The sequence below is a fragment of the Ruegeria sp. CE9 genome (assembly GCF_056537425.1).
This window is the reverse complement of the sequence record NZ_JBQFRO010000003.1, coordinates 395842-452251: the sequence shown is the minus strand read 5'-3', so window position 1 is coordinate 452251 and position 56410 is coordinate 395842. Positions and strand designations below refer to the sequence as shown.

52 protein-coding genes and 1 tRNA gene (1 of these 53 cut by a window edge) are annotated in these 56410 nt (G+C 57.0%); 29 read left to right on the top strand and 24 right to left on the bottom strand.

The window, feature by feature from the left end; all coding sequences use genetic code 11:
* Positions 1 to 98, top strand: a 98-nt coding sequence (locus ACR0B3_RS09300; protein ID WP_480808821.1) for an EF-Tu C-terminal domain-related protein, incomplete at its 5' end; no start/stop codon positions are given.
* 249 nt (positions 99 to 347) lie between these two features.
* Entirely contained in the window at positions 348 to 569 is a 222-nt protein-coding gene (locus ACR0B3_RS09295; RefSeq protein ID WP_170683472.1) for a hypothetical protein, read from the top strand.
* A gap of 32 nt (positions 570 to 601) precedes the next feature.
* Here the strand turns inward: ACR0B3_RS09295 and ACR0B3_RS09290 are convergent, their stop codons facing one another.
* Positions 602 to 1306: a lysophospholipid acyltransferase family protein gene (locus tag ACR0B3_RS09290; protein ID WP_480808811.1), complete on the bottom strand. Its 705-nt coding sequence runs from the start codon at positions 1304 to 1306 to the stop codon at positions 602 to 604.
* 142 nt (positions 1307 to 1448) lie between these two features.
* Between ACR0B3_RS09290 and ACR0B3_RS09285 the strand changes: the two genes are divergently transcribed.
* The 9 genes from ACR0B3_RS09285 to ACR0B3_RS09245 all read left to right on the top strand — a co-directional run bounded on the left by ACR0B3_RS09285 (position 1449) and on the right by ACR0B3_RS09245 (position 14826).
* Positions 1449 to 1524 (top strand) — tRNA-Trp (locus ACR0B3_RS09285).
* 228 nt (positions 1525 to 1752) lie between these two features.
* Positions 1753 to 5058 carry an adenylate/guanylate cyclase domain-containing protein gene (locus ACR0B3_RS09280; RefSeq protein WP_480808810.1) on the top strand — a complete coding sequence of 1102 codons (3306 nt, stop codon included), beginning with the start codon at positions 1753 to 1755 and terminating at the stop codon, positions 5056 to 5058.
* 121 nt (positions 5059 to 5179) lie between these two features.
* Positions 5180 to 6745 carry an FAD-binding oxidoreductase gene (locus tag ACR0B3_RS09275; protein WP_480808809.1) on the top strand — a complete coding sequence of 522 codons (1566 nt, stop codon included), beginning with the start codon at positions 5180 to 5182 and terminating at the stop codon, positions 6743 to 6745.
* Positions 6746 to 6784: 39 nt separating this feature from the next.
* Positions 6785 to 8458: a hypothetical protein gene (locus ACR0B3_RS09270; protein WP_480808808.1), complete on the top strand. Its 1674-nt coding sequence runs from the start codon at positions 6785 to 6787 to the stop codon at positions 8456 to 8458.
* Positions 8451 to 10211: a ferritin-like domain-containing protein gene (locus tag ACR0B3_RS09265; protein WP_480808807.1), complete on the top strand. Its 1761-nt coding sequence runs from the start codon at positions 8451 to 8453 to the stop codon at positions 10209 to 10211. The genes ACR0B3_RS09270 and ACR0B3_RS09265 overlap by 8 nt, the downstream gene beginning before the upstream one ends.
* The gene (locus tag ACR0B3_RS09260) at positions 10208 to 11518 is read left to right on the top strand and encodes a radical SAM protein (protein ID WP_480808806.1); all 1311 of its coding nucleotides are present in this window, start codon (positions 10208 to 10210) and stop codon (positions 11516 to 11518) included. Before ACR0B3_RS09265 ends, ACR0B3_RS09260 begins: the two co-directional genes overlap by 4 nt.
* A 7-nt stretch (positions 11519 to 11525) precedes the next feature.
* Positions 11526 to 12938, top strand: coding sequence for a flavin-dependent monooxygenase QhpG (gene qhpG / locus ACR0B3_RS09255; protein WP_480808805.1), 1413 nt, complete (start codon positions 11526 to 11528; stop codon positions 12936 to 12938).
* A gap of 72 nt (positions 12939 to 13010) precedes the next feature.
* Positions 13011 to 14150, top strand: a complete 1140-nt coding sequence (gene lptF, locus ACR0B3_RS09250) for an LPS export ABC transporter permease LptF (RefSeq protein ID WP_170683464.1) — start codon at positions 13011 to 13013, stop codon at positions 14148 to 14150.
* 85 nt (positions 14151 to 14235) lie between these two features.
* Positions 14236 to 14826: an HD domain-containing protein gene (locus ACR0B3_RS09245; RefSeq protein WP_480808804.1), complete on the top strand. Its 591-nt coding sequence runs from the start codon at positions 14236 to 14238 to the stop codon at positions 14824 to 14826.
* Here ACR0B3_RS09245 and speB read toward each other — a convergent pair.
* The 8 genes from speB to ACR0B3_RS09205 form a co-directional block, all read right to left on the bottom strand.
* Positions 14823 to 15665 (bottom strand): agmatinase, encoded by an 843-nt coding sequence (gene speB / locus ACR0B3_RS09240; protein WP_480808803.1) that lies wholly within the window; start codon positions 15663 to 15665, stop codon positions 14823 to 14825. The two genes, ACR0B3_RS09245 and speB, sit on opposite strands and share 4 nt — an antisense overlap.
* Positions 15662 to 16831, bottom strand: coding sequence for a carboxynorspermidine decarboxylase (gene nspC, locus ACR0B3_RS09235; protein ID WP_480808802.1), 1170 nt, complete (start codon positions 16829 to 16831; stop codon positions 15662 to 15664). The genes speB and nspC overlap by 4 nt, the downstream gene beginning before the upstream one ends.
* 78 nt (positions 16832 to 16909) lie before the next feature.
* Entirely contained in the window at positions 16910 to 18121 is a 1212-nt protein-coding gene (locus ACR0B3_RS09230) for a saccharopine dehydrogenase family protein (protein WP_480808801.1), read from the bottom strand.
* Between the two features lie 14 nt (positions 18122 to 18135).
* Complete coding sequence (gene speA, locus ACR0B3_RS09225; RefSeq protein ID WP_480808800.1) at positions 18136 to 20025, bottom strand: biosynthetic arginine decarboxylase; 1890 nt, start codon at positions 20023 to 20025, stop codon at positions 18136 to 18138.
* Positions 20026 to 20127: 102 nt separating this feature from the next.
* Positions 20128 to 21213, bottom strand: coding sequence for a DUF1513 domain-containing protein (locus ACR0B3_RS09220; RefSeq protein WP_480808799.1), 1086 nt, complete (start codon positions 21211 to 21213; stop codon positions 20128 to 20130).
* Positions 21214 to 21216: 3 nt separating this feature from the next.
* Complete coding sequence (locus ACR0B3_RS09215; protein ID WP_480808798.1) at positions 21217 to 22227, bottom strand: imelysin family protein; 1011 nt, start codon at positions 22225 to 22227, stop codon at positions 21217 to 21219.
* Positions 22228 to 22230: 3 nt separating this feature from the next.
* Positions 22231 to 23778 (bottom strand): di-heme oxidoreductase family protein, encoded by a 1548-nt coding sequence (locus tag ACR0B3_RS09210; RefSeq protein WP_480808797.1) that lies wholly within the window; start codon positions 23776 to 23778, stop codon positions 22231 to 22233.
* A gap of 165 nt (positions 23779 to 23943) precedes the next feature.
* Positions 23944 to 25212: an imelysin family protein gene (locus ACR0B3_RS09205; protein ID WP_480808796.1), complete on the bottom strand. Its 1269-nt coding sequence runs from the start codon at positions 25210 to 25212 to the stop codon at positions 23944 to 23946.
* A gap of 228 nt (positions 25213 to 25440) precedes the next feature.
* On the opposite strand from ACR0B3_RS09205, the gene ACR0B3_RS09200 reads away from it, so the two are divergent.
* Complete coding sequence (locus ACR0B3_RS09200) at positions 25441 to 25980, top strand: ZrgA family zinc uptake protein (protein ID WP_480808795.1); 540 nt, start codon at positions 25441 to 25443, stop codon at positions 25978 to 25980.
* 42 nt (positions 25981 to 26022) lie between these two features.
* Here ACR0B3_RS09200 and ACR0B3_RS09195 read toward each other — a convergent pair whose 3' ends face one another.
* Both ACR0B3_RS09195 and ACR0B3_RS09190 read right to left on the bottom strand, forming a co-directional pair.
* Positions 26023 to 27333 (bottom strand): GH1 family beta-glucosidase, encoded by a 1311-nt coding sequence (locus ACR0B3_RS09195; RefSeq protein WP_480808794.1) that lies wholly within the window; start codon positions 27331 to 27333, stop codon positions 26023 to 26025.
* 1 nt (position 27334) lies between these two features.
* Entirely contained in the window at positions 27335 to 28366 is a 1032-nt protein-coding gene (locus ACR0B3_RS09190; protein WP_480808793.1) for a LacI family DNA-binding transcriptional regulator, read from the bottom strand.
* Positions 28367 to 28579: 213 nt separating this feature from the next.
* On the opposite strand from ACR0B3_RS09190, the gene ACR0B3_RS09185 reads away from it, so the two are divergent.
* From ACR0B3_RS09185 to ACR0B3_RS09165, 5 genes are all read left to right on the top strand, one after another.
* Entirely contained in the window at positions 28580 to 29935 is a 1356-nt protein-coding gene (locus tag ACR0B3_RS09185; RefSeq protein WP_480808792.1) for an ABC transporter substrate-binding protein, read from the top strand.
* A gap of 66 nt (positions 29936 to 30001) precedes the next feature.
* The gene (locus ACR0B3_RS09180) at positions 30002 to 31009 is read left to right on the top strand and encodes a carbohydrate ABC transporter permease (protein ID WP_170683450.1); all 1008 of its coding nucleotides are present in this window, start codon (positions 30002 to 30004) and stop codon (positions 31007 to 31009) included.
* A 12-nt stretch (positions 31010 to 31021) separates the two neighbouring features.
* Positions 31022 to 32170: a carbohydrate ABC transporter permease gene (locus tag ACR0B3_RS09175; RefSeq protein WP_170683449.1), complete on the top strand. Its 1149-nt coding sequence runs from the start codon at positions 31022 to 31024 to the stop codon at positions 32168 to 32170.
* Between the two features lie 9 nt (positions 32171 to 32179).
* Complete coding sequence (locus ACR0B3_RS09170; RefSeq protein ID WP_480808791.1) at positions 32180 to 33835, top strand: alpha-glucosidase; 1656 nt, start codon at positions 32180 to 32182, stop codon at positions 33833 to 33835.
* 3 nt (positions 33836 to 33838) lie between these two features.
* Positions 33839 to 34921: an ABC transporter ATP-binding protein gene (locus ACR0B3_RS09165; protein ID WP_480808790.1), complete on the top strand. Its 1083-nt coding sequence runs from the start codon at positions 33839 to 33841 to the stop codon at positions 34919 to 34921.
* On the opposite strand, the gene ACR0B3_RS09160 is transcribed toward ACR0B3_RS09165, so the two are convergent.
* The 5 genes from ACR0B3_RS09160 to ACR0B3_RS09140 form a co-directional block, all read right to left on the bottom strand.
* On the bottom strand, positions 34918 to 36039 hold the full coding sequence (locus tag ACR0B3_RS09160; protein ID WP_480808789.1) for an aminotransferase: 1122 nt from the start codon (positions 36037 to 36039) through the stop codon (positions 34918 to 34920). The genes ACR0B3_RS09165 and ACR0B3_RS09160 overlap by 4 nt on opposite strands.
* Before the next feature lie 74 nt (positions 36040 to 36113).
* The gene (locus ACR0B3_RS09155) at positions 36114 to 37223 is read right to left on the bottom strand and encodes a mandelate racemase/muconate lactonizing enzyme family protein (protein WP_480808788.1); all 1110 of its coding nucleotides are present in this window, start codon (positions 37221 to 37223) and stop codon (positions 36114 to 36116) included.
* Positions 37220 to 37504 (bottom strand): cupin domain-containing protein, encoded by a 285-nt coding sequence (locus ACR0B3_RS09150; RefSeq protein WP_480567423.1) that lies wholly within the window; start codon positions 37502 to 37504, stop codon positions 37220 to 37222. Before ACR0B3_RS09150 ends, ACR0B3_RS09155 begins: the two co-directional genes overlap by 4 nt.
* Positions 37505 to 37544: 40 nt before the next feature.
* On the bottom strand, positions 37545 to 38123 hold the full coding sequence (locus ACR0B3_RS09145) for a dimethylsulfonioproprionate lyase family protein (protein ID WP_480808787.1): 579 nt from the start codon (positions 38121 to 38123) through the stop codon (positions 37545 to 37547).
* Entirely contained in the window at positions 38120 to 39202 is a 1083-nt protein-coding gene (locus ACR0B3_RS09140) for an alcohol dehydrogenase family protein (protein WP_480808786.1), read from the bottom strand. Before ACR0B3_RS09140 ends, ACR0B3_RS09145 begins: the two co-directional genes overlap by 4 nt.
* 126 nt (positions 39203 to 39328) lie before the next feature.
* On the opposite strand from ACR0B3_RS09140, the gene ACR0B3_RS09135 reads away from it, so the two are divergent.
* Positions 39329 to 40216 carry a MurR/RpiR family transcriptional regulator gene (locus ACR0B3_RS09135; protein WP_480808785.1) on the top strand — a complete coding sequence of 296 codons (888 nt, stop codon included), beginning with the start codon at positions 39329 to 39331 and terminating at the stop codon, positions 40214 to 40216.
* A gap of 85 nt (positions 40217 to 40301) precedes the next feature.
* On the opposite strand, the gene ACR0B3_RS09130 is transcribed toward ACR0B3_RS09135, so the two are convergent.
* Complete coding sequence (locus ACR0B3_RS09130) at positions 40302 to 41042, bottom strand: SDR family oxidoreductase (protein ID WP_480808784.1); 741 nt, start codon at positions 41040 to 41042, stop codon at positions 40302 to 40304.
* Between the two features lie 37 nt (positions 41043 to 41079).
* The gene (locus ACR0B3_RS09125) at positions 41080 to 42075 is read right to left on the bottom strand and encodes a quinone oxidoreductase family protein (protein WP_480808783.1); all 996 of its coding nucleotides are present in this window, start codon (positions 42073 to 42075) and stop codon (positions 41080 to 41082) included.
* A gap of 91 nt (positions 42076 to 42166) precedes the next feature.
* On the opposite strand from ACR0B3_RS09125, the gene ACR0B3_RS09120 reads away from it, so the two are divergent.
* The gene (locus tag ACR0B3_RS09120; RefSeq protein WP_480808782.1) at positions 42167 to 43003 is read left to right on the top strand and encodes a LysR family transcriptional regulator; all 837 of its coding nucleotides are present in this window, start codon (positions 42167 to 42169) and stop codon (positions 43001 to 43003) included.
* Between the two features lie 3 nt (positions 43004 to 43006).
* Here the strand turns inward: ACR0B3_RS09120 and ACR0B3_RS09115 are convergent, their stop codons facing one another.
* From ACR0B3_RS09115 to ACR0B3_RS09095, 5 genes are all read right to left on the bottom strand, one after another.
* Positions 43007 to 43699 (bottom strand): SDR family oxidoreductase, encoded by a 693-nt coding sequence (locus ACR0B3_RS09115; protein WP_480808781.1) that lies wholly within the window; start codon positions 43697 to 43699, stop codon positions 43007 to 43009.
* Positions 43700 to 43709: 10 nt separating this feature from the next.
* Entirely contained in the window at positions 43710 to 44219 is a 510-nt protein-coding gene (locus tag ACR0B3_RS09110; protein ID WP_480808780.1) for a nuclear transport factor 2 family protein, read from the bottom strand.
* Between the two features lie 60 nt (positions 44220 to 44279).
* A complete protein-coding gene (locus ACR0B3_RS09105; protein ID WP_480808779.1) occupies positions 44280 to 45233 on the bottom strand; it encodes an alpha/beta hydrolase in 954 nt (317 codons plus the stop codon).
* Between the two features lie 113 nt (positions 45234 to 45346).
* Complete coding sequence (locus tag ACR0B3_RS09100; protein ID WP_480808778.1) at positions 45347 to 46150, bottom strand: helix-turn-helix domain-containing protein; 804 nt, start codon at positions 46148 to 46150, stop codon at positions 45347 to 45349.
* A 242-nt stretch (positions 46151 to 46392) separates the two neighbouring features.
* Positions 46393 to 47073 (bottom strand): GntR family transcriptional regulator, encoded by a 681-nt coding sequence (locus ACR0B3_RS09095; RefSeq protein ID WP_480808777.1) that lies wholly within the window; start codon positions 47071 to 47073, stop codon positions 46393 to 46395.
* A gap of 124 nt (positions 47074 to 47197) precedes the next feature.
* On the opposite strand from ACR0B3_RS09095, the gene ACR0B3_RS09090 reads away from it, so the two are divergent.
* The 10 genes from ACR0B3_RS09090 (at position 47198) to ACR0B3_RS09045 (ending at position 55701) form a co-directional block, all read left to right on the top strand.
* Positions 47198 to 47704 carry a TRAP transporter small permease gene (locus ACR0B3_RS09090; RefSeq protein WP_480808776.1) on the top strand — a complete coding sequence of 169 codons (507 nt, stop codon included), beginning with the start codon at positions 47198 to 47200 and terminating at the stop codon, positions 47702 to 47704.
* A gap of 3 nt (positions 47705 to 47707) precedes the next feature.
* Positions 47708 to 48994: a TRAP transporter large permease gene (locus ACR0B3_RS09085; RefSeq protein WP_480808775.1), complete on the top strand. Its 1287-nt coding sequence runs from the start codon at positions 47708 to 47710 to the stop codon at positions 48992 to 48994.
* A 19-nt stretch (positions 48995 to 49013) separates the two neighbouring features.
* Positions 49014 to 50024, top strand: a complete 1011-nt coding sequence (locus ACR0B3_RS09080) for a DctP family TRAP transporter solute-binding subunit (protein WP_480808774.1) — start codon at positions 49014 to 49016, stop codon at positions 50022 to 50024.
* A gap of 21 nt (positions 50025 to 50045) precedes the next feature.
* A complete protein-coding gene (locus ACR0B3_RS09075; protein ID WP_480808773.1) occupies positions 50046 to 51014 on the top strand; it encodes a C-terminal binding protein in 969 nt (322 codons plus the stop codon).
* A gap of 167 nt (positions 51015 to 51181) precedes the next feature.
* The gene (locus ACR0B3_RS09070; RefSeq protein ID WP_480808772.1) at positions 51182 to 51832 is read left to right on the top strand and encodes an RraA family protein; all 651 of its coding nucleotides are present in this window, start codon (positions 51182 to 51184) and stop codon (positions 51830 to 51832) included.
* Between the two features lie 66 nt (positions 51833 to 51898).
* Positions 51899 to 53089, top strand: a complete 1191-nt coding sequence (locus ACR0B3_RS09065) for an L-dopachrome tautomerase-related protein (RefSeq protein WP_480808771.1) — start codon at positions 51899 to 51901, stop codon at positions 53087 to 53089.
* Between the two features lie 63 nt (positions 53090 to 53152).
* Positions 53153 to 54070, top strand: a complete 918-nt coding sequence (locus ACR0B3_RS09060) for a sugar kinase (protein WP_480808770.1) — start codon at positions 53153 to 53155, stop codon at positions 54068 to 54070.
* A gap of 3 nt (positions 54071 to 54073) precedes the next feature.
* Positions 54074 to 54778: an SDR family NAD(P)-dependent oxidoreductase gene (locus ACR0B3_RS09055; RefSeq protein ID WP_480808769.1), complete on the top strand. Its 705-nt coding sequence runs from the start codon at positions 54074 to 54076 to the stop codon at positions 54776 to 54778.
* Positions 54779 to 54791: 13 nt separating this feature from the next.
* A complete protein-coding gene (locus tag ACR0B3_RS09050; RefSeq protein WP_480808768.1) occupies positions 54792 to 55319 on the top strand; it encodes a 2,4'-dihydroxyacetophenone dioxygenase family protein in 528 nt (175 codons plus the stop codon).
* Complete coding sequence (locus ACR0B3_RS09045; RefSeq protein WP_480808767.1) at positions 55297 to 55701, top strand: methylglyoxal synthase; 405 nt, start codon at positions 55297 to 55299, stop codon at positions 55699 to 55701. Before ACR0B3_RS09050 ends, ACR0B3_RS09045 begins: the two co-directional genes overlap by 23 nt.
* Before the next feature lie 8 nt (positions 55702 to 55709).
* Here ACR0B3_RS09045 and ACR0B3_RS09040 read toward each other — a convergent pair whose 3' ends face one another.
* Positions 55710 to 56410, bottom strand: the 3' portion of a protein-coding gene (locus tag ACR0B3_RS09040; protein WP_480808820.1) for an S-(hydroxymethyl)glutathione dehydrogenase/class III alcohol dehydrogenase. It continues 436 nt past the right edge of the window; 701 of the gene's 1137 nt are visible here — the last part of the coding sequence; the start codon falls outside the window, past its right edge; the stop codon is at positions 55710 to 55712.

Below are 56410 nucleotides of genomic sequence, written 5' to 3'. Positions count from 1 at the left end.
TGATCGCGCCGATCGCGATGGAAAACGGCCTGCGCTTCGCCATCCGCGAAGGCGGCCGCACCGTCGGCGCCGGCGTTGTGTCGAAGATTGTAGAGTAATCGGTAGGCCGGGCTTCAGCCCGGCACATCGACAAGACTAAGAAGGCCGCTCCAACAAAGGGGCGGCCTTTTTAAATGTTACCTCGGATTTGCCTGAGATTATTCGTCGAATAATCTCTGACAAGTTGAGTCCATGGCGCTTTCTTAATCTAGCGTCCACTCCAAACAAAGACTGAACTCCCAGCTATCCCTTGCAACAGCAAATTAGGTCCGAACGATAAGCGGCCCTCGCGATCAAGGGAGAATAAGATGTTTGGTTTTGAGTTTCTGAACTATGGAGCACAGATCCTTCACAGTAAGGATCTGGACGATATGCGGGCAGCCATACTTGGCGACAACGAACAAGAAATTGATTGCAATATCAGCGACTTTTGCCGAGAGCGGAAGCGCTTTGACGTCAAGCTTGCCGAGTTGTCAGACGGTTTGGCAAGCCGCGCGACCTCGGTCAGAGCCAGTGTAGACGCTGCATAACGGTGTAATTGCCGTTTCCCGTCGGTTTTGGTTCATACATCCTTCGCCCAAGGCTCACGTCCGACCATCTGGTCGGCCTCGGCGGTGATGTCGTTCATGTGCTGCTCAAGGCTCAACCGAAGGGCCTCAATCTGCTCTTCGTTGGCCTTGCGCGGAACCGGGTCGGTCCATTCGCGGCACAGAAACACACCTTCATTGCGCCAGGGGCGCGGCATCAATAGGCGATCCCAGGTTCCGGCTTCGCGACCATGCCGCGCAGAATAGGTTATGCCGAATACGCGTTTGCCTGAGGTGCGGGCCCAAACCAGAGGAACTGTGGATGAGACACGCTCGGGCCCGCGCGGGCCGTCCGCGGCGATACCGATCGAGATACCTTGCTTCATCTTGCCCAACACCTCGCGCGACAAGGCGACGTGGCGTTTGCGGCTGGACATGGCAATTGTATCCATCCCGAACAACTTCTGCACCCGCCCCACCATGCTGCCCGCGCGTGCGGCTGAGGTGATCGAGCAGATGCGGCCTTTGTCCAAAGGGAAGAAATAAGGCGATTGCGCCAATCTCTGGTGCCAGAGCACCACGATGACAGGTTCACCCTGTTCTGCCAGTTGGTCCAGTTCTTCATATCCGATGCGCTGCCAGCGTGTGTTGCGGTGAACCATCCGAATATAGCTTGCGATCCGGCGTGCGACCCAATTCAGCAGGGCTTCGCTGTCGGCTATTTTCTTGCGGATGCTCAAGGCTGCGGTCCTCCTGCTGGCCGAGCCTTGTCTTAAAGAACTGCGCGCCGGGCGCAACTTTTTTGTCGAACGCAAAGTGTTCGGAAAACTGAAAAAGCCTCTTGAGTCCTCTGCGCCACTGTCATATCTGATGGCCTAGCCTAGGGGTATAGCTCAGTTGGTAGAGCGACGGTCTCCAAAACCGTAGGTCGCGGGTTCGAACCCTGCTGCCCCTGCCATTTTTCAAAGCGACAGCGCAATTCATGCAACAGACTAGCGGGATCGACACGCGCGGTCTGCGCAATTCACTTGACGCGCTCGTCAAGAAAGAAAAAGCTTGATCAAGGCTGAAAGAAAAGCCATCAGGACCGTCTGCCTAAATGGTCAAAGTCTTTGGGCTTTTGTGTCAATATGGGCAAGCCTGACCGGGTAGGGGAACCCGGAGACGATCGGGGACAATGGGGATAATGACAGAGATCGACGCATTCCTTGAAGAACACGGGCTGTCGAAATATGCGCCGGTTTTTGCGTCAAACGAAGTCACCTTTGCCGATCTCGCGCATCTCACTGAACATGATCTGATTGACCTTGGGCTGCCGCTTGGTCCACGGCGTCGACTGATGGCCGCTTTGGGGCGGACGCGGGATGCCAATCCAGCGCCTGTACAGGGCAGTGGCAAGATCGTGGCCGAGCGGCGGCAACTGACTGTTATGTTTGTCGATCTCGTTGGGTCGACTGCTTTGTCCGAGCGGTTGGACCCGGAGGATTTGGGCGAGCTGCTGCGCCGGTTCAAAGAGATCTGTTCGACCTCGGTGGCCCGCTTTGGTGGGCATATCGCCGACTTTATGGGTGACGGCGCGATGATCTATTTCGGTTATCCGCACGCGGTTGAGGATGCGGCCTCACGCGCTGTTCTGGCCGGTCTGGATATTCTGGAAGGTCTGATCCGAATGGAAGGTCAGGAGCGACTGACCGCGCGGATCGGTGTGTCAACCGGTCTAGTCGTGGTGGGCGAAATCTATGGCGAGGGACTTAGAGAACATGACGTGGTCATGGGACGCACGCCGAATTTGGCGGCGCGTTTACAAGGCTTGGCCGAGCCCAATACCCTGATCATCAGCCCATCGACGCGCCGCTTGGTGGGCAATGCTTTTGAACTGCAGGATCGCGGGTCATTCGCGCTGAAAGGGTTTTCGGAACCGATACAAGCGTGGATCGTTACAGGCCAGGCCCGGATCGAGCGCAGATTTGACATCATGCCGGATGCTGGGGCTGGCCGTCTCATCGGGCGTCATGCTGAATTCCGCAAGTTGATCGGCAAATGGAACGAGGCAAGTCAGGGTGCCGGGCAATCGGTACTGGTCTCTGGTGAGGCGGGGATCGGTAAATCGCGCTTGATTGAGGGGCTCAGTCAAGAGGTGTTGGACCAAGGCGCGCTTCGTCTGAACTTCCAGTGTTCGCCGCTTCACGCCAACTCGGCACTGTATCCGATCATTCAGCATCTGGAACGTGCGGCGGGATTTGCACCAAAGGACAGTGACGAAGACAAGCTGGGGAAACTCTCGTATCTCTTGCGCCATCATCCGGTCGAGCACGTGCGGTTGATTGCCGATTTGTTGAGCGTTGATGCTGATGCGGTACTTGGGCCTCTCGATCTGCCGCCGCAGGTGAAGCTTGAAAAGACGCTGGAGGCGGTGACCGAACAGCTTGCTGCGCTGGCTCGTGAACGTCCGGTTTTGCTGTTGTTCGAAGACGCCCACTGGGTTGATCCGACCACCTTGTCTCTGACAGATCGGGTGATTGAACACATTCGGGACCTCCCTGTATTGATCGTCGTTACGGCGCGCACTGGATTTGATCCGGGGTGGGGCCAGCACAACAATACATTGCATATTCCACTTAAACGTCTGACCAATCGGGATGTCGCCGAGATTGTGGCGGAGGTTGCTGGTGGCAACGCGGTACCTGCCGAGGTCTGCGATCTGATTGCAGCCAAGACGGATGGTATTCCACTCTATGTTCAGGAAGTCACTCGTGGCTTGCTGGAATCCGGGCAATTGCGCCTTTCCGACAAGGGCTATGTCCTGCGCGGGCCGCTGCCTTCGCTGTCTGTTCCCAGCACGCTGCAGGATTCGCTGATGGAACGCCTTGATCGTTTGGGTAAGGCCAAAGAGGTGGCGCAGACCGGCGCTGTTTTTGGTCGGCAGTTCTCAATCGCATTGCTGGCTTCGGTATCGTTCCTGTCTCCTACGGTTCTGCAGTCGGGGTTGGAGCAGCTTTCATCTGCCGGGATCATTCTGCAAGCGCCGGACGCGGCAGAGGATGAGTTCATATTCCGTCACGCTTTGATCCGCGACATGGCCTATGACAGCCTGTTGCGGACTGAGCGGCAATCCTTGCACGACCGCGCAGCCGGGGCGCTGTTGGAAAATCAACCGCAATTGGCGCAGACCCAGCCCGAGGTTTTGGCCCAGCACTACGCGTTGGCGCAGCGCGCCGAAGAGGCTGTGATGCATTGGCAAAGCGCAGGGCGTCGGGCGATCGAACGCTCGGCCCAGGCCGAAGCGCTGACTCATCTGACGAAGGCGTTGGATCAATTGGCCGATCTGCCCAAAAGTCGCGAACGGGATTTGCAGGAAATCGACATCCAGATTCTGCGCGCTGGTGTTTTGCGGTCAACCAGTGGCATCTCGGGGGACGCGACCGGTGAAGCTTATGGTCGCCTGCGCGAATTGTGCCACCGGGCAGATGAGACCGAGCGGCTATTTCCTGTGCTCAATGGGCTATATGCCTTCCATCTGGTGCGTGCCGAATACCGGTTGGCGCAAGAAGTAGCGGCCCAAATCCTCGATTTGGCGGAAAAAAGTGGCAAAACCGAACACCAGATGGTGGGTCACCGCGCCATGGGGGCTGTGCAGCTGCATTTGGGCAACCTGCACGAAGCGCAGAGCCATCTTGAGCAAGCCTGGACCCTTTATGATTTCGAAAAACATAGCCAGTTGGCCTATGTCTACGGCACGGATCATGCCGCGATCACGTCTGCATTTTTAGGCACATGTTATTGCCTAATGGGTCGACATCAGGATGCCTTGCAGGTGCAAAATACCGCGCTCGAATGGTCCAAGGAACTTAAGCATGCGCATAGCGTAGCGCAGATTTTGGTCTATATGTGCAAAGTTCACCTGCTGGCACGCGATATCCCTGCCTTGCAAAAGGATGTACAGGCATTGTCCGAAGTTGCCGAAGAACATTCGCTGCCCTTTATGGCTACAATTGCGCGGCTTTGGGAAAGCTGGGCAAAGGCGACCATGACCTCTGAAGGTGAGCATATCGAAAATCTGCGTCTAGCGTCGGAAGATTGGTGGTCGGTCGGAGCTGGAAACTACAAGGCATTCTTTCCGTCGTTGATAGCCGAGCTTCAGACAAATGCCGGTGATCACGAGGCGGCGCATCAGACCATGGCACACGCCAGAAATGTTCTGAGCGAAACTGAAGAAAAATGGGCCGAATCCGATCAGTTGCGCATTGAGGCTGCGCTGGTTGCTAAAACCGGCGGTGACCCGGAACCACTGCTTCTGCGCGCGATCGAAATCGCTCAGATGCAAGGCGCAAGGCTCTATGAACTCCGTGCGGCGGTTGCCTTGGCTGAGTGGCGGCAGCGCAACGGAAAACCCATTGGTGAGGCGTTGAATACTGCCATGTCGCATTTCCAAAAGGATGCGCAATTGCCTGATCTTAGGGACGCACGCGCGTTGATGGAAACGACCACTTGACCCGAGCCCCCTTATGCTGCCAGCTTGGGCGCGGGCAGAGTTGGGTTGATACCTAAAATTCGAAATTTAGGCGCTGGCACACCGGTCCAGCGCTCCGGCTCTTGTGGTTTGAGGAGACCCGATGAAAAAGATCAGCAAAACCCTTCTGGCCAAAGATATCGTGGCGCAAAGCCGCACTGATCTGGCTTTGCAGCAATATCACTCGATCTCAGCCGATGAGATACGCGCGTTTGAGAAGAAGCTGATCGGAACAGTCACCCTGCCCACCGACACGGAATACAACCGCGACCGTCAGGTCTGGAACCCTGCATTTCAGGATTATCCTGAGATTATAGTCTATTGCGAAACCATTCAGGACGTGCGTACCAGTCTTGAATTTGCGCGTAAGCATGACTTGTGGGTCGTTGCGCGATCAGGTCGGCACAGTACGGCAGGATACTCGGTCAACAACCAGATGGTGCTGGATACCAGCCGGATGCGGTACGTCACCGTCGATCCCAAGGTGCCGATGGCCTATGTGGGGCCGGGCACGCCGTTCAAGATGCTGAATTCCGAGTTGAATTCCTACCATCTGCATGTGCCCGGCGGGGCCTGTCAGGATGTCTGCGTCGCGGGGTTCATGATGGGCGGTGGCTATGGCTTTACTTCGCGCGGGCTTGGGATGGCTTGCGACAACGTTATGGGTGTCACCGTGATGCTGTGGGACGGCAGTATTGTTGTTGCCGACAAAGACACCAATCCTGATCTGTTCTGGGCGATCCGGGGCGGTACCGGCAACAACTTTGGCGTGTTGTTGGAAATTCGCTATCAGCTACACCCGCTTTACAAGGTTTGGGGTTGTCACATCACCTGGCCTTTGGACAAAGCTGCCAAGGCGCTGGAGTTCCTGCAGGCTAACTATATGAGCACCTGCAAGGATGACCGGTTCGGGGCCTATATCTTTCTGGCCTATCAAGGGGATCGAAAGGTGCTGCTGGTTTCGGCGCTTTATGATGGCAAACCCGAGGAAGGCAAGGCGTTTATCAAGCCTTTGCTGAGCGATGAAATCGGCGGCGAGATGGGTGAAGATGACGAGAACTACGGCACCTATCAGGAGATCAACTCGTGGCTTTACGACGACAAGTACGACATCCCCGTCGTTCCTGATCAGGCACGCGAGGACAAACAGGCCGGATACATCAAACGCCAGCTCAGCGAGGCCGAATGGCAGCGCGTTGTGGACTACCTTGACAGTACACCTAATGCCTATGGCGCTGTGGCAATTGAACCTTATGGCGGTGCGATCAACCGGATGCCGCTGGGCAAAGAGGGCAACGCCTTTATCCACCGTGACGTGTCGTTAAACTTTTACGTCGATGTGTTCTGGTTGTCGGAAGAAGAAAAAGAGATCGTGGTGCCCTGGCTCGACGGGTTCATGAAATTGATGACTGACGAGGGCTATTTTATCGACCGCGTCTATCAGAACTACCCGCGGCGCACGCAAAAGAACTATCGCTGGCAATATTGGGGTGAATATTTCAACTCGCTGCTGTTCGTGAAGCAGAAATTCGATCCGCATAATTTCTTCCATTATCAGCAGAGTATTTCTCCGGTGCCGGACGACGCGCCGCCGGACATCATCCGCGATACGTCCAAGTCGATCTTTGACGACCCGACCATCATATACGAAAGCTATTCGAACCCCTGAAAACAGGGGCAGCCACGGCCAAACGGGGGAACACCCAGCATGGACACGATTCAGGAGATTTTCTTTCTGCCACCCATGGCGGTTGCCCGGTTGGGGCCGGGCGAAACGCCGCTGGAAAGTTATGAGTGGCAGCAGGATATGGATGCGCATGGCAACAACAAGACGGTCATCCGTTCAAACATAACCCTGCGCGAAGTCGAAGACGGCAGTGTCACCGCCTATCTGCCTGATCCCGACACGATCCGCTTTCGCGACGAAGGCGGCGAGTTGCGTCCGGTTGCTCCGTTCTTTGAGCTGTGGGCGCGGATGCATGATGCCGAGACGGGTGAAGAATATGAGACGCCGGTGACGCTGGACATGCTCGACGATCAGGGCCTGTCGCTGCAGAACGTGCGTTATTCGGTCACCGTCGGGAACACAAAGGCCGAGCGTCGGACCGGTGATGCGGCCTGCGGATTTCGCGCACGGGTCGAGATTGCCGGCCAGGATTTCACCCCGAAACCGCTGCTAGCCTTTAGCCCCTATACCTCAGAACAGCAGCCGATGGTCTATGAGCATAATCCGATCCCGTTGGGTTCGATCCGCGCGATCCATCCGGTGCAGGGCCATGATGAGCCGGTAGAGGGGGAATTCATCGACCGCAGTATCCTGCGTCTGCGGTTCATGCCGCCCAAAGGCGAGGTCTATGGCCCGCCGGATGCTGCTTACGGTCCGGCGACGCTGGCGGTTCCGGGATATCAAAACGACCCACCGGAATCGGAATATGGTCGCATCCATGAAATTGTACCCGAACAGAATCGCATCCTGAATCCAGACACGCCATGGTCGAAGTGGATCATGATGTCTGGCACATCGGACGACCCCGAGCCGCATGACAGTTACGACGGTGCCCGCGTTGGCAATGACCAATCCTGGGGCGTGGCCGATGATACCAGCGATGGCGTGATCGAAGCGACGCTGGCGGTGCGTGGCGAGCGCCTGACCGCGCGTGCGACAATCATGACCGGACCGCCTGATTTCGCTCCCGATGCGCGGCCGTTCTATAGCCTTGAGGATGATCTGGCCGACCGCGATCTGTCGCTGATTTTGGTCACCGCCGAGAACTACGAACAGGCCAAAACCGAAGTGGTCGATATCTTCCGCCGTGCGTTCGAAACCAACAGCCTGATCAATCTCGACGATATCCGCGCGCAAGGATTGAAGGACAATGCCAAACTGCAGGCCAAGACAGGGATTTCCCCAACACCCGGCTTGCCCTCGACTGATGCAAAATCCATGACGGAAGAGGATGCAAGGCCGCCAGACAAGATCGATGAACTGATCCGCCCGCAGCCAATCTCGGTCTTTTCGAACTCGGTGCCGAATGACCGTCTGCCCTATACAGTGGCGACGAAGTTCGTGCATGAGCAACTGATCGACGAGGCCAACCTGCTGGATTTCCTGCGCCGCCGCCCGGATTTCGTGAAAACCCTACTGCGCCCACCCTATGGCATCCTGACCGAACTTGAGACCGACCCGAACCCCGATCAGGACCCAAACCCGGATTTTCGCGACCCGCGGATCATCCGCGACTCAATGCATGACGCGCGGATGCCGCCTTATATGCGTGATTCCAACTATTACCCGCTGTCCCTGTCGCGCAGGCAGTATCATCTGGTGATCTCGTTCATCGACTATCTGGTCGCACAGGACTCGGAGGCGCAGAATGTCTAATCAACCCGACCAAATCCGCGTCAAACCCCGCAACCTGACCGCCCGCGCGGCCTATAAGGTACCGGGAAATCCCGACAATACGCGCCTGGACGGATCGGTGGGCAATTGCTTTCCCGGTCTGGAAATGGATGTACGCAATCTCGACCGTCGCTTTTTCCCCGGTCTGGTGTTCAACGCTGCTCGGGTGCCGCTAAACCCAGTGCCTGAGGCGCCGAAGAATTCGCAGGGCTTCCATCTGGTCTTTGTCGATTATTTCTATGACCCGATGCTGCCCGACAATAGCCCCGACGACTGGGTGCAGACCTTGCTTGAGGCCTACAGCGGCGACGTAGGCGCAAAGCTCAGCCAGGGGCGCTGGTTCCTGTCATGGGTCGAACAAAGCGGCAAGCGCATTACTTTCAAGGAGGAAGACGGCACACCCTATGACGGGCTGATGATCTGGCGGTTTATCCGCAGTCTGGAACATGGCGATGACAAACCGGTCAGCATTGCTCTGGAACGGCGCAATCATGAGGGCATCGTGGATACCGAGCAGGTCGTCCTGCATGGATTCCGCCGACAATACCGGACCGAGGCGGGTGTCTTCAGCGAAGCCTATGACCCCGGAGAATTGACGCAGAGCCTGTGCAATCCGTGGTCCCATGACTTCCGCGACTGTGGCTGCCACTACTGGCCCTCAAACCACCCCGATGTGGTGATGGCCGAGGTGGCGCATGACGATCAGCTGCCCTCGGGCCAGTCGAAGAATCCTATCGAGGCCGAGACCTATCTGGACTGGCTGCGCTCGGATAAATCTCCATCCGGCAATGTGGCGGCGCTGAACACGGTGGAACAGAACCGCCCCTATCAGATCGATCACTATCAGGTGAACCAGATGTGGAGCGAGCTGCCCATCGTCGTCGAAGGCCGCGAAACGGGCGAAGTTTACGAGGTTGATCCCGAACTGCCGGGGGTCGAGCCCTATGACACGCCCGAGGCGATGATCAAAGACCTCAAGACTCGTCTGGCCGCGATGGAGATGACGCTGAGCCTGCAGTATCTCTACGCCTATTTCTCACTGGCCGATCCTGAGACTGCGGATACCAAGAAATGGCCGACGCTAAAGGACGATCTGATTTTTGCCCGCCGTTCGGTGCTAGAAGTCGCGATTGGTGAGATGACGCATATGCGCTGGGCAAACCAACTGCTGTGGGAGCTTGAGCCAGAGGGGTATGAACCAGTTCTGACCCCGTCAGAAACACTGCCAGCGGGCAAGGGTAAGACGCAGCCACGAGCGTTGCGGCCGTTGACGGCCGAAGCACTCGCAGATTTCATTGAGATCGAGCGTCCCGGTGGCACCATCGACCGGGCTTATGCGCAATGTGTCGCGACACTGGAGCAAGAGGATTTGTTCCCTGAACGCCGCCTCTATGCGTTGGCGGTTCGGATCGACACGGATGGGGATGAGCACTTTTTGCGCTTCAGTCAGATGAAGGACGTTCTGGCCAAATACAAGATCGGCGAGGGCACTCCTGCTTACTTGCGTCCTATCGAGGTCGGGACCGAAGCTCAGGCCCAAAAAGCGTTGGACCTCTACGCGAAAGTCAGAGACGGGCTTGCCAGCGCCTATACTCTTGAGGCTCAGGGTGAGTTCGAAGAATCCCAGACCTATATCCAGCAGGTCCGTGACGACATGAAGCTGTTCCGTGTCGAGGGCGAAGCGCTAGCTGCAAAAGGGATCGGTATTCCGTTCTGGACGGAGGGCAAGGCGTGACCCCAACCTCTGCGCAGGTGCATTTCTTTGACACCGGGCATGGGGATCACATGCTGGCCGTCGATGGCTCGCGCGTGTTCGATGTACCTGCGGGGACGGCGGAACGGTTTGCAGAGATGGATGAGCCCGGCCAAAGCGCGTTCCTCAGGTCGATGGGGTTGGATGGCACGCCATTCATCGATGATGCGCCGCCACAGGACATGCCGGTGCGCTCGCTGTCGCTGGCGGTTGCGCAGAAATGCAATCTGGCTTGCACTTATTGCTATGCGGCGGGTGGAGAGTTCGGCGGCCCGGCGCGGAATATGGAATGGGAGGTTGCCAAAGCTTCGGTCGATCGTCTGATTGCCGAGGCCGAGCCGGGGGTGCGGATCAACCTTGCCTATTTGGGCGGGGAACCATTGATCAATCGCGATCTGGTACGGCGCACCACGGACTATGCTTTGGAACAGGCGCAGGAAAACGGGTTAAGCGTGGGGTTCTCGATCACAACCAACGGCACCTTGTTGCGCCCCGAGGATGCGTCATTTTTCGAAGCGCATGGCTTTGCCGTCACCATCAGTCTGGATGGCGTGGGCAAGGTCCATGACAAGCTGCGCCCCTATCGTGGCGGGCGCGGCAGTTTCGATATAATTTTGAAACGGGTCGAGCCCTTGCTGGCTGTGCAGCACCGTATGCAGGTCGGTGCCCGGGTGACGGTCACACCACAAAACATGAACCTGCCCGAGACGCTGGATCGGTTTGTCAAGATGGGTTTCCATTCGATTGGGTTCTCACCGATGCTAGCCTCGCCCAATGGTCAGCACGAGCTGAATCTGAACGATCTGCACGAGATGCTGACTCAGATGATCCGCTGCGGCGAGGTATTCGAGGCGGCGGTGATCCAAGGGCGGCGCTATCCGTTCTCGAATATGGCGGCCGCGATGCAGGAAATTTATCGGGGCACGCACCGCCCCTATGCCTGCGGCGCAGGTGGAGGTTATTTCGGCGTATCCGCCGATGGCGGCCTGTTTGCCTGTCATCGCTTTGTCGAGGACGAGGCCGGTGCCATGGGCGATGTTTATGATGGCCCCGACCTGCGGCGCGAAGATTGGCTGGCAGAGCGCCATGTGCACACGCAATCGCCATGCACCACCTGTTGGGCGCGGTATCTATGCGGTGGCGGCTGTCATCACGAGGTTATTCATCGCGGGCGCCCGGCCTGCGACTACATTCGCGGCTGGTTGCATTATTGCCTGCAGGCTTATGTGCGCCTGTCGGAGGCGCGCCCCGACTATTTCGGCGCGCCCGCGCAGGCAGCATCAGCCTGATCAAATGATGACAGAGACCGAAATCTGCGTGGTCGGTGGCGGCCCAGCAGGCAGCGCGGCTGCGCTGAGGCTGGCACAGTTGGGCCGCCGCGTCTGCCTGATCGAGCGTGAGGCCTTCCCACGCCAACATGTTGGTGAGTCTCTGCCCCCTTCGATCTGGCCGATCTTGAACCTTCTTGGGGTCAGTGAACGAATAGCACAGGCCGATTTTCTGCGCGCCAACGGATCGATCTTGCACTGGGCCGGAACCTTTGACCGTCGCGGCATCGATGGTGATCATCCCGGCCTTCTGGTGGACCGGGGCCAATTCGATATGCTCTTGTTGAACGCGGCGCGGGCGGCAGGGGTTCAAGTGTTCCAACCTGCGCGCGTTTATCGTCCGGTACGTCGACAGTCCGGTTGGGAGATTCCGGTTCGGGCCAATACGGACTCCTATCATATTCGGGCGCAAGTCCTGCTGGATGCAGCGGGACGGCAAGCCGGTCTGGGCCGCCGATATCGACCATCCTCCCAACCTCTTCTGGCGCTTTATGCTTATTGGCAGAGCCCCCCGGGATTTGGACCGCAAGCGCGGGTCGAGGCTGGGGCGTCGCGCTGGTATTGGGGGGCTCTACTGCCCGATGGCATGGTCAATGCAATGGTTTTCGTCGACCCGGATACCTGCATCGGGCTTTCGCCTGCTGACCGGCGCGACCTCTACCTGAACCTGCTGGCACAATCGACCTTACTGTCGCCTTGTCTGGAACAACGCCGCACCGGGCCCGTGCGTCGTGCGGATGCGACCAGTCGGGTTGAGACGACACCTCCATCACGCGATCTATTGCGCGTTGGAGAGGCTAGTTTTTCGGTCGATCCGCTGTCATCGCAAGGTGTTCAATTGGCGATGGGGCAGGCCATGCAGGCAGCAGCGGTCGTAAACACAGTGTTGGAAACTCCAGAACATAGTGAAATGGCGTTATCGTTCTATTCCGAACGCCAAGCTGAGCGCGTACAGACCCATGCGGTGCTCTCGGCTGATTTCTACGCCCGGCAGAACGCAACCAATCCGTCGCCCTTTTGGGCGAAACGCGCGCAACCTGAGGATTGGTTGAAGCCGGCTGAGACAGATCCAAATCTTGAGGATTTGCGCGACGATCAAACCTTGAGCCTTTCCTCAGAGGTCACGCTGATCACGTCAGGTGTGCAGGCCGCCTCATGTATTGAGCCGGGTGTGGTTGTCACGCATCCGAACCTTTCACGACCGGTGGCAAATCTGGAAGGCGCATCGCTGGGCCCTCTGCTACAGCGACTGGATGGTGCGGCCACCGCACTGGAGATTGCCACACGTTGGACCAGCGTCGTCGATGCGCAACGTGCGCGCCGCATTCTGCGCTGGCTCTGGTATCACCGTATCCTGATCCCTGCCGCCGAATGGTCGTAATCGAGGTTCCCTCGGCGCATCGAATGGCATAAGGTTCGCCGCAACGCCAACCGCCAAGAAACAAGAGGTCGCATGTCGCGTTTTGATGGGTATTTCCTGCGGCAATTGCTGGTGCTGTTTGGCTTTTTCACTCTGGTACTTGTCGGGGTTTTCTGGATCACGCGTTCGGTCAGCCTGTTTGACCGTGTCATCAGTGGTGGCCAGTCGGCGATGGTGTTTCTGGAGTTCACAGCGCTGACTTTGCCGACACTGATCCGAACGGTCATGCCTATGGCGGTGTTTGCAGCGGCAGTCTATGCCACTAACCGCCTGAGCCGCGAAAGCGAGATGACGGTGATGCTGGCGACCGGCTCCAGCCCTTGGCGATTGGCACGTGCCGTCCTGATGTTCGGGCTTAGCGCAGGTCTGATGATGGCCGTCATCAGCGTTTTCCTGCGCCCTGCATCGGTTGATCAGTTGGAACAGCGACAAGACGAGGTCGCCGGGGACGTCACTGCGCAACTGCTGAACGAGGGTGAGTTCCTGCACCCGGCTGATGGTGTGACAGTCTATATAGGTGGCATTGATCTGGATGGAACGCTCCGAGAAGTGTTCGTTTCGGACCGGCGCGACGATATCAACCCCGTCAGCTATTCCAGCACCACGGCCTATCTGGTCAATCAAGCCTCGGGCATTCATCTGGTCATGTTGGATGGTGTGGCGCTGAGGTTTGATGAGGCTGGAAACACGCTGTCATCCACGCTGTTCGAGGATGCTTCTTATGATATTTCCGAATTGACACAGAATTCAGAAATGGGCCACCGGAGCCTTGAGGCTATTCCCACGGTAGAACTTATTTGGGACCGGGAAGCGGTTGCTGTGAAGGATGATCACAGTGTCGGACATCTGATCGACGAGCTTCACCAGAGGTTTTCCTGGATCGCAATTTGTATCGCTGTTGCGCTGGTCGGGTATTCCACGCTTATGCTTGGCAGCTTTTCGCGATTTGGGCTGTGGCCCCAAATATTGGCCGCGTTTACAATCCTTGTTTTGCTCGAAGGCGTGCGGGGGTTTGTCTCTCCTCTGGTGATTGAAAACCCACGATTGTGGATATTGCTGTATCTGCCTGCGGTGTTGGGGGTCGCTCTGTCCGGCGTTTTCTTGTCCATCGCCGGGCGGCCTCTGATGCGTCGCTCAGCGGCTAACAGAGGTAGTGCCGTAACCACGGCGTGATTTCAGGCATTCGCCTAGTAGAATTCTTTTGCGTTGCAGGCCGGTTTGGGTAACTTGAGCTGGCTAGCAGCCATAGGAGCGCGCCGTGCTGGACAAAAGTCACAAACCCACCTGGACCAGTTTTGAAGAGACGACCAAAGCGGATTGGGATGCCGTGATGGAGTATGAAGAGGCCTATAACGCGGCCTTGCCGGATCGTATTCTGGACGCCATCCGCTCGTTGGATGAAGAGTGGACACCTTATCCGGTGAACCGCTATCAGCACAGTTTGCAAGCTGCGACTCGAGCTTATGAGGACGGTGCGGATGAGGAACTGGTCGTGGCGGCGCTGATCCATGACACGGGTGATATCCTATCGCCCTATAACCATGGCGAGCTGTCAGCAGCGATGATGAAGCCCTATGTCAGCGAGAAAACTCACTGGATCCTCAAGCATCACTGCGTATTTCAAGGCTACTATTACAATCACCACCTGGGCGGTGATCGGAATGCCCGCGACAAGTATCGCGACAGCCCGTATTGGGAGGATTGCCGCTATTTCTGCCACGAGTATGACCAGAAGGCGTTTGATCCGGACTATCCGACCAAACCGCTGGAGTTTTTTGAGCCCATGCTGCGCCGCGTCCTGAACAAGGGCGAAGGGCATATGGAATTGAACGAGACCGCCGAAGATTAACAGGCGGCCATCAAGCGATAGACGATCTGGGCGGCTGTGAAATCCCATGCGGCGTTGCCGTCCGGAGCCAATTCAACCACATCAAAGCCCACGCATTTACGGTGTTGCAACGCGTGTTCTACCAGCCGAAGCGCCTGATAATAACCTAACCCGCCGGGCACCGGGGTTCCGGTGGCGGGCATCTGGGACGGGTCCAGACCATCTACGTCGAAGCTGACATAGACCAGTTCGGGGAAATCTTCGGGCAGGTCGACGGAATGGATGTTTCCAGTGACCAATTCCTCGGCATCGACGTGGAAGACGTGGTTCTTCAGGCGGCTTTTCGCCTCTTCGGTGGAGAAAGCGCGGACGCCGAATTGAGCCAGCCGGATGCCTTCGCCTGCCAGCAAGTGCATGACCGAGGCGTGCGAGTGTTTCTCACCTTGATACGCATTGCGCAGGTCGGCATGGGCATCGATCTGGACGATCCCGATGGGCTGGTTCAGGGCGCGTGCAACGCCCATCACTGCGCCATAACTCAGCGAATGCTCACCGCCCAACGTAACCGGCACTTTGCCCGCGCGAATGGCGGCTTCGGTACGCTGGGCGAGGCGCTCCATGACTTCGGGAAGGGGGCCGTCGCAGTTCAGCGGGTCTTCGGTAAAGATACCTTCGACGCAAGGCTCGGCGTGGCCGGTGATGCGTTCCAGTTCGTTGCTGGCCTCGATGATGGCCTCAGGGCCTTTAGCGGTGCCCGCCCCATAAGAAACAGTGCGCTCCAGAGGCACCGGGATGACGCGGAAGCGGGCGTCTTCGGTGCGTTCAGAGGCAGTCAGTTCACTGTCGAGAAAAATGCTCATGAGAGTCTTTCTTTGAAGTCGTCATAGCCGAACTGTTTGATAATTTTCAGCTCGTCCGTTTCGCTATTCCAAAGTGCAATGGTTGGCAGAGGCACACCGTTGAACGTGTTGGTCTTGACCATCGAGTAATGCGCCTGATCGAGGAAGGCAAAGCGCTGGCCAATCTTGAGCGGCTTTTCCCATGTATAGTCGCCGATCACATCACCGGCGAGGCAGGAGGGGCCGCCCAGGCGGTAAGTATGGCCCTCCTCGGCCTCATCCATGAGGGCTGGTCGATAGGGGGCTTCGATCACGTCGGGCATATGGCATGTGGCCGAGATATCGGTGATCGCAAGGTTCATGCCATTGGTGGGCAGGTCCAGGATTTCTCCGATCAGAACACCTGCATCCAGCGCGACTGCCTCACCGGGTTCGATGTAAACTTCGACATCGTGTTCTGCGCGGATGGCCTTGATGAACGCGACCAGCCCGTCGCGATCATAGTCGTCGCGCGTGATATGGTGGCCGCCGCCGAAATTCAGCCATTTGATTTGGTTGAGGTATGGTTTGAGCCTTGGCTCGACTGCCGCCCACGTACGCTGCAGCGGCTCAAACCCCTGTTCACAGAGCGTGTGCATGTGCAGACCGTCAACTCCAGCCAGGGTTCCTGCTGTGAGTTGGCTGACAGGGGTGCCAAGGCGCGAACAAGGGGCGCAGGGATCATACTTGGGGATTTCACCTTCGGAATGTTCCGGGTTGATACGCAAACCAACCTGAACACCTGCGGCCTGGGCTTTGCTGAGAAACCGATCCTTTTGCGACGGCGTGTTGAAGATGATGTGATCGGAGAACGACAGGATTTCGTCGATGTCAGCGTCTTTGTACCCGGCGCAAAATGTCGCGACCTCGCCGCCGTATTCTTCACGCCCCAGACGGGCCTCAAAGATGCCACTGGCGCAGGTGCCGCCGAGATGTTGACGCACCAGCGGGGCCAGCGAGAACATCGAGAACGCCTTGAGCGCGCTTAGAACATGCGCGCCAGAGCGGGTGCCGATGTCGGAAAGGATGGTCAGGTTTCGCTCGACGGCCTTTTCGTCGACCACAAAGCAGGGTGTGGGCACACGGCTGAGGTCGAAATGCCGGAAGGCTCCGGCGTCTCCGGCCTGTGTGGTCATCATGTCGGACATGTCAGGCGTCTCCGAGTGGTGGAGAGGCCGGGGGGCTAGCCACCCGGACCCCCCGGAGTATTTGGGAAAAGATGAAGATCAGAAACTGACGGGACCGTCGAGTTCGTGGACTTGCCATGGGAGGCCTTGGGTGTTCAACATGTCCATGAAGTTGTCAGGGTCGAGTTGCTCCATGTTCCACACGCCCGGTTCGCGCCAATTGCCTTTCAGCACCTGTGCCGCGCCGATCATGGCGGGAACGCCAGTGGTATAGCTGACGGCTTGGGAGCCGACCTCGGCATAGCATTCCTCGTGGTCGCAGATGTTGTAGATGTAATAGGTCTTTTCGCCCGAGCCGTCTTTGGCCTGACCTGTGGCGATGTCGCCGATGCAGGCTTTGCCTTTGGTTTCAGCGCCCAGATCGCCGGGATCGGGCAGCAGGGTTTTCAGGAACTGGATCGGGATGATTTCTTTGCCGTCATGCATCACCGGGTCGATGCGGGTCATGCCGACGTTTTCCAGCACCTTGGCGTGGGTGATGTAGGCGTCGCCAAAGGTCATCCAGAAACGGGCGCGTTCGATCTCGGGGAAGTGGGTGCTGAGGGATTCCAGTTCCTCGTGATACATCAGGTACATGTTCTTGGGGCCGATGGCGGGGAAATCGAACTCAACCTTGTGGGTCATCGCCGGGCTATGCTGCCACGCGCCGTTTTCCCAGTGGCGAACCTCGGCCAGCACTTCACGCAGGTTGATTTCCGGGTTGAAGTTGGTCGCGAATTCCTGATCGTTACTGCCGCCATTTGCGTCCAGCACGTCGATCTGACGAATCGTGTCTAACTTGTGCTTCTTGAGCCATGTGGCGAAGACGGATGTCACGCCCGGATCAAAGCCAGAGCCGAGGATTGCGGTCAGGCCTGCCGCTTTGAACCGCTCTTGATAGGCCCATTGCCAGTGGTATTCGAACTTGGCCTCATCTTCGGGCTCGTAGTTTGCGGTGTCGAGGTAGTGGATACCGGCCTCAAGACAGGCATCCATCAGCACCAGATCCTGATAGGGCAGGGCGAGGTTTACGAGGATTTCCGCGCCTGTTTCTTTGATCAGCTTGACCGTGTCTTCGACCTTGTAAGCATCCAATTCCGCGGTTGAGATATCCACGCCGACACGTTCCTTCACGGCCTTGGCGATGGCATCGCATTTTGATTTCGTGCGGCTGGCCAGAGTGATCTCGGTGAAAATATCTGAATTCATCGCCATCTTGTGCACGGCTGCGTGGGATACGCCGCCCGCACCGACAACCAGTGTTTTGCCCATGGTCTGTCTCCTTCTTATTCGTAATAGGTGTAGCCGTTGATCGAGTCGCGATAGGCGCTCATCAGGGTTTTGCGGTCCTTGGCTTGCAGAGTACCGGTCGAGATCGCCTCGTCCACCATTTTGCGGAAGGCGGCGACGCAATCCTGTGGATCGAATTCCACGTAAGACAGGACCTGGCTGATCGTGTCTCCCTCTTGTTCATGCAGCAGGTCGAACCCGCCATCTGTGCGCAGGTCGATGGTGACGACGTTGGTGTCGCCGAACAGATTGTGCAGATCGCCCAGCGTTTCCTGATAGGCACCGACGAAGAAAACGCCCATGAAATACTCGCCATCATCCGGCAGCGAATGCACCGGCAGACTAGGGGAAACGCCATCGGCGAGGATGAACCGGTCGATTTTACCATCGCTGTCACAGGTGATGTCGGACAGGACTGCGCGGCGGTCTGGGGTTTCATTCAATCCTTGCAGCGGCACAATCGGGTGCAATTGGTCGATCGCCCAGACGTCCGGCAGGGATTGGAACAGCGAGAAGTTGCAGTGGTAGATGTCGGCCACTTTCTCAAGTTGATCGTCCACATCCGTTTCCAGATCATCGCTGGCTGCCAGCGCCTTGAGGCGGGCCATCAGGGACAGGTAGATACGTTCGGCCCGTGCCATTTGGCGCAGATCGACATAGCCGCGCCTGAAAAGCGCGCGCAGCTCGTTGCGATAAAACGTGGCGTCGTTCCAGCATTCCTGCAGACGGTCTTGGCTAAGGTAGCCATGAACTGCAGCAAGGTCCGCGACCAGATGGTGGTCGTCTGGTTCAACCTCGGGGCCATTCGGCGCGTCGTAGAGCGTGCTTTCCAGTACGTTGAACAACAGCATTGAAGACGTAGCGACGACGGCACGGCCACTTTCAGTGACCAATATCGGGTGGTCCATCTCAGCCTCGTCCATCGCATAGGCGACGGTCTCAACAACGTTGGCGCAGTATTCTTCGACTGTGTAGTTGATTGAATTCTCAGCGGCTTTCTTCTCGCCCGTGTAATCCACACCCATGCCGCCGCCGAGGTCCAAATGAGATAGCGGCACGCCCTCGCGGGTCAGTTCCGTATAGTAGCGACAGGCTTCACCCACGGCGCGGCGCACATCGTTCACGTCCTGCACTTGTGAACCGAGATGCGAGTGCTGCAGCCTGAGGCAGTGCAATAGGCCCGCCTCTTTCAGCTTGTCGACAGTCGCGACCAACTGATCGGTGTTCATACCAAAGGCCGAACGGTCGCCCGAGCTTTCTTCCCATTTTCCACTGATCTGGTTCGTGAGCTTCACCCGCACGCCGATCAGCGGCTCAATGCCCAGTTCTTTGTAGACATTGATGACCGTATCAGCCTCTTTCGGGCTTTCCAGAACGATCACAGTGTTGAACCCGATCTTGCGGGACAGGATCGCCAGTTGAATGAACTCGGCATCCTTGACACCATTGCAAACGATCAGAGCCTCTGGGGCCAACCGGTGCGCCAACGCGACCACAAGTTCGGGCTTGGACCCGGCTTCAAGGCCGTAGTTGTATTTTTTGCCGAACTCGACGATCCGGTCGACGACTTGCGCCTGCTGGTTCACTTTGATTGGAAAGACGCCGCGATAATCCCCATTGTAGCCCACGCGCGTAATGGCATCGTGGAAGCTTTCGTTAAGATGTGCGATCTCGTGCTCAAGATAGGAGGTGACGCGCAGGACCATCGGGGCCTTGATACCCCGGTCGTCCAGATCACTGAGGATACCGGGAAGGCTTATCGCCGCCGTTTCCGGTGTCATCGGATTGCGCAGACCGATCTCGCCCTGATCTGTCACCTCGATGAGGCCTTTGCCCCATTTTTCAACCCCGTAGATGGAATGCGGTGCGTCGGGCGTCTGTTTCAATCAGGTCAATCCTTGGCTTAGGTATACTGGTTTCGCGCCCGCCAATACGGCAGAGGTTTGATTCGTCCAAGTGTAATCTGACAAACAGGGGTCTGCCGAGATTTATCCGAATGAACGAATTGGGATCAGGTGGTTGTCCCATTGGCAGTCTGATCGGGCAGAGATTTTTGCCACCTCGCTATTCAGCGCGCCAAAGGCCCCAATGCCGGTCGTGAATACCAATCCCGTTTCACCGGCTGCCAATCCGCATACGTCTTCGAACGCATGCGCCCCAAGGAAGGATCCGCTTTGAACATCAAAGAGGTGCAATGCATTCCCACGCGGGCAGGTGATTGCAATCGATTGGCCATCTGAGGAAAAGGCGACGCTGCCGGCATAGCCCTGTATTCCGCTTTGATGTGTATCGGGCGCCGACAATAGACGCGGGTTTTCGCCTCTTTGGTGAAGGCCAAGCAGGGCTGGGTGTTCAATTTGGCTGCCCTGCCACTGCATAGCAAAGCCAACAAGGCCATCGTCGCGCACCGCTAGATGGCGGATCGAATTCTTGTGCAGCGTGCTGGGCAGCTCTACTTGTTCCAAGACAGTGCCTGACAGATCCAGATACGTCAGGTTGGGTTGCATCGCTGGCAGATTTAGTTTGGTCCGACCGGTATCAGGGTGTGTTTCGATCCCACCGTTGGCAATGACCAACGTTTCACCATCGGGCAGCAAGCGCATGTCATGAGGGCCAATGCCGCCCGACGGGAATTCCCCCAGCCGGGCAAAAGTGGCCGCGTCCCAGACGCCGATCACTCCTTCAGCAGCTTCATAGTCGTTCTCGGTTGTAAAGAAACGGGTGCCACCGGCTGTAAATGTGCCATGTCCGTAGAAATGGCGACCCCGTGGAGCTTTTAGTCGCCTGACGATGGAACCGTCGGTGCAATCGATGACGATGGCGAAAGTGCCGGGACGGCGCGCAAAGGCTACCGCTTGTGCCTTGCGCGGATGTGCTGCCGCCGCGTGGCCACGCGCAGGTAGGGGGATCGAGAACAGGAGGGTGCCTGTGCTATCAAGTCCAGAAAGCCGATAACTGCCATCGGGAAAGAGCCCAGCGGCCAGATAGTGCGGGGCGCCCACTGACGACCAGCCCGTGACAGGGGTTAGGCTAGCGGCGGCGAGGCTGGCGATGAACGTACGGCGGTTGCTCAACGCTCAGTCCCCGTCCAATGAGTTGAACCCAGCGCTAATTCCAAGCGTCGGGCCAAGCTTTTCCGAAGCGATTGCACGAATTTCGTTGATCGATTGCTGCAATGCTTCAATCCGTATGCGGCCTTGCGGTGTGTCGACGCTGGTGAAGGTGGAGTTATCCAGAGACTGAGCCCGATCAATGGCGCGTGCAAAGGCGGCATCCAAATTGCCTGCGATCTCGGGATGGTCAAAGGAGAGGCGCGCGGCCAAATCGCGCAAGGCTATCAGCGACAATTCTACATGGCGCAACGACCGGCCAGACCGGCGCGCTTCGGCGCGGCTGGGGCGGGGGCGTTCGAATGTACCCAAAGGGCGGCCTAATCTTGTATCGGCTGTGAACTCAAGGCCTGTTGTCAGCGCTCTGAACAACTCCTGCATCGCCTCATCGTCCGAGCGATAGGGGCTGTCGCCGCTCGGCTGCGTCAGTTTTGGTGAGTAGGATTGCCAATCTTCATTCATAGCCTCAGCATTTCGGTCGATATCGATCGCGATGGCTCGGATCAGGGCGCAGCGATATTCAGCGCTGCCCCTTTCCGCCATTGCCGGATCATAGAGCATGCGCTCCAATGCCAGGAATCCCCGACCAGCAATGGACGTTTCGGCGTAAGCTTCGGGGGTTTCGACTGCGGGGTCTTCGCTGTTGATGTGCCGAGTTAGTGTTCTGGGAGTGAACCCTTTGGTATCGGGCCAGAATGCCATGGCGAATGCACGGTCTTCGATTTCGCTTGGGCCGAACCGTAAATGGCTAACTGAAATCCAGCTGTCGAATGCTGTGCCATAGGCAGCGCGCAGTTCATTGGACTCCGGGGTGCAATCGGTCCGTACGGTCGTCGCCAATACTTCGGTGGCCTCAGCCAATTGCGCAAAGCGCTGCAGAATATGCGTTTCTGTCACATCCATCAGGATAGGCCTGTGATCCTGCGCGTGAACGCCTAAGGGGATCAGCAGGGCAGTGACAAGGGTAAGGCTACGCATAGTTCAAAGGCTTTCAAGAAATTGGATCAGGGCATCCCGGTCGGCCTTCGGCATCGAAACAACCGTATCGCGGGCTGCCTGCGCCTCTCCACCATGCCACAGGATCGCCTCAAGCAGGGATCGCGCCCGACCGTCGTGCAGGAATTGGGTGTGGCCTGACACACGCTCGGTCAGGCCGATGCCCCAAAGCGGCGGGGTGCGCCATTCACGGCCCGTGGCACGGGCTTCGGGGCGATTGTCGGCAAGACCTTCGCCCATGTCGTGCAACAAGAGATCGGTGTAGGGCCAGATCAGTTGGAAACTGTGCTCAGGCCGGTCGGGCACCCGGTGCGTGACATAAGCTGGTGTGTGGCAGGAGGCACAACCTGAGACGTGAAAGACCTCTTTACCGCGCAACACCTCTGGATCATCGACGTCACGCCGCGCCGGGACACCAAGATTGCGGCTGTAAAAGACGACAAGATCCATCCCAATCTGATCAATCTCAAAACCGCGTGCATCGGAGTCTCCATGCGGGGCATTGATGCAATTGGTCTGAAACTCGGTGCAATCGCCGTGCGGTGCAGGATAGAGCGGGTTTGAGATTCCTATGTCGCCCGCAAAGGCGGCCGAGGATTGCTCCATGATTGTGGGCATCCCGGCCTTATGGCCAAAGCGGCCGATCATTGGCTCACCGAACTCATTCGACCACACGATGTTCGGACGCCCGGATATGCCATCGCCGTCTGAATCTTCGGGGTCAGCTTTCGCCAGCAGATCGTCAACCGGAATGGCTTCGAGCAACCCCAATCCGATCATCTGTGGCGCGACCCTGGGGCTGAGCATCGCGTCGGGATGAAGAGGGCCATAGCCCAGATCCGCAGCTTTGTATGTCGGTTGACGTAGCCAAGCGGTTTCCCCATCAGACAGCTCAACCGGGACCTCTTCGTAAGTGATTTCGAGCTTGTATTCAGCCGGGTGACCCGCAAGTGCAAAGTCTTGCATCTGGCCGCCATAGTAAGGATCAGGCAAGGTGGCGATATAGTCTTCGATTTCGACAGGAGCGTCTTCTGACGAGCCCGGGATTGAAATTCTCAGAAACATCGAGACGGCACTATCGTCCGACCCGTTAGGAGTATGGCCACGTCCGTCTTTTATGTGGCAGCGCTGGCAGGAGCGGGCGTTATACAAAGGCCCCAACCCGTCAGACGCCAACGTGGAAGAAGGTGACGAGACCCAGATCTTCTTGAACAACCCATTGCCGACCTTGAAATCCAGCTCCTGTTCGAAACTGATATTGGCCGAGGGCTGCGAAAACGCGTCTGCATCACTGCGAACGCGCACGGTTGCGGCACCGGCGGGTAGCTCTTCGAAGCGTTGCGGTGCACCGAAGTCATCAGGTGCTGAAGTTGCCGCTTCGATGCGCGTGCGTTCTTCGGCAGTCCGGAGAATGAAGTTCAGATGTAGATCCCGAAGCTCGTTGGCTAGGGATTGGGTGGCCGATAGTACGACCACCGGAACAAGGGCAAGCTTAGCTGCCGTTGTCCAATTTAGATGCGTCGAATTGCGCATAATTGGCTCGCCAATCCTTTCATACAGATCGAGCATTGAATTGAGAATGTCGACATGTCCTTCTTCGTTGCTGAGCAGCTCTGCAATCAAGCCCACCGACACATAGTCTCGGGTTTCGCGGCAGTATTCGCGTGCCTCAATTCAAAGCGTGCCCAGTCGTAAGGATTAGTGGAAGACCGCATCGGGATTATCCAGGCTGTCCGAACCCTCGAAATCGATCTGATCCAGTTCCAGCGTGGTCACAATGCGCTCAATCGTTTTGGTCTGATCGATCAGTCCGTTGACGCCGCCCATGATCAGGGCCTCACCGCCTTCGTTGCCCCGTTCCAGCATCTGGTCATAGGCAAAGCCTGCTTCGGCGGTCGATTTGATGCGACCCAAGGCAAGCATCGTATTCGCCAATTTGGCCTTCATCTCAGCATTCAGCGCCGGATCTGTCGCAGCCACGAGGTCGGACAATGATGCACCCGAAACCGGAGTGCCATCGATACGCGTATAGCTGCCCAAGTAAACGTTCTGAATGCCCAAACCGTCATAGTAATGGCTGTTATGGGTGTTGTCGGCAAAGCAGTCATGCTCTTCCTCGGGATCGTTCAGCATCAGGCCAAGGCGCATCCGCTCACCCGCTTGTTCACCGTATGACAACGAGCCCATGCCAGTCAGGATGGCGCTGACACCGGCGGATTCATTGGCCGACAGAGCCGCGCGCGCATCACCACCTTCCGCCCATTGTGCAGTCATCCACTCCAGATCGCTGATCAGCAGGTCAGTTGCGGCGCTCAGATACTGTGCGCGGCGATCGCAATTGCCGTTGGTGCAGCCGTCACCTTGTGCGTAATCGGTATAGGGCCGGTCACCCGCACCCGCACCGTGACCGTTCAGGTCTTGACCCCACAGCAGGAATTCGATGGCGTGGTAGCCTGTGGCAACATTAGCCTCAATCCCGTCTGCTTCGTGCAAGGTATCCGCCAGCAGAGCGGGGGTGATTTCGCTGGCGTCGATGGATTCACCCGACAGCTCAAAGCTGGGGTTGGCGATGACGTTCAGGGCTGCGGACTCGTTCTCATCGCTCGGGCCGCCATAAGAGGCATCCACGTAGTCAATCAAGCCCTCGTCCAGCGGCCACGCATTCACTTTACCTTCCCAATCGTCGACGATTGCGTTGCCAAACCGATAAACTTCGGTTTGCTGATAAGGTACACGCGCAGCGATCCATGCGGCACGAGCCGCGTTCAGCGTAGCATCAGATGGATCGGCGATCAGCGCATTTACTGCGGTCTGAAGTCTTTTTGCAGCGATCAGGCTATCGTCATATTTGGCTTCCGCAATGTTGGCATAGGTGCTTAGGACATCGGCCTTGGACGGAGCGTCGGCAACCGCTGTGCTTGCGACGCACAAACTGAAAACACTGGTCGCGGAGGACAATCTGGTCATGTGGAACTCTTTCCTTCTTAACGGGATTCGGGCCCCACAACTGCTGTGGGGCAGGCGGGGCAATAACTGAGTTAATTTGTCAACAAAGTCAACCTGAGTTTTATTATCAGGTATATCTGCAGTTTCTGACTAACCATATCTGGGGAGGTCTGAGCGCCCGGCAATTATTGCGCTGAGGCGCATTTGCACTAGAATGTCATATGGTTTGTTTGGTTAACGGTGAGTAGAATGAAATGCGCAGCCATACTCTTTGCGCTCATACCTGTCGCACCGCTGGCGCAGGGTTTGACTGCCATCAACGCCCATTCTCATGGCGCGGGGCGCATGACAATTTCGTTTGTAGAGACTGGATTTAGCCTAAGTCTCGAGGTTCCGGGCGCCGATATCGTCGGGTTCGAACATACGGCTGAAAACGAAGATGAGCGCGCAGAAGTGGCGGCCGCGATTTCGGACCTTTCCAAACCCCTTGAAATATTCGAGGTCGCACCCGAGGCAGGGTGTATGACAGCGACGGCCAATGTGGCGTTGGTTGGTGATGTCTTCGTTCAGGATGAAGGCCAGGTATCGGACAATGCGGTGCATCACACCGAATTTCAAGCTGACTACTTGGTCCAGTGCCAAGAGCTTTTGCTGGTAGAATCTATCCGGTTTACCTATTTTGAGCGATTTACACGCGCCGAGCGCTTGTTTGTGGAATTGATGTCATCGGATGAGATTCAGAACCATACAATCGAACGCGCCGCGCCGCTGCTAAAGCTTTTGAATTGAAGTTAAAGACTCTTGCACCTGCGAACCCGATTGATTGGGCGACTAGCTTTTGGCAAGAGCCGTCTGCAATGCGTGATACGAAGCTTTAGGTCTTCTTTCCAGCGTGTCAAAATCCACATCAACCAAACCGAACCGTTTTTCATAGCCAAGCGCCCACTCGTAATTGTCAAGCAGAGACCAGACAAAGTACCCTTTGACAGGCACTCCATGATCCAGTGCTTTGCGCACTTCAGCCAAATGCTGGTTCAAATAGTCAATCCTATCGGCGTCATTCTGGCGTTCCGGGCTCGCCATGCCGTTTTCGGTTATAAAAATTGGCAGGTCGCGAGTGTACTCCTGTGCGGCCCGGATCAGGAAACGGGATAGGGCGGCGGGATCAATCTCCCACCCCATTTGGGTTTTGGGGAGCGAACCGGGAACCTCTTGAACGGCGGGCCAGGGTGTATCGGCGCGCGTGATCAATTTGCGCGTGTAGTAGTTCAGACCGCACCAATCGACAGGTGTTCCAATCGTCTCGAAGTCATCTTGCCAGTTCTTGGGCAGGTGAGGCGCCAATCCTTCCAGAACATTCTTGGGGTAAGATTTGTGAAAAACCCCGCTTAGGAAAAAGCGATTGTAAATCCCATCATAAAGCGCTGCGGCTTCCTGCGCCTGGGGGCTGTTATCTGCAGGCTCTGCCCATTCCAGATTGAATACGGCACCTAGGTTGGACATCCCCAATCCGCGCATGGTCTCGATTGCGCGACCGTGGGCCAGCAGGACGTGGTGCATCGCACGCGCAGCTGCCCGGATATCGCGCATACCGGGCGCGTGATGGCCTTCGAAATGGCTCAGCCAGCTTACGCACCAGGGTTCGTTGATAGGGGCAACGCTGAACATCCGATCACCGATGCGACCCATGATGATTTCAGTGAAATCAGCGAACCAATTCGCGATATCTCGGTTCCGCCAGCCGCCTAAGTCCGAAAGCGGAGAAGGCAGCTCCCAATGGTAGAGCGTAGCGCAGGGTTTGATGCCGCGCTCAAGCAGCGCATCTGTGAGACGGTCATAGAAATCAAGGCCTTGCTGATTGACCGGCCCGCGCCCTTCCGGCAGAATCCGCGCCCAACTGGTTGAAAAGCGATAGCAATCGAAACCGGCATCCCGGATTAGGTCGAAATCCTGTTCGTATCGATTGTAGTGGTCGCAGGCTAGGTCGCCGTTTTCCGCGTTGGCGACATTGCCGGGGGTCGCGGCGAAACTGTCCCAATGGGATTTGCCTGCACCGCCTTGAGCGTGGCCTTCGATCTGGTAGGCTGAGGTTGCCACGCCAAACTGAAAATCTTGTGGGAAATTCGCACGTTTGTATTTCATTTCAAGTCCTTTGCGGGGCAGGGCCGGTCGAGCTGCCGACGACGAGTTCGGCTTCCAGCAGGCGAGTTTTTGGAGGGTCGTTCGGCGCATTGATCCGTTCGATCAGCATTTCGGCAGCCAACTCGCCCGCATGCCTCACGGATGATCGTGTTGCCGTGAATATCGGAACGTCCATGCCATTGCGCATGTAAGACAATTCATCGTCATGAGCGATAATCGAGATGTCCCGCCCCATTTTCAGGTCACGTTCTTCCAGTGCGCGCCGGACCCCAACGGCCGAAATGATCGATGAGGCCAAAATGGCGGTTGGCGGGTCGTCAAGCTCCAGCATGTCGCAAGCAGTTTGGTGCCCGTAAATCTCGGTCATCTCTGCACTGCGCAGAAGGCTGTGATCAATGGCGATGCCAGCACTTTCCAGCGCTGCCAGATAGCCATTTCTACGGCGTTGCGCAAAATCCATCTCTTCTAACCCGTTTATTAACGCGATACGCCGGTGGCCCAGATCAATCAGAAATCGGGTGGCGCGTTCGAATGAGCGCTGATTGTTCACATCGATCCAGTCATAGGGTTCTTCGGCATAGGTTGATCGGCCGTGGACAATGAAAGGTACGCCCAGCCGCGAGAGCGCAGAAATACGTGGTTCCCGCTCTTTCGGGCCCTGCAACACAATGCCGTCGACAACACCACGATTGAACAGATTGCGATAGGATTCCTCAATCGAGGTATCGGGCGCATGGGTGAACATCATGTCATAGTTGTTTTCGGCGTAAGTTCTTGCCGCGCCTGCAACAAAATCCCCAAAAATTGGATTGACCATTTCATGTTGGGATGAGGTGGGAATCACATGGCCGATGACCATAGAGCGACCGGTGGCCAACCCTTTGGCGCGACTATTGGGGCGATACCCATGTTTATCCGCCGCAGCTTGAACCCGTATGCGTGTTCCTTCGTTGACCTCGGGATATCCGTTCAGCGCGCGGCTGACGGTTGTCTGTGAAAGACCCAGAATCTCGGAGAGCTGCTTTAGGTTCATTGTATTCAAAGCGCCTTCAAATTGGTGCTCAGTTGTTTTGTTGCGAAATTCGGGTTCAGTCAACCTGTTTCAGAAATGGACTTAGAAATAGCTGTATTATTAGGATTGATAGGTGGTTGTTGACAGAGTTTGAATGTTAGCGGATAAAGTGCGATATCCAAAGCGCTTTGAAAACGAATCTCGTTTGCGCCGATAATATTGGGAGGAGAACTCATGAGACACGCACTTTATTCGGGTGCGGCGGCGATCGCTCTGCTGGCTGGGCCGGTACAGGCACAGGATCTGGTCTTCACGCCGGGCGAAGGGCCGTTCAACTGGGACAGCTACAATGCCTGGGCTGAAGGTGCCCCTGATCTGAGCGGTCAAACGGTCACGGTATTTGGTCCATGGCTGACGCCCGAGGACGGCTATTTCAACAACATGATCGCCTATTTCGAAGCGGCGACCGGTGCTGACGTAATCTATACTGGCTCTGACAGCTTCGAGCAGCAGATCGTAATTGATGCCGAGGCCGGATCTGCCCCCAACATCGCAGTTTTCCCGCAGCCTGGCTTGGCGGCGATCATGGCATCCAAGGGGCAGTTAACACCGCTGGGTGAAGACATGGCCAATTGGGTCGGCGACAACTATGCGGCGGGGGATTCCTGGGTTGATCTAGGCACCTATAAAGATGCCGACGGCAATGATCAGATGTATGGCTTTTTCTACAACGTGAACGTCAAGTCTCTGGTCTGGTACAACCCGGAAAACTTTGAAGACGCAGGTTACGAAGTGCCCACCAGCATGGAAGAGCTGAAGGCGCTGACCGAACAGATCGTTGCTGACGGCGAGACACCTTGGTGCATCGGTCTGGGATCAGGTGCAGCGACTGGCTGGCCTGCGACCGACTGGGTTGAAGACATGATGCTGCGGACTCAGCCGCCCGAAGTCTACGACCAGTGGGTGACTAACGAGATTCCGTTCGACGATCCGCGCGTGATCGCCGCGATCGAGGAATTCGGCTGGTTTGCGCGCGATGATGCCAAGGTCTCGGGGGGAGCGGGTGCAGTGGCCTCGACCGACTTCCGCGACAGCCCCAAGGGCATGTTCTCATCCCCGCCACAGTGCTACATGCACCGTCAGGCGTCATTCGTCCCGGCCTTCTTCCCCGAAGATGTCGAGTTCGGCCTGGATGCTGATTTCTTCTACATGCCGTCCTTCGCCGACAAAGACCTGGGCAACCCGGTTTTGGGTGGCGGTACCTTGATGGCGGTCAGCAATCCTTCGGATGCGACCAGCGCGTTCATGGAGTTCCTCAAGCAGCCGCTCGCGCATGAGGTGATGATGGCGCAGACCGGGTTCCTGACCCCTCATACGGGCGTGAACACCGAGGCCTACAAGGATGATACCCTGCGCGGTCTGGGTGACATTCTGTTGGGCGCGACGACCTTCCGCTTTGACGGGTCGGACCTGATGCCTGGCGCGGTGGGGGCGGGTACCTTCTGGACCGGTATGGTTGACTATACAGGTGGTAAATCCGCTGAAGAAGTCACCGGCGAAATCCAGTCGTCCTGGGACGCGCTTAAGTAATCTGCTGAACCCCTCGGGCAGCCTGTCACTCAGGTTGCCCGAAACCCTTAAAAGGGAGAGGACGCCATGAATCCGGCAATTCAGGGCCTGCTGACAATCGTAATCGGTGTGTCGGGATGCGTGGGCTATTTCTACCTGTCCAACCAGTTTCTAGATAAGGTCCTATTCCCCGCACGCGGCCCCAACGCAGGGCGCAACATCAACCGCGCGAACATGATCCGGCCCTGGCTGTTCCTTTTGCCAGCGATCCTCGCGCTTGGGGTTTATCTTGCCTATCCGGTGTTTGAGACGCTACGCCTGTCGCTGACCGATCGTGTCGCCGGTGGCGGGTATGAATGGGCGGGCCTCAATAACTACTCCCAAATGCTCGCCGAGCCGAAATTCTGGGAAGCGATGCGCAACAACATGCTTTGGCTGATTGTTGTCCCCGCCATGTCTACCGCTTTTGGCCTGCTTGTGGCGCAGCTGACGGACCGTATTCGCTGGGGCAATGTCGCCAAGTCGTTGATCTTTATGCCGATGGCGATTTCCTTTGTAGGTGCCTCAGTGATCTGGAAACTGGTCTACGACGCGCGTCCGCCTGATCAGGATCAGATTGGTGTACTGAACGCGATCTATATCTTCTTTGGCGGAACCGAGACGCACACCTGGCTGACGTTGCCATTCTGGAACAACTTCTTCCTGATGATCGTACTGGTCTGGATTCAAACCGGCTTTGCCATGGTCATCCTGTCTGCTGCCTTGCGCGGTATCCCCGAAGAGACCATCGAGGCCGCCATTCTGGATGGGGCCAACCCGTTTCAGATTTTCTTCAAGATCAAAGTACCGCAGATCAAGACAACCATCATGGTGGTCTGGACCACTATCACAATCGTAGTCCTCAAGGTCTTTGACATCGTCTTTGCCATGACCAATGGCCAGTGGGAGACACAGGTTCTGGCCAATTATATGTACGACAAGATGTTCCGCGCCAATGACTGGGGCGTTGGGTCGGCCTCAGCCATGGTGATCATGTTGCTGGTGACGCCGATCCTGATCTGGAACGTGCGCAATGCGCGCAAAGAAATGCAGTAGGAGGTTGGGGATATGAGCGATATTGCAGGAACCCGCCCAGCCCTAAGATGGGTCGTTCACGCCTCGGTCGTGCTGCTTGTGGTGCTATGGGTGTTCCCGACACTCGGATTGTTGATCTCGTCTTTCAGAACCGGAGACCAGATTGCCAGCAGCGGCTGGTGGCGGGCGCTGTTCCCGTCCGAGCAGAACCTGACACTGCGTGCGGCCGCACCTGAAACGCAGGTTTTGCAGGATGGTCTTTATGTGATCGAAGGCAACATTTTCGAAGGCGAGAAAGCATCGGACATAACAAGATGGGGTGTGAACTCGCGCGAGATTGATGCCTATGCGCCCGGTGAAACAGCCGAGCTGCGCCGGGGTGGTACTATCACGGTGCAAGCCAACGGCGATTATCGGATGGAGAACACCGAAGAGTTTTCAGGTCAGCGCGGACCTCGGGTCTTTGTGACCACCACTTTGCCGCCGGAGTTCACGACCGAGAACTATGCCCATGTTCTGTTCAACGCAAACAGTTCAGACAGTATGGGCAAGGCGTTCTTCAATACACTCACGGTAACGATCCCGGCCACGATCATCCCGATCCTTGTTGCGGCTTTTGCAGCCTACGCGCTGGCGTGGATGGATTTCCCCGGGCGTGCCTTACTGATTGCTGCGGTCGTTGGCCTGTTGGTGGTGCCATTGCAACTGGCGCTGATCCCGTTGCTGAAACTGCATCTCAATATCGGGATCGGCAAAGGCTATCTGGGCGTTTGGATGGCCCATACCGGGTTCGGGATGCCATTGGCGATCTATCTATTACGCAACTACATGGCCGGGCTGCCGCGTGATCTGATCGAGAATGCGCGAGTCGATGGGGCGACCGAGTTTCAGATTTTCACCAAACTGATCCTGCCGCTCAGCTTTCCGGCACTGGCCTCTTTTGCGATCTTCCAGTTCCTATGGACATGGAACGACCTGCTGGTTGCCAAAGTGTTCCTGATCGACGCCAGCGGCCAGACCACGGTCATGACCAACCGCATTGTCGAGCTGTTGGGGACGCGGGGCGGTAACTGGGAAATCTTGGCGACGGCGGCGTTTGTTTCAATCGCGGTGCCGCTGGCCGTCTTCTTTGCAATGCAAAAATATCTGGTTCGCGGCTTGCTGGCCGGTTCCGTAAAATAAGGGCGTGTGATGAACGTGCAGACCAAAGCAACAGCATTCGAAACAACCAAAGCGACGTCTGATTGGTGGCGGGGTGGAGTAATCTATCAGGTCTACCCGCGCAGCTTTCAAGACAGCAACGGCGATGGGATCGGAGACCTGAAGGGTATCACCCAGCGGCTTGGCTATATCGCCTCGCTGGGGGTGGACGCGGTCTGGATATCGCCATTCTTCAAATCCCCGATGAAGGATTTCGGCTATGATGTCAGCGACTATCGCGATGTTGATCCGATGTTCGGCACCATGGCGGATTTCAAAGAGCTTCTGGATCAAGCCCATGCACATGGGCTGAAGGTGATGATCGATCTGGTGATGTCTCACACTTCCGATCAGCATCCATGGTTCAACGAAAGTCGCGCCAGCCGCGATAATCCAAAATCTGATTGGTATGTTTGGGCTGATCCCAAACCTGATGGGACACCTCCCAACAACTGGTTGTCTATCTTTGGCGGCTCGGCCTGGCAATGGGATGCGCGGCGTCTGCAATATTATCTGCACAACTTCCTGAGTGCGCAGCCGGATTTGAACTTCCACTGCAAAGATGTTCAGGATGCGCTGCTGGATGTGGCCCGGTTCTGGCTGGATCTCGGCGTCGACGGATTCCGCTTGGACACGATAAACTTCTATTTTCACGACGCCCAACTGCGCGACAATCCTGGCTTGCCAATGGAGCAGCGCAACTCGTCAATCGCGCCGATGGTGAACCCGTATAACCATCAGGATCACCTCTATTCCAAAAGCCAGCCCGAGAATATCGCTTTCCTCGAACGCCTGCGCGCCCTGACTGACGAATACGAGGGCCGCGCGTGTCTGGGTGAGGTCGGTGACGCGCAACGCGGGCTTGAAATCATGGGGGAATACACGACCGGTGATAAGCGCATGCATATGTGTTACGCCTTCGAGTTCCTCGAAAAGCGCGTGCTCACAGCAGCTTACGCCAAGCAAGTTTTTGATCAGCTTGAAGACAAAGCAGGTGACGCTTGGCCCTGTTGGGCGTTCTCGAACCACGACGTGCAGCGCCATGCCACGCGCTGGGGTCTGGATGATGCGGCCATCCGGCAATATGCCGTCCTGATGATGTGCCTGCGCGGCTCGGCCTGCCTGTTTCAGGGCGAGGAACTGGGCTTGCCCGAGGCGGATGTGGCGTTTGAGGATCTACAAGACCCCTATGGCGTCGAATTCTGGCCCGAGTTCAAAGGCCGCGATGGCTGCCGCACCCCGATGGTCTGGACTGCGCAGGATGAGCAATCGGGGTTCAGCACAAGCCGACCGTGGCTGCCGGTCAGTTCGGTTCAGGCGGAAAAGGCTGTGGACCGGCTGGAGCAAGACCCGAAATCGATGCTGCATCACTACCGTCACGCGATCGCGCTGCGCCGCGCGCATTCGGCCCTGATGTCGGGTGCGCAGACCGGAATGACCCAGATCGGTTCAGTGCTGACCTTCACGCGCGAAGATGAAGTAGAGCGGGTGTTCTGCGCGTTCAATCTGGGGTCAGACGCTGCCGAAGTCACCCTGCCTACCGGCAACTGGCAAGCGATCGCCGAGGACGTGGGCAGCGTTCCCGGGGCTGGTACGGTAACGCTGGACGCGGCTCAATTCTGTTTGTTGGCGCATCGAAAGGGGTAAGTCATGTCGGAACTCAAGCTCACGGATGTGGCCAAATCCTATGGCCCGGTCGATGTCCTGAAACATATCGATCTTGATATCGAGCAAGGCGAACTGATCGTTTTTGTCGGCCCATCAGGCTGCGGCAAATCCACATTGCTGCGCATGATTGCAGGCCTAGAAAAGATCACAGGCGGCACGCTTGAGATCGAGGGGCAGGTGGTGAACGATGTGCCGCCTGCGCAACGCGGCATTGCGATGGTGTTCCAGTCATATGCGCTTTATCCGCATATGACCGTGCGCGAAAACATGGCCTTCGCGCTCAAGATCGCCAAGATGCCCAGTGCCGAGGTTGATGCAGCCGTCGAGCGTGCTGCGAAAATCCTGCAGCTTGAACCTCTGCTGGACCGTCTGCCCAAAGCCTTGTCAGGCGGTCAGCGCCAGCGGGTTGCCATCGGGCGCGCGATTGTGCGCGATCCGAAGGTCTATTTGTTTGACGAGCCGCTTTCGAACCTGGATGCCGCGTTGCGCGTGGCAACGCGGATTGAGATCGCGCGCCTGAAAGAGGCGATGCCAGACAGCACGATGATCTACGTCACCCACGATCAGGTCGAGGCGATGACATTGGCCAGCCGTATCGTCGTTCTCGCCAATAAGGGGGTCGCGCAGGTTGGTACACCGCTCGAGCTGTATGAGACTCCAGACAATGAATTCGTCGCGCAATTCATCGGCTCACCAGCCATGAACCTTTTGCCGGGAACCATCACTGCGACCGGAGAGACAACGACCGTAACGCTGGATGACGGAGGTGTGGCGATCTCATCAATCCCGACAAATGCCGCCGATGAGGGCAAAAAGGTCAATATCGGGGTCCGGCCCGAGGATTTGGTGATCACGGAAGAGACGCCGATTTACACAGGCCTGGTCGATTTCACCGAGGCCTTGGGTGAGGTCACGCTGCTCTACTTCGCAGCCCCCGAGGGGCGGGAGGCCGTGATTGCCAAGCTACCCGGTATCCAACGCAACCTAAGGGGACAGAACGTATCGGTCACTGCAGCGCCCGAGAAGGTGCATTTGTTCCACAACGGTCAGTCGATGCGTCGTTAATCCAGCTTTGCAAGAAAGCCGGAAACCTTCGCCAATCCATCGCGGATGACCGATGGGGTATTGGCGTATCCGATCCGAACGCATCCTTCGAGACCCAACGCAGAGCCCGGTGTGAACATCACCCCGGTTTCTTGCAACAACCTTACGCAGAATTCGCGTGAAGGCATGTCGAGATCATAGTGCAATAGCGCCGTGGTCCCGGCTTTGGGTTTGACCCAGCTGATCTTGGGCTCTTGATCGACCCATTCTTCCAGCATGGCGAGGTTGCCGCGTGTGATGGTGTGGCTGCGGGCCAGCACCTTGTCGCGGCTTTCAAGTGCGATCGCGGCGAAATGGTCGTCAATCATACCGACCGAGATCGTGTCATAGTCCCGGTGGATCGAAACCGCCTCGATCAATTCAGGATTAGAAGCAATCCAACCCAGCCGCAGCCCCGCCAGCGAGAACGCCTTGGACATGCCCGCAGTTGAAATCCCTTTCTCATAAAGATCGGCAACTGCATCAGTCATGCCCGCGCCTTCTTGCCCGGTGCCGCGATAAACCTCATCACACAGCAGCCAGGCCCCGGCAGCGCGTGCGATGTCAACAATCTTAAGCAGATAGGCGCGATCCATCACTGCGCCGGTCGGGTTGTTGGGGTTGTTGATCGCGATCAGCTTGGTGCCCGGAGCTACGGCGGCGCGCAGCTCGTCCAGATCGGGCAAGTACGCATTCTCGGCGCGCAGATGGATTTGCGTCACTTCTGCACCGATGCTGGCCGGGATTGAGTAATGCTGCTGATAGGTGGGCACGACGGCCACCACCTTGTCGCCCCGTTCGACCAGCGTTTTGTGGACCAGCATATTGGCCCCGATCGTTCCATGCGTGACGATGATGTTCTCGCGCTGTTGTTGGCCGTACAAGCCACAGATCGCATCGCGCAGCCGGTCCGACCCCCGGATCGCGCCATAAGTCATCTTCATCCCCAGAAGTTCCGACAGATCATCTGAATTTCGCCCGGCAAGCTGCAGTAGTTCTGCGATCGTCAGGCTCTCGACGCAGGTTTCCGCAAGATTATAGGCGCATTTGGTTTCCCATTCGTCCATCCAGATTTCGACGCCAAAGGGTTCGATCTTCATTGCAGATTCCTGTCTGACAAAGCCATCGCGCATCGTTCCCATGGCGAAGGGGTAAGGTCAACTACAGCAAAAGATCAATATCGGTAAACCGCCATCGGGTCGCCCAACGCATCTTCATCCGGGTGTACACCAAGGCCAGGTGCGTCGGGCAAGTGCAAGTGGCCATCTTTGTTCCGTGGTCCGCGCCCGCTGGCTATATCTACTGTGATCATGTCCTGACAGGCCCAGACGGCATAACAATTCGCGTCCGGAATGGTCGCCGCCAGATGGAGCGCTTCGGTATCCGCCAGGACCGAGCCACCGGTCGCCATCACAAACATGTCGATCCCATGTGCAAGTGCGACATCGCGCATCCGGGCCGCTTTGGTCAGCCCGCCGACACGGTTGAGCTTGATGCCGAAAATCTCGGCGATGCCATCCCGGGCAATACGGGTTGCATCCTGCAGGGTTACAAGGCTCTCATCAACAGACACGGGCGACGCATGTTTGCCGGAAATTGCCGCGATATCATCCAGTGTCTCGCAGGGCTGTTCGATAATGACGTTCAGGTCTTCAACCGCGCTTATCACCCGCAGCGCCTGCTGTCGTGACCAGCCGCGATTCACATCATAGAGGATAATATCCTCGGGGTTCCGCAGGCTCTCAACGTCACGGATGCGGGCGATATCCCGGGTCACATCTCCACCGATCTTGACGGAATGGGCGATATAGCCGCGTTGGCGATATCGATCGATGACCGCGCGGGTTTCTTCGACCGTTTTCGCCCCTACGGATGACGCAATGGGGCGTGGTGTGCGAGACCCGCCTCCCATCAGATCAGCGATGGGCAAATCGGCAGCCTGGCCCGAAATGTCCCAACAGGCCATGTCAACTGGGCTTTTGGCATAGAGATGCCCCGGCAAAGCCAAATCCATTGCGCGTTCGACATCCAGAACGCGGCGCGGGTCGAGGCCCAGAATAAACGGCGCCATCGTCTCGATCCCCGCCCGAATGCCGGGGCCGTGGGCGGGCACATAGGTGTGACCCCAAGGGGTGCCTTCACCCCAGCCTACCAGCCCGGCGTCGGTATCGATCTTCACCAGCGTCGCGTCCAGCGTTTCGAATTTCAATCGCCCGCCAGACAGCCAATAGGGGTGCTCCAATGGCAGATCGATCTGAAAGACTGAAATCTGAGTGATCTTCATTTCAGTTCCACCTCGACAAATGACATTGGCGTATCACCCGCGTTGATCACATTGTGCTCGACCCCTTCGTCGCGACGATAGGCCGTTCCGGCAGGGACAGTCACTTCGTTGGTGGTTCCGTCCGGCAACTCCAATCGCATATGACAATCGGAAACGGCGGTGATGACATAGTCCATTGCATGCCGATGCCAGCCGGTTTCAGCTCCGGGGGCAAAGTCGAAACGGGTTACACGCACCCGTGCGTCATCGATCATCTGGGTCGCAATCGCTTGTGGCCTCATCGAGTTGCCTCCTGCTTGAGGGCGCGATGAACTGTAGTTCTCATGCCATATCCATCCGGGGCAGATCGCCAATTCCATCACCCCTCCAAAGCACAAAGGTCAGGATCGGCTGATCACTTGTCGTCATTGCGTGGCTTTGCCAGCTTGCATGTTGGCGCGTCTGTCCGGGGTCGATAGACTCTGCATTACCTTCGATCTTGAAACAGGCGGAGCCCGCGAGCGTCAGATACAGCTCTTCTGCCTGATGGCTGTGCCAATCATAGTTCAAACCCGCGCCCCAATAGGCGACATATCCCCGCAACTGGGTCGAGTGGAAATGCCCGGTAGGCCCGAACAACTCGTAATATCCATAGCGTGCAAGGAAATCCGCCCCGACCTCATCTTCGGTATAGGTGCGTTTCCAATGCGCCTGTTCTGCAGAGGCGGCAATGGCCCTGATCATCGCTTGGGTCGCGGCTGTACCTTCCAGGTCAAACTCGCTGACCAGCCGGGTCGCTGGAACGTGTTCCGGCGATAGCTCGGTTGCGGTCAGATCGGTTGGCCAATCCCCAAAGCTGGCCAAATCGGGATGCGCCTGGTGCAGCTGTCGGGCGGCTGCTAACACGTCGTTCAATGTCATGGGGCAACTACTATGTTTCCGGTGTGTTTCTTGGCGATAAAGGCGGCTTGGGCATCATGCAGTTCGCTCAGCGGATAAGTCGCTGCCAAGGCAGGCTTCACTTCGCCGGCCTCGATGTAGCGTACAAGATTTTGCATCACTTCGGGGTCGATAACCGTTGATCCGGTAAAGGTCAGATCCCGCAAATAGAAGGTGCGCAGGTCAAATTCGACCATCGGACCCGCAATGGCGCCCGAGCAGGTATATCGCCCGCCTCGTTCGAGAATGCCAATAAGTTGCGGCCAATAGGGCCCACCAACCACATCCGCGACGACCGTGATATTCTCATCACCCAACGAGGCGCGCAGATCTTCGGGCGCGCGGGGTAGAATGAGATCGGGGCCAAGAAGGGCGACGTCATCATGTTTGGCCTCCAATGCCATCGCGATGACCCGCGCATTGCGGCGCTTGGCCAGTTGAACCAGCGCACCGCCTACGCCACCAGACGCGCCCGGGACCAGTACGGTATCAACCTCGGTTACTTTGGCGCGGGTCAGCATACCTTCGGCGGTGGAATATGAGCAGGAAAATGTCGCAAGTTCAGCATCCGAAAGCGAGGACTGGATGGCGATGGCATTCTGAGCAGGAATTGTCGTGTATTCGGCAAATCCGCCATCTCGTTCTGATCCGAAATACCCGGTCTTGTCCTTGTTCAGCGGATCCGCGGGATCGCGCAGCCAGCAATCTGTGATCACCCGCTCACCTATGCGGCTTTGGTCCACCCCTTCCCCGACGCCCACAATCTGCCCGCACACATCCGCCCCTTGAATGCGCGGGAAGACCAGCGGCGCTCCGCCCCAGGTTGGATCATCGCTGCCCACCTCTTCGAACGCGCCACCTGTCGTCGCATCACTGACGGTTTTGGAATACCAGCCGGACCGGGTGTTCACATCGGTATTGTTCAGGCCACAGGCTCCGACCTGTATCAACACTTCGCCGGGCTTGGGTGTGGGGCAGGGCCAGTCCTCGTGCCAGACCATCTGATCCAGGTCACCATGCCCCATCGTGACTATAGCTTTCATTGTTGCGGGTTGTTTCATGCGGCACTCTCCATCCATGCGCCTGTACCGGCTCAGAGTGTGAGAGGATTTCGGATGACATCCGAATAGACCTCTGAGTCGATTTGGCCTCGACACCGTAGGCAAACAAAAATACCATCGTCAATCATGAATGGGACAGATGTATCAAATTCGATTCTGGAAAGGCTTGCAGAGGAGCTATCGCAGCTAACGCCAGAGGCACGCAAGGCCGCAACCTACGTACTTGAGAACCCGCGTGATGTCGGTGTCTCAACAGTACGCGAAATCGCCGAAGCTGCAAACGTGAAACCCAATACGATCGTTCGCATGGCAAGGCAGGTCGGGTTCGACGGTTACGAGGATTTCCGGGTTCCGTTCCGTGAGGCGATCCGGCGCGGACAAACCGATTTCCCGGAACGCGCGCGCTGGCTGCAAGATATTCGTAAATCCGGCAATATGGGCGGTCTTTATGCGGACATGGTCCAGGACGCCCTGCGCAATGTCGAAGAGACCTTTGCCAATATCTCATCCGAGCAGTTGAAGGCAGCGGCCGAGGACATCTGGAACTCGCGAAACGTATTCGTGCTGGGTGTTGGCGTGAACAACTCGAATGCGCGCAATTTTGTATATCTGGCCTCAACCGGCATGGTGCAATTTCATGCCATCCCGCGCGCCGGATCAAATCCGATCGACGATCTGGCATGGGCCGACAAGCGCGATGTTCTGATTGCCATGACCTGCAAACCTTACCGCAACGAAGTCGTCGAGGCGGTGCAGGTTGCGCGCGAGCAAGGTATGAAGGTGATTGGACTTTCTGATAGCCCCGCCAGCCCGGTATTACGCAACGCAAAGCATGGATTCGTGATTTCGGCGGACACACCGCAATTCTTCCCATCTTCAGTCGGCACAATCGCGCTGCTTGAGACATTGTTGTCCTTTGTCATTGCCGTCGCAAGTGATGAGATCGTCGATCGGGTGGCGACATTCCACAAACGCCGCCACCAGCTTGGCCTATATCATGCCGAAGAAACGTAAGTGCGTCGCATCGGTGGCATTTTCCTACGATTCACCAACTGAGCGTTTGTTTCGGGGGCGGCCTTGATTCAGAGAGCCCTAATGATCAAGCTCGGATAAGGTGGCCACCATCTACATCCAGTACTGTGCCGGTTAGATAGCCGTTTGTCATTGCCATGATTGCGGCCTGGGCAACGTCCTCTGCGGTCCCGACGCGACCTACAGGCAGGCTGCTGCCAACTTGAGTGTACATGCCCTCGCGTGCCTCTTCACTCATGGCGGAATAGGCTTCGGTTGCGACCATGCCGGGACTGATGCAGTTCACGCGCGCAGGGCCGGATAGTTCCAATGCCAAACCTTTGGTCAACGCCTCGACGGCCGCGTTTGCGGCTCCGAGGCCGGTCGCCCCGGCTGAGGGGCGACGGCTGAGTACGCCGGAAAAGAAAGTGATTGACCCGCCCTCAACAAGTGCGGGCAAAACCTCGCGCGCGGCCTGATAGGGGCCTATGAACTTGGCCTCGAACATCGCGCGCAGATCGTCTGTAGGCAGCTCTTCAAAACTGCCATGCACGGCGCTTGAGGCCGAGATAACCAGATGATCCACAGCGTCCAGGCCAGCAGCCCAGGATTTCACACCAGCTTCGTCAGTTGTATCGACGGGCGCGATTTGAACGCCACCCCCGATTTCTTCCGCTGCAGCTTCCAGCTTGGCTGTATTTCGGCTGGCGATGGTTACCGTTGCACCAAGTGCAACCGCCGCTTTTGCAGTGGCCTTACCCATGCCGCTGCTGCCTCCGATTATGACGATGTTTTTTCCCATGAGGGCAGTTTCAAATACCGTGCTCATTGTCTAGGTTCCTTTTCCTGGGTATCGGCGGAAGGCATCAATCGATGCCGAGTACCAGCTTGCCGGTTGTCTCACCGGCTTCGAGGCGGCGATGCGCTTCTGCGGCCTCGTCAATCGGTAGTACGGTGATCTGAGGGCGCAGCACACCGGAATCCTGCAATTTGAATACGGTTGCCATGTCGGCCTGGAATGCTGCGGGACGATTGATAAAATACGTGTAGATATCGCTGACGCGGACCGCGATGGATTTCTGGAAGTGTTTGGCCAGATCCTCTGCAAAGCTGCCAGCCGGTGGCCCTGCGAGAAAGCCGAACAGCACGGCTGTCCCAAGTGGCGCCAAGGCATCGAGGTCAGATTTAAGAGATTCTCCTGAAACCGGGTTCAACGTCAGGTCAACGCCTTGCCCGCCGGTGATTTCAGAGACCCGTGCCGCCACATCTTCGTTGCGATAGTCGATGACGTGCTCAGCGCCTTGTTCACGCGCATAGCCCATCTTGTCTGTGCTGACCGAGGCGATCACGGTCATGCCCAGTTGCTTGGCTATTTGCACAGCCATCGTGCCGACGCCACCCGCTGCTGCGTGGATAAGCACGGATTTACCGGTTGATGCGGCACCGAGATTAACCAGCATGTGATAGGCAGTCATCGCGTTCACCGGGATCGACGCTGCGGTTTCAAAGCTGACGCCGTCCGCTATTTTGGTCACGTAGGGTGTGCCAATTGCGGAATGCGTACCATATCCACCTGCACCAATTGGGCCCATCCAGGCCACTCGATCACCTACAACCAAATCTACGACGCCAGCGCCAACTGCTTCGACGACCCCAGCACCTTCGACCCCAGGCACATGGGGTAGGGCGGGCATCATGCCTTCGGGCATCTCGCCTCGACGAATGATCGTGTCGATAAAATTGACGGCAGCTGCGTGATTGCGGATCAGGATTTCTCCGGCACCGGGTTGGGGCACAGCTTGGTCGGCTTTGCGCAGCACTTCAGGGTTGCCTGTCTGGGTGATTTCAATCGCATAGGACATGGGTTTCTCCTTTTTGTTGCGAAGAAACTAGTGCCCATGATGGCCAGTGATAATAGTTGATAATGGAAATGATTATCTTGATAATAGAATAATGATCTACAATGACCTCGCCCTTTTTACTGTTGTGGCCAGCCATCTCAGCTTTTCGAAAGCCGCAGATCAGATGGGCATCCCGCTTAGTCGGGTCAGTCGCAGGATTGCCGAACTAGAAGGCCATCTGGGCACCAAATTGTTCGAACGTACGACACGTCAGGTCCGTTTGACCGAAGAGGGAAGGCGTCTGCTGTATCGATGCCAAGACCCAATCGAAGCCCTTCAAGGTGTTGCTGGATTTTCAGACGATACAAAGCGCCAGAAGATTCGTATCACGGCCCCGCCATTGGCTGCCCGTGTTACCATCGGGCCGCTGCTGTTGGATTTTGCCGCTCAGCATGAGAATGTGGAGCTGGAACTCACGACAACTAATCTCTTTCTGGATTTTTTTCGCGACAATATTGATCTCGCCTTTCGGGTCGGTCCATTGACAGATTCAAGCTTGGTAGCCCGACGACTCTGGTCCATCGACTATTGCTTTTGTGCGGGGGCTGGTTTTGTTGAAGAACACAAGATAACTGACCCCATGTCGCGCTCTGGCTTCCTATCACTTCCTGCGCTTGTGTCCGGGCAGCCTTGGGTGCTGGAAACCGGAGAAAACTTGAAGCCTGTGCACGTCGCGCACAGCTTTGTCGACCTCGATGTCATTTTACAGGGCGTTCGCCGGAATCTGGGCGTTGCCTTATTGCCCAAAGACATGATCGACAAAGATGTTGTGCCCTTAGAAGTCGTAAACACCGCTCCGATGACCAGAGAGATGTTTGCGGTCTACCCCAGTCGTCGCCTATTGCCCGCGCGGGTCCGCAATCTTATTGAATTCATGGCAACCCAATAGCGTCTACCAATCGATTTCCAACCCGTCGCGAAAGAACCCGCCCGTTGGCCCGTTCCTTGGCAATGTCGCCGCCCAGACAACGCCTTTTGCGCCCTCGGGAATGGGGCGACCGCCCCCACCCATATCTGTGGCAACCCAGCCAGGGCACACAGCGTTGACGAGGATGCTGTCAGGCCTCAGCTCAGCAGCGGTCTTAAGAGTCAACGCATTCAATGCTGCTTTGGATACACCATAGCCGGGCGTACCAGCCGACATGCCCGTTATCGCCCCGGCACCAGACGACACGTTGACGATCCGGGCATTGTCGCCACGCCGAAGCAATGGACTTGCAGCGATCGTAGTCGCCCACGCACCGAAGAGGTTGGTCTCGAAGGCTCGGCGCACACGATCAAGATCGGCACTATGCGCGCGCTGATCGGTGTCATAGTCCACGCCTGCATTGTTAACCAGGACGTCGAGGCGCCCGTACGTAGAGTCGATCTGAGCAAAGGCCGCATCGATCGAAACTTGATCGGACACATCGAGCTGCAGGGCCTCGGCCTCTGATCCGATCTCTCTGGCTGCTGACCGACCTTTGTGCAGATCACGACAGCCAATCAAGACCTTCATCCCATGATCGCGGGCCAGTTGAAGGGCGACCTCTTTGCCAATGCCACGATTGGCGCCGGTCACGAGTGCGATGCGTTGGCTCGTCATGTGTTTTCCCTTAGTTCGCCTCAGCAGCGCGTTGGCCAGCAATTGCCACCAGACCACGGTCACCGGTTTCCCAGAGTGCCGTCATGGTCATCGACGTGACAACCCAGCGGTCATCCGATTTCTCAAGTTCATAGTCATAACGACCCCCAAGAACCCACAAGCCATCATCAAGACGATGGGTTGCAATAAAATCAGCCTGTGCTTTGGCGGATGTATCGGTCAATGAATTGATTGTGTGATTGGCCACCATGTGGTGCGTCGAGTCGAACCCGGGCAGAAAAGCGGACCATCCTGCCACAAGCTCATCGACGGGTTGCGTGATCGGGTCTCCGCCCCAGAGGCTGGTGTAATCCGTGGTGACGGTATCGGCAAATGCACTGCGCACACGGGGCCAGTCGTGGCGGTCGGCGCCAGCTGCGATGTCGGTGATTGCGGTTGAAATATCGGCCCGTTGCTCGGCGAATGCTGCGGTTCCGATCAAGGACACGGCTGCAAGAGTGGATGCGAGTTTATTATGCATGAGGATGCTCCGATTAACTGTGGGCGGACGCCGAAATATCGTTCGGCGTCCGCATGAGCCTTAGTTGCTTGAACCCGCGCGGAAGTGGTCGGCCACTGTGTCAGCTGCTCGGGTGACATCCTCGGGGTTGTCATAGAAATCGAACTGCGTGACATCCTCCAGCCACTGCGCTGTCGCCTCACCTGCAAAACCGGCTAGGAAAGTCTGAACACCCTGCGGGATTGCCGCGCTTTCCGAATGCACAATGGCCAGTGGTTTATCCAATCGCTGCGGGTTGTCCGCAGGGTGATAGGTCAACCAGCCTTCCCAGCCTGCATTGTTCCACTTGTCGTCATATTCGGGAATCGCACCGCGGTCGGCTTCATAATAGTAGCCACCAATCGGCATCAACACGCCTTCGGCACCTTCTGGGCCAGCCGCGGGGATGATCTGACCTCCAGACGCTTCGGCTGCATGAGAGACTTGGATCAGTCCGGCAACCCCTTCTTCACCACCATAGACAGCCTCAACAATCTCTTGGTTTTGCAGCCAAGGGGCCACCAGACCAACGCGCTGAACCAGAGGGTTACCAGAGACGGCGTCTACCATGTAGCCAGCCGAAGCACAGATACCCAAACCATTGATGTGATCAGCATCGACCTCAGGCAGGGTGGAGACGAATTCAATTGCGGCCTTGATGTCCGAGGTCTTTGCTGCGGGGCTTTCGACAAAACGTATTTCGTTTGGCAGATCGCCCGATTTTCCCCAACCGCGGAAATCGAATGTGAATGCGGCGAAGCCACGTTCGGCCATCTCTCGGGCATAATTAGCGGGCATCTGTTCTTGCACTGAGGTCCAGGCACCGGTGACGACCACAGTTGGTAGCGGGTCGGTACCGCGTTCTTCGGGCAGGTAAAGTGTACCGGACAGGGTGGCACCTTCATTTTCAAAAGTGACAGTGCGCGTTTCGACCTGAGCAATTGCAGCTGTTGAGGCAAGCAGGGCAGCAGCTGTAGTCATCGCCAATTTGTTCATGAGAGATCTCCCGATTTCTTGTCTGGATGGGTGTAAACCCGATGAACAAACATTTATGCGTTCAGGGGCTGGTGTACTTGCACCGAACCGCCCAGTTTTTGAAAGATTCTGCTTTAGGCCAAATTGTCTGCGCGAAACGCTCTGGGTGTTTGGCCGACGACCTGCTTGAAGCTACGAGTGAAATGAGCTTGATCAGAGAACCCGCACTCCAAGGCAATATTCCCAAGAGGCCGTCCCGGATCCTCCATCATCTTCAGCGCCTGTTCGATCCTGTAGGCCATAACGTATTGCATCGGTGTTGAGCCCAAGGTTTCTTTGAAGACACGCGCAAAATGCGAGGAACTCATCCCAACTTCGGCAGCCAGCTGCTCCACGGTGATCGTTTGGTCCAGTCTGCTTTGCACATATGCCAGAATGCGTTGATAGTGCTTTGATGTGAAGCGGGAGGACAGTTCGATATTTTCGGTTCGGCGCTTTCCATACTTCTGTAGCAGTTTTACCAAGAATACCCGGCTCATGGCTTCGAACATGACCCAAGAAGACATGTCATCCGTCTCAAGCGCATCGCGCAGTATTACGCCAGCGGTGCAAAGATCTGGGTCTGAGAATTGTGGTAAGTCCCGAAACTGCAGAGGATCAAGAAGCATGCCCAGTTCGGACTGCGCGAAGCGTTCAACTTTGACGGGGTCCAGCGTGACAACAATGACATCCGAAGCCGCGAACCATCGCCAACCCGAACGCATCCCTGCCGGTGTGACGATGATATCATCCTTGTGAAACGTGAAGTCTCGCAACTCACCATCTCGCCAGTTCTGAACCCTATGCGCGCTCGCCTGAAGATTCAGAAGAATATGATGTTCATGGAACACCTCTTCAGGCATGCGATCTGGTGGGGCCTGAAAATACCGAACTGACATCAACCCTGCTGCCGATGGTCGGTCTACCGCATCGCTGCTTAGCAATGGTTCTGAAGGGTAGATGTCTGCATATCTTAGCGGCAACAGGACGTTCCAATGGTAAGCTTGGCCAATCTCTCGGGCGATCTCCTGAGAGATTACGAGCTAGGCCATTGGCTGGCAAACACAAGCATCACACGCGTGTAACTCGTGTTTTCTGAATTCCGGTCTCAGATAGGCACGAGCAAACCAAGCTGGGGCGTTCAATGCGCCTGCTGAATCGGGCTGTCCAAATTCGTTGCATCACTCCAATAGGAACCTTCCTTCCTATCAATATGGAGTTTTAGGATTTCGAGCGCTCTCGGTACGTCTTCCTGTTTCACGCATTGAGCCAACTCAATATGTTCTCGATAGGACTTAGCCATATGGTCCGGATGGTGTCCCAACCGACTGCGCAACGCCGCCATTTTTAGGGCGATCGTCTGGTAGGCGTCATTCAGAAAACGATTGTCTGCGCGGTCAAAGAAACACTGATGGAACAGCGTATCCTGATACAGATACTCCGCGTCGTCGCCATCTTCACGGGCGGCTTCCATCCGATCAACGCACGCACTAAGCGCAGCATGAAGGGATGTCGGGTTTACACGCATTGCCGATGCCAACGCGGTTGTTTCAAGACAGACACGCGCATCGCAAAGCTTCGCCAATTCTTCGGGTTCCAGATTAAAAACGAACGAACCGCGCTGAGGTTCGACGACCAGAAGTCCTTCCATCTCAAGCCGGTTGATAGCCTCGCGCACCGGTGTGCGGCTGACCTCCAGGTTTTTTGCGATTCGGGCTTCTGACAGTTGTTCACCCAATTCGAATTCACCTTTGATGATCCGTTCCCGAAGGTTCTCTGCCACCAATTCCGTTAATGATTTCGGTCTGTTGAATGGGCTCATGTCGCTCTCCTCAGTTCGACAGTAGCAGCGGATTATCTGGCATACAATGTGTTAGTGTTGACACATTAGCATACTGTATGCCAGTTTTGATTCTCACCAAGGGACGGCATTGGGAGGGGCGTCTTTGCAAACTTTGGAGACATGGATCGTTGCGCTGAACCGCGCGCTGGTCGCATTGGCGTTGGCTGCGGTATTTGCAATTGTCTTCGCCAATGTAGTCGGCCGCTATGGGCTGGGCACATCCCTTGCATGGGTAGAAGAAGTCGCGCGGCATCTGATGATCCTTGGCGCATTCTGCGGTGCTGGTCTTGCCCTGCGTGAGGGGCGACTGGTTGCAATCACGACAATCCCAGATCTTTTGCCTGATGCGCTGGCGCGGGCGCTGCGTTGGGGCATCGTCATCGTGATGTTCGTTTTCATGGCGACGATGCTGTGGCTGGGCATCCAATTCGTGGAATTCGGCTGGAACAAGGAAACCATGTCCACCGGCATTTCCCGCGGCATTCCCTATCTGGCAATCCCGATCGGCTGTGCACTGTTCCTGATCCAGTTGGCCTTTTTTGCCAAACGCTTCGTACGTCAGGAATTCGAGCACGGACCAAGCCCCGAACGTGACCAGGCAGAGGTCTGAGCCATGGCAAAAACGCTTATCATATTGTTTTTTGCCACGCTGTTCCTGGGCGTTCCGGTGGCTTTCACCATGGGTATCGCGGGGCTGTCCGCTATCTTCATTGACGGCTCGCTGAACCCCCTTGTCGCGACACAACGGATGTTCGCGGGCATTGACAGCTTTCCCCTGATGGCCGTGCCCTTCTTCATTCTGGCGTCCGAACTTATGACAGCCTGCGGACTGACACGCGCGCTTCTTCGGTTTGCGAACGCACTGGTTGGGCATGTTCGGGGCGGTCTGGGGCACGTGAACATTCTGGTTTCGATGCTGTTTGCCGGGATCAGCGGTTCCGCCCTGGCTGACGCGGCGGGGCCGTCCGCAATTGTCATGCGGATGATGCGCGAGGCCGGGTACGAAAAGAACTATGCCGGTGCCTTGTCTGCGGCCACAGCGACCATTGGGCCGATCATCCCGCCTTCGATCCTTGCGGTTATCTTTGCGATTTCGACCAATGGCGTAACCGTCGCTGGCCTGTTCCTTGCGGGCATCGTCCCTGGCGTGTTGCTAGGCGTGGCGCTGGCCATCGCAAACCACATCGTGTCCACTAAACACGGCTATCGCGGGCGCGAGCATCGCGCGACAATGTCCGAACTTCGCAGTGCAACACTGTCCGCTATCCCTGCACTGATCATGCCAGCAATCATATTGGGGGGTATCCTGTTTGGTGTTTTCACCCCGACCGAGGCTGGCGCGGTCGCTTCTGCTTACGCGCTGTTCCTGGGCTTTATCCTGCGCGCCTTCACCTTCCGCACACTTTATGCCGCATTTGTGCGCGCTGCGGTGGTGACCTCATCGGTGTTCCTGATCGTGGCGATGGCATCGATCTTTGCCTGGCTGCTGACTTATCTGCAGATCCCGCAGGAACTGGCCAAACTGATCACCCAGATTACCGACAGCCGACTGGGTATCCTGTTCATTCTGGCCGCCTTTGCGCTGATCTGCGGCTTTTTCATCGACACGCTGCCCGCGCTGATCATCCTGACGCCAATCCTTGGCCCCATCGCCTATTCTGCCGGCATCGATCCGCTGCAATTTGGCATGATGCTGGTGCTGAACCTGACCATCGGGATGATTACACCCCCCGTTGGCCCGGTTCTGTTCGTAATCGCCACAGTCGGGCAACTGAAAATTGAAAAGCTGTCAAAGGCGGTCTTGCCACTGCTGCTGGCTGAACTCGTGGTGTTGCTTCTGGTCATACTTGTGCCCGGCGTCAGCACTTTTGTCCCCAATCTTTTTGGATTTGCGAACTGACATGAAAGGGAGGTACCTCATGAAAACCATGTCGAAACTGATGACGGCCACTGCTGTTGTCGCAATGACCGCCGCTGGCGCGGCCTCGGCCAAGGAACTGAAATACGCACATTTCCAGGCCGCTGACCTGAGCTCGCCGAAACACGCGGCCGCGCTGGCATTCGAAGCTTGCGTCGAGGGCAAAACCTCGGGCTCGATCGACGTCCAAATATTCCCGGCCTCGCAGCTGGGTGGCGGTTCCGAAATCATGGAAGGTCTGCAACTGGGCACTGTCCAGATGGCGGCGATCCACGATGGTCCGATCTCGGCCGTCTACAAACCTTTCTCGGTTCTGGCGATGCCTTACCTGTTCGACGACCAAGCCATGGCATGGTCGGTCATGGACGGCGAATTTGGTGATGCACTGGCCGAAGACATGCTGGCGCAAACCGGCATCCGCAACTTTGGTGTGGCCGACAACGGCGTCCGCAACTTCACCAACAATGTGAAACCTGTCGCTGAGCCTGCCGATATGGAAGGCTTGAAGATGCGCGTGATGACCGCGCCTGTGTGGGTCACACTGGTCGAAAGCCTTGGCGCATCGGCAACACCGGTTCCGTGGCCGGAACTGCCTGGTGCTCTGCAGCAGGGTGTTGTGGACGGTCAGGAAAACGGTGTGACCAACATCGTCAACGCGTCGCTGTACCAGCACCAGAAATACGTCTCGCTGGATGGTCACGTGTTCAGCTGGCACGCCTATCTGATGTCGGATGCGTTCTTCCAAGGCCTGACCGACGACGAGAAAAGCGCCGTTGAGCAGTGCGTGGAAATCTCGAAGACGATCCACCGTGGCATGACCGCCGCTCAGGACGCGAACGCAACCGCGATCCTGTCGGAAAAAGGCATGGAAGTTGTCCCTGTCAGCCCCGAGCAAAAAGCGTTGTTCCGTGCGGCTGCTCAGCCTGCCGTGCGCGAATACATCGTCAGCGAAATCGGTGAAGACTGGCCAAACCGCCTCGACGCAGCCGTCGAAGCTTACAAGGCTCAGTAAACTATGCCCAGGGACCGTCACATGACCAGCCAGACCATCGCAATCCTTGAACCCGGCTATGCCGCTTATGACACCGAGGCTTCGGTGCTGGCCGCGCAGGATGTTCAGATCGCACCGGTTGCGCCGGAAACCGAGGCGGTCCCGGCTTTGCAGGCATTGGACCCGGTCGCGATCCTCGTGCGGGAACGCACCGTGGACGCGGCCATCATCGATGCCTGCCCGAATCTCAAAGTCGTCGTCCGCTATGGCGTGGGCGTCGACAATGTCGACCTGGACTATGCAAAGTCGCGCGGGATCTATGTCGCGAACGTGCCTGACTATGGCGCCGAGAATGAGGTCAGCGAACATGCGCTGGCGCTTTATCTCGCAGTTCAGCGCCGTATCCCGTCCCGCGATGCCGAAGTACGCCTTGGGCATTGGGGAATTGGCCAAGCGGCCCTGATCCCAAGCCGCGAAAACGCCACCCTTGGCCTGATTGGTTGTGGCAAGATCGGCCTGCAGGCAGCACAGAAGTTTCGGGCGTTTGGATTTGCGTCAGTCCTGGTCTTCGACCCTTACCTGACCGATCAAGCCGCAGCGACTGCCAACGTGCAAAAGGTTGATCTGCCCGAACTGTGCAAGACAGCCGATGTGGTCAGCTTGCACGCGCCGCTCACCCCTGAGACGCGACATATTCTGGATGCGGAGCACATCGCCATGATGAAGCCGACATCGGTCGTGATCAATGTGTCACGCGGCGGCTTGCTTGATGAGGCCGCGCTGGCCGATGCCCTGAACCAGGGCCGCATTTTCGGGGCCGGTATCGATGTGTTCGAACAGGAACCGGTCAACTCTGACAATCCATTGCTGCATAGCGCCAACACAATCGTGTCTGACCATGCCGCCTGGTACTCGGAACGTTCGGTCGCGGTTCTGCAACGCTGCGCTGCGCGCGAGATCGCCAAAGTGCTGAATGATGAACACCCGGATCACTGGGTGAATAAATGGTGACCCTGCCTGATACGCGGCTGCCAGCCCGAACCCAACACTTGCCTTGGGCAGTGATATCAGGCGCCGCCAGTGCCGGGACTTCTCTAACAAATGCGGCTTGCGCCTCAGTCCGCGCGGCCCTGACAGCCTAACTGAAAAAAAACGTCTAAACGAAAAGGACTAATCTCATGAACACTCAAGAGCTCGTTGCAGGGTTTCGCGAAGTGGCGACTGCATCCGTTGCGGATGCCGTAGACAAAGTTGCTGGCAAAACCGGCTTCCTGCCTGCGTCGATCAAGCCGCGCATCAACGAAAAGAAAATCGTTGGCCCCGCCGTGACCATTCTGGAAGGTCCGACAGATGAATTCCTGCCGCCCCAACATGCGCTGGATGCCATCGACGAATCCGAGGCCGGTTCGGTCATCGTGATCTCGACCAACGGCACCACCGATGTGGCACTGTGGGGCGGATTGATGACTGCCGGCGCAGTGGCCAACAAGCACGAAGGCGCGGTTCTGGACGGCGGCGTGCGCGATCTGGTCGAGATCAAGCGCGACTATGACTTCCCGGTTTACTCGCGCTGTGTCAGCCCGGGCACCACGCTGGGCCGTATCAAGACACTGGCCTCGAACGTCGAAGTGGACATGGGCGGCGTGATCGTTCACCCCGGCGACATCATCGTGGCCGATATCGACGGTGCCGTCGCTGTCCCGCGTGAACACGCCGAAGCGATTCTGGAAATGTCGCGCGAGATTGACGCGCGCGAAGCAGAACAGGCGCGTCTGATCATCGAAAGCGGGTCGCTGCGCGAAGGTCTGGCGAAATACGGTCGTATCTAAAATCAAACGTTCCGCAGGCTGCTGCAACAGCCTGCGGAACACCAAAACTCAGCAAGGGAGGAATACATGCTGAAACGAATGCTCAACACGGTGGCCCTTACCGCCGTTCTGGCCACCCCGGCGCTTGCGAACGAGCCCGAAGTGGTAGCGGAATGGAACAGTCTGCCCTATGCCGTCAAGGACGAAGCCACAAAATCTGCTTGGGAAGGCAGCGAAATCCACGGCAAGGCACTGGTACAAGGTGCCAAGGTTGACAGTCAGGGCAACATCTATGTCTCGACCGCGCGTTGGGGCGGGGCCGAGATTCCGTCTACCGTTTCCAAACTGGTCAAGAACGGCGACACCTGGGAACTGGAGGCATTCCCGTCCGAGGAAATGAACAGCATGTCGAACCCCGATGGTCTGAAGGCCGTGCTGGGGTTTGAGATCGACCGCAATGACGTGATGTGGATTCTGGATCAGGGCCACGTGGCGGGCCCTCCGTACGAAGATGGCGACGCCAAGCTGGTGCTTTGGGACCTGAAAGAGAACAAAGAAATCCAGCGCTATGTCTTCACCGCGGAAGAAGCGGATCGGCAGTGCTCGTTCCTGAACGATCTGGCTGTCGATAATGACACCGGCTTTGCCTATATCGCTGACAGCGGCATCTTCTGTGACCCGCTGCATGGTGGTCTGATCGTCTATGACAGCAACACCAACTCGGTACGTCGCATTCTGGACCAGCACCGGTTCACCAATGACGAGCCGAATTTCTTCTTCAACATCGACGATCGTCCGGTTCTGAAAAATGGTGGCATGCGCACTGGTGCCGATGGCATCGCGTTGTCGGGTGACAAGGAAACGCTCTACTGGACCAACCTGACCGGCAATCACCTTTATAGCCTGCCGACCGAGATTCTGCGGAATTTCGAGACAAATGAAACCGTGATCGAAAACGCGGTTGAGGTCGCGGCGGTCCTGCCGTCGAACACCGACGGTATGACGGCTGACAATGCGGGCAACATCTACATGACCGCGCTGTCGCTGGACGGGATCATGAAATTCGATGAATCCACCCGTCAGGTCAGCCGTTTCGTCCACCACCCCGAAATGAACTGGCCCGATACACTGGCCTGGGGCCCAGATGGCGAGATGTATGTCGTATCGAACCACCTGCATATCTGGGTCGATGGCGACATGAACTTTGACGACCCCGAGATCCCGAACTTCCGCATCTGGAAGATCCCGGGTGTTGGCAAAAGCTATACCGCTGAATAAACCTCCCACCTACTCACTTGGTCGGCCCGTCAGGGCCGACCCCTTTCTTGAAATGAGATGAAAATGACCCCTGATATCCTCTGCCTTGGCGAACCTATGCTGGAATTCAATCAGCAACCTGATGGGAACTACCTGCCGGGTCATGGCGGAGACACGTCGAACTGCGCCATCGCCGCCGCACGGCAGGGTGCGTCGGTCGGGTACGTAACGCATATCGGGGCCGATACATTCGGCAATTCTTTCATGGATCTGTGGAAGGCCGAAGGGATTGACACAACGACAGTGCGTCAGGTGACGGAGGCACATACCGGGGTATACTTTGTGACCCACGGTGCAGACGGGCACGAATTCAGCTATTTCCGCGCTGGATCTGCCAGCAGTCGGATGGGACCGGATGATCTGCCCGTGGCAGCGCTGCAATCGGCAAAAATCCTGCATGTTTCAGGCATCAGCCAGGCGATTTCAGACATTGCCGCCGATGCCGTGTTTGCCGCCATCAAAATTGTGAAGGACGCCGGTGCCCTTGTTTCATACGACACCAACCTGCGCCTCAAGCTTTGGCCGATTGAGCGCGCACGCGCGGTGACCCATGCGGCCATGGCGCAATGTGACATCGCGCTGCCGGGGCTGGATGACGCTGAACAGCTGACCGGGCTGTCCGATCCCGATGCAATTGCAAATTTCTATCTGGACCTTGGTGCGAATATCGTCGCCTTGACCCTCGGGGCTGAGGGCACGCTGGTTGCGACGCCCGACAAACGAGAACGCGTCAAAGGCCGCAGAGTCGAAGCCGTCGATGCCACCGCTGCAGGCGACACGTTTGATGGGGCGTTTTTGTCCCGTATCGTGGCCGGCGACGATCCCTTCGCTGCCGCACGCTATGCCAACGCCGCCGCCGCTTTGTCGACGCAAGGGTATGGCGCGGTTGCACCGATGCCGCGCAAGGACGCGGTTGAGGCGTTTTTGGCGCAAGGGGACTGACCCATGAAACACGCCGTCGTCATAGGCGGTACCCGTGGTATCGGTGCCGGGATCGCGGGAACTTTGCGCGACAAGGGATGGCGTGTGACGTCTACTGGTGTCGGTGCAGACGAAGTGTCGGAGTATGCCGCACAATTTCCCGACGATACCGCCGCACAGCTGGATGTGCGCGACACGCAGGCCGTGACATCCTTCTTTGCCGGACTTGGGCACCTGGACGGTTTGGTCAATTGCGCTGGCATTCTGGCGCGCGGCACTGAATACGAGATCGAGACCTTTGAAAAGGTCGTCGACATCAATCTGACCGGTACCATGCGGTGCTGTCTAGCCGCTCAACCCCTGCTGGCGGCCTCCGGTGGGGCCATCGTGAACACGGCCTCGATGCTCAGCTACTTTGGCGGCCCCTTGGTTCCGGCCTATTCCGCCAGCAAGGGCGGCGTGGCGCAGTTGACCAAAGCCCTGGCCGGAAAATGGGCGGCGGAAGGCGTTCGCGTCAACGCCGTGGCTCCGGGCTGGATCGAAACCGAAATGACTGAGGCGTTGCGCGCCGATCCGACCCGCAACCAACCCATTCTAGGCCGCACTCCACTCGACCGCTGGGGCAAGCCGTCAGAGGTCGGCGCGTTGGCTGCATGGCTTTTGTCTGACGAGGCTGCTTTTGTAACCGGAGCCGTCTATCCTGTGGATGGTGGCTATTCCGCAATGTGAAAAGGACAATCCCATGCCTGTTCAAGGACACGACGACGATCCAAGGATGCCGTATCAGCTACCCTTTCCAAAGGATGCGCAGGAAGAGATCGTTGTCCCCAAGGCCATTGCCGAAGATGAGCGTATATGGGTGCCTCAGACCGAAAACGTGTCTTTCCGGCCCCTGTGTCTGAACCGGTCGCAGGGTTATTGGATGAACCTGCTGCGAGTACGCAAATCGGGTGTTCTATCCCGACATCGACACCCTCAGCCCGTGCATGGGTTTGTTCTGAAAGGCCGCTGGCATTATCTGGAGCATGACTGGGTGGCCGAAGAGGACGGCTATGTCTTTGAACCGCCGGGTGAAACACACACGCTTGTGGTTCCGGATGATGTCGAGGAAATGATCACCTACTTCCAGGTCAATGGTGTCATGCTTTATGTCGATCCATGGGGCAAAACCATGGGCTATGAGGACGTGTTTACCAAGATCGACATGTGCCGTAAGCACTATGAAGAGGTTGGTTTGGGGGCGGATTATGTCGAGCAATTCATCCGCTAAACGCCTTCGTCTGGCCCTTGTCGCGCATGATGCCAAGAAAGACCTGATGGTCGAGTGGGCCAAATCGCACGCTAATACTCTGAAGAATGCCGAGCTTTTCGCAACCGGAACCACCGGAGCGCGGATCAGTGCTGCCTTGCCCGATCTGCGGGTAACGGCGCTTAAAAGCGGCCCATTGGGTGGGGACCAGCAGCTCGGCGCAATGATATGCGAAGGCAGACTGGATGGGTTGTTCTTCTTTATCGACCCAATGTCACCAATGCCTCATGATGTGGATGTCAAAGCCCTGAGCCGACTGGTGATTGTCTATGACATACCCTTTGCAAGCAGCCCCAGCACTGCAAACTTTGTTCTGAACGGAATCGTTCAATCAAGCCATTAATCACAACTCTAAAATTCGACGACCGCACGAATGGATTTGCCTTCATGCATCAAATCAAACCCATGGTTGATCTCATCCAAGGTCAGTTTGTGAGTGATCATTGAATCTATCTCGATCTTGCCGTCCATGTACCAGTCCACATATTTTGGCACGTCGGTACGACCTTTAGCGCCCCCAAAGGCGGTTCCTTTCCAGACGCGGCCGGTGACCAACTGAAACGGGCGGGTCGAGATTTCGGCACCCGCAGGGGCCACGCCGATGATCACCGACACACCCCAACCGCGGTGCGAGCATTCCAATGCGTCCCGCATGACGCCGACATTGCCGGTGGCATCAAAGCTATAGTCCACGCCGCCGAATTGATCCTTTTCGGTCTTCGTCAGCTCAATAATTGCTTCGGTAACGGATTGGCCCTCGGGCAGTTTCGACGGATTGACGAAATGGGTCATGCCGAATTTCTTCGCCATTTCGGCCTTGTCATCATTCAGATCGACGCCAATGATCATATCCGCACCCGCCATGCGCAGGCCTTGGATCACGTTCAGGCCGATGCCCCCCAAGCCAAACACTGCGGCTGATGACCCCAACTCGACCCCGGCCGTATTGATGACGGCACCGATGCCCGTGGTCACGCCACAGCCGATGTAGCAGATCTTGTCGAACGGTGCGTCGTCGCGCACCTTGGCCAGCGCGATCTCGGTCAGGACGG

Bases quoted from the DNA above. Each gene is read 5' to 3' on its own strand.
- ACR0B3_RS09295 (WP_170683472.1), top strand. From the start codon at position 348: ATGTTTGGTTTTGAGTTTCTGAACTATGGAGCACAGATCCTTCACAGT.
- ACR0B3_RS09110 (WP_480808780.1), bottom strand. From the start codon at position 44,219: ATGCATAATAAACTCGCATCCACTCTTGCAGCCGTGTCCTTGATCGGA.
- ACR0B3_RS09265 (WP_480808807.1), top strand. From the start codon at position 8,451: ATGTCTAATCAACCCGACCAAATCCGCGTCAAACCCCGCAACCTGACC.
- speB (WP_480808803.1), bottom strand. From the start codon at position 15,665: ATGAGCATTTTTCTCGACAGTGAACTGACTGCCTCTGAACGCACCGAA.
- ACR0B3_RS09050 (WP_480808768.1), top strand. From the start codon at position 54,792: ATGCCTGTTCAAGGACACGACGACGATCCAAGGATGCCGTATCAGCTA.
- nspC (WP_480808802.1), bottom strand. From the start codon at position 16,831: ATGTCCGACATGATGACCACACAGGCCGGAGACGCCGGAGCCTTCCGG.
- ACR0B3_RS09175 (WP_170683449.1), top strand. From the start codon at position 31,022: ATGAGCGATATTGCAGGAACCCGCCCAGCCCTAAGATGGGTCGTTCAC.
- ACR0B3_RS09280 (WP_480808810.1), top strand. From the start codon at position 1,753: ATGACAGAGATCGACGCATTCCTTGAAGAACACGGGCTGTCGAAATAT.
- ACR0B3_RS09185 (WP_480808792.1), top strand. From the start codon at position 28,580: ATGAGACACGCACTTTATTCGGGTGCGGCGGCGATCGCTCTGCTGGCT.
- ACR0B3_RS09075 (WP_480808773.1), top strand. From the start codon at position 50,046: ATGACCAGCCAGACCATCGCAATCCTTGAACCCGGCTATGCCGCTTAT.
- ACR0B3_RS09085 (WP_480808775.1), top strand. From the start codon at position 47,708: ATGGCAAAAACGCTTATCATATTGTTTTTTGCCACGCTGTTCCTGGGC.
- ACR0B3_RS09140 (WP_480808786.1), bottom strand. From the start codon at position 39,202: ATGAAACAACCCGCAACAATGAAAGCTATAGTCACGATGGGGCATGGT.
- ACR0B3_RS09135 (WP_480808785.1), top strand. From the start codon at position 39,329: ATGAATGGGACAGATGTATCAAATTCGATTCTGGAAAGGCTTGCAGAG.
- ACR0B3_RS09195 (WP_480808794.1), bottom strand. From the start codon at position 27,333: ATGAAATACAAACGTGCGAATTTCCCACAAGATTTTCAGTTTGGCGTG.
- ACR0B3_RS09060 (WP_480808770.1), top strand. From the start codon at position 53,153: ATGACCCCTGATATCCTCTGCCTTGGCGAACCTATGCTGGAATTCAAT.
- ACR0B3_RS09070 (WP_480808772.1), top strand. From the start codon at position 51,182: ATGAACACTCAAGAGCTCGTTGCAGGGTTTCGCGAAGTGGCGACTGCA.
- ACR0B3_RS09200 (WP_480808795.1), top strand. From the start codon at position 25,441: ATGAAATGCGCAGCCATACTCTTTGCGCTCATACCTGTCGCACCGCTG.
- qhpG (WP_480808805.1), top strand. From the start codon at position 11,526: ATGACAGAGACCGAAATCTGCGTGGTCGGTGGCGGCCCAGCAGGCAGC.
- ACR0B3_RS09125 (WP_480808783.1), bottom strand. From the start codon at position 42,075: ATGTCCTATGCGATTGAAATCACCCAGACAGGCAACCCTGAAGTGCTG.
- ACR0B3_RS09115 (WP_480808781.1), bottom strand. From the start codon at position 43,699: ATGACGAGCCAACGCATCGCACTCGTGACCGGCGCCAATCGTGGCATT.
- ACR0B3_RS09065 (WP_480808771.1), top strand. From the start codon at position 51,899: ATGCTGAAACGAATGCTCAACACGGTGGCCCTTACCGCCGTTCTGGCC.
- ACR0B3_RS09130 (WP_480808784.1), bottom strand. From the start codon at position 41,042: ATGAGCACGGTATTTGAAACTGCCCTCATGGGAAAAAACATCGTCATA.
- lptF (WP_170683464.1), top strand. From the start codon at position 13,011: ATGTCGCGTTTTGATGGGTATTTCCTGCGGCAATTGCTGGTGCTGTTT.
- ACR0B3_RS09095 (WP_480808777.1), bottom strand. From the start codon at position 47,073: ATGAGCCCATTCAACAGACCGAAATCATTAACGGAATTGGTGGCAGAG.
- ACR0B3_RS09205 (WP_480808796.1), bottom strand. From the start codon at position 25,212: ATGACCAGATTGTCCTCCGCGACCAGTGTTTTCAGTTTGTGCGTCGCA.
- ACR0B3_RS09080 (WP_480808774.1), top strand. From the start codon at position 49,014: ATGAAAACCATGTCGAAACTGATGACGGCCACTGCTGTTGTCGCAATG.
- ACR0B3_RS09160 (WP_480808789.1), bottom strand. From the start codon at position 36,039: ATGAAGATCGAACCCTTTGGCGTCGAAATCTGGATGGACGAATGGGAA.
- ACR0B3_RS09165 (WP_480808790.1), top strand. From the start codon at position 33,839: ATGTCGGAACTCAAGCTCACGGATGTGGCCAAATCCTATGGCCCGGTC.
- ACR0B3_RS09275 (WP_480808809.1), top strand. From the start codon at position 5,180: ATGAAAAAGATCAGCAAAACCCTTCTGGCCAAAGATATCGTGGCGCAA.
- ACR0B3_RS09145 (WP_480808787.1), bottom strand. From the start codon at position 38,123: ATGACATTGAACGACGTGTTAGCAGCCGCCCGACAGCTGCACCAGGCG.
- ACR0B3_RS09170 (WP_480808791.1), top strand. From the start codon at position 32,180: ATGAACGTGCAGACCAAAGCAACAGCATTCGAAACAACCAAAGCGACG.
- ACR0B3_RS09150 (WP_480567423.1), bottom strand. From the start codon at position 37,504: ATGAGGCCACAAGCGATTGCGACCCAGATGATCGATGACGCACGGGTG.
- ACR0B3_RS09045 (WP_480808767.1), top strand. From the start codon at position 55,297: ATGTCGAGCAATTCATCCGCTAAACGCCTTCGTCTGGCCCTTGTCGCG.
- ACR0B3_RS09120 (WP_480808782.1), top strand. From the start codon at position 42,167: ATGATCTACAATGACCTCGCCCTTTTTACTGTTGTGGCCAGCCATCTC.
- ACR0B3_RS09180 (WP_170683450.1), top strand. From the start codon at position 30,002: ATGAATCCGGCAATTCAGGGCCTGCTGACAATCGTAATCGGTGTGTCG.
- ACR0B3_RS09105 (WP_480808779.1), bottom strand. From the start codon at position 45,233: ATGAACAAATTGGCGATGACTACAGCTGCTGCCCTGCTTGCCTCAACA.
- ACR0B3_RS09190 (WP_480808793.1), bottom strand. From the start codon at position 28,366: ATGAACCTAAAGCAGCTCTCCGAGATTCTGGGTCTTTCACAGACAACC.
- ACR0B3_RS09155 (WP_480808788.1), bottom strand. From the start codon at position 37,223: ATGAAGATCACTCAGATTTCAGTCTTTCAGATCGATCTGCCATTGGAG.
- ACR0B3_RS09055 (WP_480808769.1), top strand. From the start codon at position 54,074: ATGAAACACGCCGTCGTCATAGGCGGTACCCGTGGTATCGGTGCCGGG.
- ACR0B3_RS09270 (WP_480808808.1), top strand. From the start codon at position 6,785: ATGGACACGATTCAGGAGATTTTCTTTCTGCCACCCATGGCGGTTGCC.
- ACR0B3_RS09100 (WP_480808778.1), bottom strand. From the start codon at position 46,150: ATGTCAGTTCGGTATTTTCAGGCCCCACCAGATCGCATGCCTGAAGAG.
- ACR0B3_RS09230 (WP_480808801.1), bottom strand. From the start codon at position 18,121: ATGGGCAAAACACTGGTTGTCGGTGCGGGCGGCGTATCCCACGCAGCC.
- ACR0B3_RS09210 (WP_480808797.1), bottom strand. From the start codon at position 23,778: ATGCGCAATTCGACGCATCTAAATTGGACAACGGCAGCTAAGCTTGCC.
- ACR0B3_RS09215 (WP_480808798.1), bottom strand. From the start codon at position 22,227: ATGCGTAGCCTTACCCTTGTCACTGCCCTGCTGATCCCCTTAGGCGTT.